54 protein-coding genes and 6 pseudogenes (1 of these 60 cut by a window edge) are annotated in these 54988 nt (G+C 69.8%); 28 read left to right on the top strand and 32 right to left on the bottom strand.

Annotated features, from left to right (window positions below; translation table 11 throughout):
- Nucleotides 1-90, bottom strand: the start of a protein-coding gene (locus tag ACFPZJ_RS37770) for a hypothetical protein (protein WP_381031325.1). It extends 1569 nt beyond the left edge of the window; 90 of the gene's 1659 nt are visible here — the first part of the coding sequence; its start codon is at nucleotides 88-90; its stop codon lies off the left edge, out of view.
- A 622-nt stretch (nucleotides 91-712) separates the two neighbouring features.
- Nucleotides 713-2134: an MBL fold metallo-hydrolase gene (locus tag ACFPZJ_RS37760; RefSeq protein WP_381031323.1), complete on the bottom strand. Its 1422-nt coding sequence runs from the start codon at nucleotides 2132-2134 to the stop codon at nucleotides 713-715.
- A gap of 47 nt (nucleotides 2135-2181) precedes the next feature.
- On the opposite strand from ACFPZJ_RS37760, the gene ACFPZJ_RS37755 reads away from it, so the two are divergent.
- On the top strand, nucleotides 2182-2859 hold the full coding sequence (locus ACFPZJ_RS37755) for an ArsR/SmtB family transcription factor (RefSeq protein WP_381031321.1): 678 nt from the start codon (nucleotides 2182-2184) through the stop codon (nucleotides 2857-2859).
- A gap of 484 nt (nucleotides 2860-3343) precedes the next feature.
- Here the strand turns inward: ACFPZJ_RS37755 and ACFPZJ_RS37750 are convergent.
- A pseudogene (locus ACFPZJ_RS37750) lies at nucleotides 3344-3681 on the bottom strand (IS110 family transposase); the annotation flags it as partial.
- A 391-nt stretch (nucleotides 3682-4072) separates the two neighbouring features.
- On the opposite strand from ACFPZJ_RS37750, the gene ACFPZJ_RS37745 reads away from it, so the two are divergent.
- Nucleotides 4073-4732 carry a DUF1326 domain-containing protein gene (locus ACFPZJ_RS37745; RefSeq protein ID WP_381031319.1) on the top strand — a complete coding sequence of 220 codons (660 nt, stop codon included), beginning with the start codon at nucleotides 4073-4075 and terminating at the stop codon, nucleotides 4730-4732.
- A 327-nt stretch (nucleotides 4733-5059) separates the two neighbouring features.
- Nucleotides 5060-5683 (top strand): DUF1326 domain-containing protein, encoded by a 624-nt coding sequence (locus ACFPZJ_RS37740; protein ID WP_381031317.1) that lies wholly within the window; start codon nucleotides 5060-5062, stop codon nucleotides 5681-5683.
- A gap of 151 nt (nucleotides 5684-5834) precedes the next feature.
- Here ACFPZJ_RS37740 and ACFPZJ_RS37735 read toward each other — a convergent pair whose 3' ends face one another.
- Nucleotides 5835-6671: a DUF2182 domain-containing protein gene (locus ACFPZJ_RS37735; RefSeq protein ID WP_381031339.1), complete on the bottom strand. Its 837-nt coding sequence runs from the start codon at nucleotides 6669-6671 to the stop codon at nucleotides 5835-5837.
- A 925-nt stretch (nucleotides 6672-7596) separates the two neighbouring features.
- Here ACFPZJ_RS37735 and ACFPZJ_RS37730 point away from each other — a divergent pair.
- Nucleotides 7597-7868: pseudogene (locus tag ACFPZJ_RS37730) on the top strand (IS256 family transposase); the annotation flags it as partial.
- A 78-nt stretch (nucleotides 7869-7946) separates the two neighbouring features.
- Here ACFPZJ_RS37730 and ACFPZJ_RS37725 read toward each other — a convergent pair.
- Together ACFPZJ_RS37725 and ACFPZJ_RS37720 are read right to left on the bottom strand one after the other, a co-directional pair.
- On the bottom strand, nucleotides 7947-8879 hold the full coding sequence (locus ACFPZJ_RS37725) for a M48 family metalloprotease (RefSeq protein ID WP_381031315.1): 933 nt from the start codon (nucleotides 8877-8879) through the stop codon (nucleotides 7947-7949).
- Nucleotides 8876-9250, bottom strand: coding sequence for a BlaI/MecI/CopY family transcriptional regulator (locus ACFPZJ_RS37720; RefSeq protein WP_381031313.1), 375 nt, complete (start codon nucleotides 9248-9250; stop codon nucleotides 8876-8878). Before ACFPZJ_RS37720 ends, ACFPZJ_RS37725 begins: the two co-directional genes overlap by 4 nt.
- 133 nt (nucleotides 9251-9383) lie before the next feature.
- Here ACFPZJ_RS37720 and ACFPZJ_RS37715 point away from each other — a divergent pair, with 133 nt between their 5' ends.
- The 5 genes from ACFPZJ_RS37715 to ACFPZJ_RS37695 are packed head-to-tail and all read left to right on the top strand — an operon-like array spanning nucleotide 9384 to nucleotide 13350.
- Complete coding sequence (locus ACFPZJ_RS37715; protein WP_381031337.1) at nucleotides 9384-10043, top strand: DedA family protein; 660 nt, start codon at nucleotides 9384-9386, stop codon at nucleotides 10041-10043.
- Complete coding sequence (locus ACFPZJ_RS37710) at nucleotides 10040-10645, top strand: phosphatase PAP2 family protein (protein WP_381031311.1); 606 nt, start codon at nucleotides 10040-10042, stop codon at nucleotides 10643-10645. Before ACFPZJ_RS37715 ends, ACFPZJ_RS37710 begins: the two co-directional genes overlap by 4 nt.
- Nucleotides 10642-11370: a phosphatase PAP2 family protein gene (locus ACFPZJ_RS37705; RefSeq protein WP_381031309.1), complete on the top strand. Its 729-nt coding sequence runs from the start codon at nucleotides 10642-10644 to the stop codon at nucleotides 11368-11370. Before ACFPZJ_RS37710 ends, ACFPZJ_RS37705 begins: the two co-directional genes overlap by 4 nt.
- Entirely contained in the window at nucleotides 11324-11986 is a 663-nt protein-coding gene (locus ACFPZJ_RS37700) for a response regulator transcription factor (RefSeq protein WP_381031307.1), read from the top strand. Before ACFPZJ_RS37705 ends, ACFPZJ_RS37700 begins: the two co-directional genes overlap by 47 nt.
- Nucleotides 11983-13350, top strand: a complete 1368-nt coding sequence (locus tag ACFPZJ_RS37695) for a sensor histidine kinase (RefSeq protein ID WP_381031305.1) — start codon at nucleotides 11983-11985, stop codon at nucleotides 13348-13350. Before ACFPZJ_RS37700 ends, ACFPZJ_RS37695 begins: the two co-directional genes overlap by 4 nt.
- Here the strand turns inward: ACFPZJ_RS37695 and ACFPZJ_RS37690 are convergent.
- Nucleotides 13331-14170 (bottom strand): COG4705 family protein, encoded by an 840-nt coding sequence (locus tag ACFPZJ_RS37690; protein ID WP_381031303.1) that lies wholly within the window; start codon nucleotides 14168-14170, stop codon nucleotides 13331-13333. The two genes, ACFPZJ_RS37695 and ACFPZJ_RS37690, sit on opposite strands and share 20 nt — an antisense overlap.
- A 441-nt stretch (nucleotides 14171-14611) precedes the next feature.
- Between ACFPZJ_RS37690 and ACFPZJ_RS37685 the strand changes: the two are divergent.
- Nucleotides 14612-14847, top strand: a pseudogene (locus tag ACFPZJ_RS37685) (transposase); the annotation flags it as partial.
- A 217-nt stretch (nucleotides 14848-15064) separates the two neighbouring features.
- A complete protein-coding gene (locus ACFPZJ_RS37680; RefSeq protein WP_381031301.1) occupies nucleotides 15065-15190 on the top strand; it encodes a hypothetical protein in 126 nt (41 codons plus the stop codon).
- A 42-nt stretch (nucleotides 15191-15232) separates the two neighbouring features.
- Here ACFPZJ_RS37680 and ACFPZJ_RS37675 read toward each other — a convergent pair whose 3' ends face one another.
- From ACFPZJ_RS37675 to ACFPZJ_RS37650, 6 genes are read right to left on the bottom strand one after another with little or no spacing between them, the layout of a single operon-like run.
- The gene (locus ACFPZJ_RS37675) at nucleotides 15233-15589 is read right to left on the bottom strand and encodes a putative quinol monooxygenase (RefSeq protein WP_381031299.1); all 357 of its coding nucleotides are present in this window, start codon (nucleotides 15587-15589) and stop codon (nucleotides 15233-15235) included.
- Complete coding sequence (locus tag ACFPZJ_RS37670; RefSeq protein ID WP_381031297.1) at nucleotides 15586-16758, bottom strand: ferritin-like domain-containing protein; 1173 nt, start codon at nucleotides 16756-16758, stop codon at nucleotides 15586-15588. The genes ACFPZJ_RS37675 and ACFPZJ_RS37670 overlap by 4 nt, the downstream gene beginning before the upstream one ends.
- A complete protein-coding gene (locus tag ACFPZJ_RS37665) occupies nucleotides 16755-18746 on the bottom strand; it encodes a GMC family oxidoreductase (protein ID WP_381031295.1) in 1992 nt (663 codons plus the stop codon). Before ACFPZJ_RS37665 ends, ACFPZJ_RS37670 begins: the two co-directional genes overlap by 4 nt.
- Before the next feature lie 22 nt (nucleotides 18747-18768).
- The gene (locus ACFPZJ_RS37660; protein ID WP_381031293.1) at nucleotides 18769-19251 is read right to left on the bottom strand and encodes a hypothetical protein; all 483 of its coding nucleotides are present in this window, start codon (nucleotides 19249-19251) and stop codon (nucleotides 18769-18771) included.
- Between the two features lie 32 nt (nucleotides 19252-19283).
- The gene (locus ACFPZJ_RS37655) at nucleotides 19284-20744 is read right to left on the bottom strand and encodes an FAD-binding oxidoreductase (protein ID WP_381031291.1); all 1461 of its coding nucleotides are present in this window, start codon (nucleotides 20742-20744) and stop codon (nucleotides 19284-19286) included.
- Nucleotides 20741-21487, bottom strand: coding sequence for a Dyp-type peroxidase (locus tag ACFPZJ_RS37650; protein ID WP_381031289.1), 747 nt, complete (start codon nucleotides 21485-21487; stop codon nucleotides 20741-20743). The genes ACFPZJ_RS37655 and ACFPZJ_RS37650 overlap by 4 nt, the downstream gene beginning before the upstream one ends.
- A gap of 164 nt (nucleotides 21488-21651) precedes the next feature.
- Between ACFPZJ_RS37650 and ACFPZJ_RS37645 the strand changes: the two genes are divergently transcribed.
- Nucleotides 21652-22536, top strand: a complete 885-nt coding sequence (locus ACFPZJ_RS37645) for a hypothetical protein (RefSeq protein ID WP_381031287.1) — start codon at nucleotides 21652-21654, stop codon at nucleotides 22534-22536.
- Nucleotides 22537-23103: 567 nt separating this feature from the next.
- Here ACFPZJ_RS37645 and ACFPZJ_RS37640 read toward each other — a convergent pair.
- The gene (locus ACFPZJ_RS37640; protein ID WP_381031285.1) at nucleotides 23104-23466 is read right to left on the bottom strand and encodes a DUF952 domain-containing protein; all 363 of its coding nucleotides are present in this window, start codon (nucleotides 23464-23466) and stop codon (nucleotides 23104-23106) included.
- Between the two features lie 118 nt (nucleotides 23467-23584).
- Between ACFPZJ_RS37640 and ACFPZJ_RS37635 the strand changes: the two genes are divergently transcribed.
- The 6 genes and pseudogenes from ACFPZJ_RS37635 to ACFPZJ_RS37610 all read left to right on the top strand — a co-directional run.
- A complete protein-coding gene (locus ACFPZJ_RS37635; protein ID WP_381031283.1) occupies nucleotides 23585-23725 on the top strand; it encodes a hypothetical protein in 141 nt (46 codons plus the stop codon).
- Nucleotides 23726-24823: 1098 nt separating this feature from the next.
- The gene (locus tag ACFPZJ_RS37630) at nucleotides 24824-25300 is read left to right on the top strand and encodes a peptidase inhibitor family I36 protein (RefSeq protein WP_381031281.1); all 477 of its coding nucleotides are present in this window, start codon (nucleotides 24824-24826) and stop codon (nucleotides 25298-25300) included.
- Between the two features lie 943 nt (nucleotides 25301-26243).
- The gene (locus ACFPZJ_RS37625; RefSeq protein ID WP_381031279.1) at nucleotides 26244-27680 is read left to right on the top strand and encodes a hypothetical protein; all 1437 of its coding nucleotides are present in this window, start codon (nucleotides 26244-26246) and stop codon (nucleotides 27678-27680) included.
- A 523-nt stretch (nucleotides 27681-28203) separates the two neighbouring features.
- Nucleotides 28204-28332 carry a hypothetical protein gene (locus tag ACFPZJ_RS37620; RefSeq protein ID WP_381031278.1) on the top strand — a complete coding sequence of 43 codons (129 nt, stop codon included), beginning with the start codon at nucleotides 28204-28206 and terminating at the stop codon, nucleotides 28330-28332.
- A 72-nt stretch (nucleotides 28333-28404) separates the two neighbouring features.
- Complete coding sequence (locus ACFPZJ_RS37615; RefSeq protein ID WP_381031276.1) at nucleotides 28405-28605, top strand: hypothetical protein; 201 nt, start codon at nucleotides 28405-28407, stop codon at nucleotides 28603-28605.
- 7 nt (nucleotides 28606-28612) lie between these two features.
- A pseudogene (locus ACFPZJ_RS37610) lies at nucleotides 28613-28716 on the top strand (integrase); the annotation flags it as partial.
- A gap of 89 nt (nucleotides 28717-28805) precedes the next feature.
- Here the strand turns inward: ACFPZJ_RS37610 and ACFPZJ_RS37605 are convergent.
- Together ACFPZJ_RS37605 and ACFPZJ_RS37600 are read right to left on the bottom strand one after the other, a co-directional pair.
- Nucleotides 28806-29117 carry a hypothetical protein gene (locus ACFPZJ_RS37605; protein WP_381031341.1) on the bottom strand — a complete coding sequence of 104 codons (312 nt, stop codon included), beginning with the start codon at nucleotides 29115-29117 and terminating at the stop codon, nucleotides 28806-28808.
- A gap of 359 nt (nucleotides 29118-29476) precedes the next feature.
- Complete coding sequence (locus tag ACFPZJ_RS37600; protein ID WP_381031274.1) at nucleotides 29477-30376, bottom strand: LysR substrate-binding domain-containing protein; 900 nt, start codon at nucleotides 30374-30376, stop codon at nucleotides 29477-29479.
- Nucleotides 30377-30539: 163 nt separating this feature from the next.
- On the opposite strand from ACFPZJ_RS37600, the gene ACFPZJ_RS37595 reads away from it, so the two are divergent.
- The 3 genes from ACFPZJ_RS37595 (at nucleotide 30540) to ACFPZJ_RS39940 (ending at nucleotide 32565) form a co-directional block, all read left to right on the top strand.
- Nucleotides 30540-31550, top strand: coding sequence for an aldo/keto reductase (locus ACFPZJ_RS37595; protein WP_381031272.1), 1011 nt, complete (start codon nucleotides 30540-30542; stop codon nucleotides 31548-31550).
- A gap of 27 nt (nucleotides 31551-31577) precedes the next feature.
- Nucleotides 31578-31991: an SRPBCC family protein gene (locus tag ACFPZJ_RS37590; RefSeq protein ID WP_381031270.1), complete on the top strand. Its 414-nt coding sequence runs from the start codon at nucleotides 31578-31580 to the stop codon at nucleotides 31989-31991.
- Between the two features lie 178 nt (nucleotides 31992-32169).
- Nucleotides 32170-32565 carry a hypothetical protein gene (locus tag ACFPZJ_RS39940; RefSeq protein ID WP_461097715.1) on the top strand — a complete coding sequence of 132 codons (396 nt, stop codon included), beginning with the start codon at nucleotides 32170-32172 and terminating at the stop codon, nucleotides 32563-32565.
- 167 nt (nucleotides 32566-32732) lie between these two features.
- On the opposite strand, the gene ACFPZJ_RS37580 is transcribed toward ACFPZJ_RS39940, so the two are convergent.
- Complete coding sequence (locus ACFPZJ_RS37580) at nucleotides 32733-32951, bottom strand: hypothetical protein (protein ID WP_381031268.1); 219 nt, start codon at nucleotides 32949-32951, stop codon at nucleotides 32733-32735.
- 793 nt (nucleotides 32952-33744) lie between these two features.
- On the opposite strand from ACFPZJ_RS37580, the gene ACFPZJ_RS37575 reads away from it, so the two are divergent.
- A complete protein-coding gene (locus tag ACFPZJ_RS37575) occupies nucleotides 33745-34716 on the top strand; it encodes an L-threonylcarbamoyladenylate synthase (RefSeq protein ID WP_381031266.1) in 972 nt (323 codons plus the stop codon).
- Between the two features lie 393 nt (nucleotides 34717-35109).
- Here ACFPZJ_RS37575 and ACFPZJ_RS37570 read toward each other — a convergent pair.
- Nucleotides 35110-35337, bottom strand: a pseudogene (locus ACFPZJ_RS37570) (carbonic anhydrase); the annotation flags it as partial.
- A gap of 101 nt (nucleotides 35338-35438) precedes the next feature.
- On the opposite strand from ACFPZJ_RS37570, the gene ACFPZJ_RS37565 reads away from it, so the two are divergent.
- Together ACFPZJ_RS37565 and ACFPZJ_RS37560 are read left to right on the top strand one after the other, a co-directional pair.
- A complete protein-coding gene (locus tag ACFPZJ_RS37565) occupies nucleotides 35439-36308 on the top strand; it encodes an endonuclease I family protein (RefSeq protein WP_381031264.1) in 870 nt (289 codons plus the stop codon).
- A 237-nt stretch (nucleotides 36309-36545) separates the two neighbouring features.
- Nucleotides 36546-36821: a transposase gene (locus ACFPZJ_RS37560; RefSeq protein WP_381031262.1), complete on the top strand. Its 276-nt coding sequence runs from the start codon at nucleotides 36546-36548 to the stop codon at nucleotides 36819-36821.
- Between the two features lie 394 nt (nucleotides 36822-37215).
- Here the strand turns inward: ACFPZJ_RS37560 and ACFPZJ_RS37555 are convergent, their stop codons facing one another.
- Together ACFPZJ_RS37555 and ACFPZJ_RS37550 are read right to left on the bottom strand one after the other, a co-directional pair.
- Complete coding sequence (locus ACFPZJ_RS37555) at nucleotides 37216-37890, bottom strand: hypothetical protein (protein ID WP_381031260.1); 675 nt, start codon at nucleotides 37888-37890, stop codon at nucleotides 37216-37218.
- Between the two features lie 12 nt (nucleotides 37891-37902).
- Nucleotides 37903-39900, bottom strand: a complete 1998-nt coding sequence (locus tag ACFPZJ_RS37550) for a pre-toxin TG domain-containing protein (protein WP_381031259.1) — start codon at nucleotides 39898-39900, stop codon at nucleotides 37903-37905.
- Nucleotides 39901-40132: 232 nt separating this feature from the next.
- On the opposite strand from ACFPZJ_RS37550, the pseudogene ACFPZJ_RS37545 reads away from it, so the two are divergent.
- A pseudogene (locus ACFPZJ_RS37545) lies at nucleotides 40133-40602 on the top strand (heavy metal translocating P-type ATPase); the annotation flags it as partial.
- An 846-nt stretch (nucleotides 40603-41448) separates the two neighbouring features.
- On the opposite strand, the gene ACFPZJ_RS37540 reads toward ACFPZJ_RS37545, so the two are convergent.
- From ACFPZJ_RS37540 to ACFPZJ_RS37525, 4 genes are all read right to left on the bottom strand, one after another.
- Complete coding sequence (locus ACFPZJ_RS37540) at nucleotides 41449-42048, bottom strand: hypothetical protein (RefSeq protein WP_381031257.1); 600 nt, start codon at nucleotides 42046-42048, stop codon at nucleotides 41449-41451.
- 60 nt (nucleotides 42049-42108) lie between these two features.
- A complete protein-coding gene (locus ACFPZJ_RS37535; protein WP_381031255.1) occupies nucleotides 42109-42411 on the bottom strand; it encodes a hypothetical protein in 303 nt (100 codons plus the stop codon).
- A gap of 365 nt (nucleotides 42412-42776) precedes the next feature.
- Nucleotides 42777-42983, bottom strand: a complete 207-nt coding sequence (locus ACFPZJ_RS37530; protein WP_381031333.1) for a hypothetical protein — start codon at nucleotides 42981-42983, stop codon at nucleotides 42777-42779.
- A gap of 67 nt (nucleotides 42984-43050) precedes the next feature.
- On the bottom strand, nucleotides 43051-43449 hold the full coding sequence (locus tag ACFPZJ_RS37525) for a hypothetical protein (RefSeq protein ID WP_381031253.1): 399 nt from the start codon (nucleotides 43447-43449) through the stop codon (nucleotides 43051-43053).
- A gap of 1184 nt (nucleotides 43450-44633) precedes the next feature.
- On the opposite strand from ACFPZJ_RS37525, the gene ACFPZJ_RS37520 reads away from it, so the two are divergent.
- Together ACFPZJ_RS37520 and ACFPZJ_RS37515 are read left to right on the top strand one after the other, a co-directional pair.
- Nucleotides 44634-44978 (top strand): hypothetical protein, encoded by a 345-nt coding sequence (locus ACFPZJ_RS37520; protein WP_381031252.1) that lies wholly within the window; start codon nucleotides 44634-44636, stop codon nucleotides 44976-44978.
- A 279-nt stretch (nucleotides 44979-45257) separates the two neighbouring features.
- Nucleotides 45258-45722 (top strand): Asp23/Gls24 family envelope stress response protein, encoded by a 465-nt coding sequence (locus ACFPZJ_RS37515; protein WP_381031250.1) that lies wholly within the window; start codon nucleotides 45258-45260, stop codon nucleotides 45720-45722.
- A gap of 699 nt (nucleotides 45723-46421) precedes the next feature.
- On the opposite strand, the gene ACFPZJ_RS37510 is transcribed toward ACFPZJ_RS37515, so the two are convergent.
- The 8 genes from ACFPZJ_RS37510 to ACFPZJ_RS37475 form a co-directional block, all read right to left on the bottom strand.
- Entirely contained in the window at nucleotides 46422-47897 is a 1476-nt protein-coding gene (locus tag ACFPZJ_RS37510) for a glycosyltransferase 87 family protein (protein WP_381031248.1), read from the bottom strand.
- Nucleotides 47898-47928: 31 nt separating this feature from the next.
- On the bottom strand, nucleotides 47929-48840 hold the full coding sequence (locus ACFPZJ_RS37505; protein ID WP_381031246.1) for a class I SAM-dependent methyltransferase: 912 nt from the start codon (nucleotides 48838-48840) through the stop codon (nucleotides 47929-47931).
- Nucleotides 48837-49493 carry a TIGR04282 family arsenosugar biosynthesis glycosyltransferase gene (locus tag ACFPZJ_RS37500; RefSeq protein ID WP_381031244.1) on the bottom strand — a complete coding sequence of 219 codons (657 nt, stop codon included), beginning with the start codon at nucleotides 49491-49493 and terminating at the stop codon, nucleotides 48837-48839. Before ACFPZJ_RS37500 ends, ACFPZJ_RS37505 begins: the two co-directional genes overlap by 4 nt.
- The gene (locus tag ACFPZJ_RS37495; RefSeq protein WP_381031331.1) at nucleotides 49490-50206 is read right to left on the bottom strand and encodes a glycosyltransferase family 2 protein; all 717 of its coding nucleotides are present in this window, start codon (nucleotides 50204-50206) and stop codon (nucleotides 49490-49492) included. Before ACFPZJ_RS37495 ends, ACFPZJ_RS37500 begins: the two co-directional genes overlap by 4 nt.
- 763 nt (nucleotides 50207-50969) lie before the next feature.
- A complete protein-coding gene (locus ACFPZJ_RS37490) occupies nucleotides 50970-52022 on the bottom strand; it encodes an NAD-dependent epimerase/dehydratase family protein (RefSeq protein WP_381031242.1) in 1053 nt (350 codons plus the stop codon).
- Nucleotides 52023-52075: 53 nt separating this feature from the next.
- Nucleotides 52076-52270, bottom strand: coding sequence for a hypothetical protein (locus ACFPZJ_RS37485; protein WP_381031240.1), 195 nt, complete (start codon nucleotides 52268-52270; stop codon nucleotides 52076-52078).
- A gap of 318 nt (nucleotides 52271-52588) precedes the next feature.
- Nucleotides 52589-52993 (bottom strand): hypothetical protein, encoded by a 405-nt coding sequence (locus ACFPZJ_RS37480; protein WP_381031238.1) that lies wholly within the window; start codon nucleotides 52991-52993, stop codon nucleotides 52589-52591.
- Entirely contained in the window at nucleotides 52990-54135 is a 1146-nt protein-coding gene (locus tag ACFPZJ_RS37475) for a molybdopterin-dependent oxidoreductase (protein WP_381031236.1), read from the bottom strand. The genes ACFPZJ_RS37480 and ACFPZJ_RS37475 overlap by 4 nt, the downstream gene beginning before the upstream one ends.
- A gap of 417 nt (nucleotides 54136-54552) precedes the next feature.
- On the opposite strand from ACFPZJ_RS37475, the gene ACFPZJ_RS37470 reads away from it, so the two are divergent.
- Nucleotides 54553-54834, top strand: coding sequence for a hypothetical protein (locus tag ACFPZJ_RS37470; RefSeq protein WP_381031234.1), 282 nt, complete (start codon nucleotides 54553-54555; stop codon nucleotides 54832-54834).
- Nucleotides 54835-54988: the final 154 nt, after the last annotated feature.

The following is a 54988-nucleotide window of genomic DNA, read 5'->3' as shown; positions in this document are numbered from 1 at the left end:
CAACTGGGCTATCACATCGCGCTCGCGAGCAGCTTCTGAGGTATTGACGTTTAACTCCGCAACAAAGAGGTTGAATTCGAGACCAGCCACCAGGCGCCATACGCTCTCTGGGGCTCTGGCGCATTCAGGATTCACGTCTGGTAGACGGCCGCGTAGTCGACGCTCGGCGGAGAAGCACACGTGGCCACGAACACAATCCAGCACTCTCCGGTTACCGCCGACTACACGACCGGCGGGCGAGTCGCCTGTCTGGCACGAACGGCTCGGGCAACTGGCATGGTTCATCCGGCAATGGCGCTCTCACGCACAAGCACACGGGGTGGCAGGCCCTGCTCGGGGGGCGGACAGCCGCGGACGCTTCCCCCCAACCAGATGCCAGATGGGGCACCGGTCCAACGGATCGGGGCGGCGCCGCCATCGGCGAGGCGCCTGCGACAGGAGGGCACTGTGGCCCGCAACGACGCACAGACCACCGGCGTCGGGGCGGCTGGTACTGCAACGGTGCTTGCCGTGACTGCTGGCCGGATCCGTCGTTGGAGTGGTTGCGGGTGGGGACCTTGCTGATGTCCGGCTGTGGGCGAGGGAACTCGACGTTCTGCATAAGCGGTTCGTGCACCGGTTCAACAGGTCGGAACCGACTGTGTGAGCGCTGGCCTACACGCGGGGACTGATCGCTCCGCTGCAGCGCAAGTCGCAGTCGTGGGGGTGGCGTTCACCAGCGGGTGTCTTGCGTGCCCTGAACGAGCCGCAGTCCTTCAGCGTCGGCGTAGTCGGCCGGTCCGCCGTTGAGGACTGCGACATCGGTGTGACCGGCGCGCTCCAGGAGGCTGGCGGCGGTCATCGCACGCTCGCCGTGTCCGCAGGCGATGACCGGACGTTGCGGAGCGGCGGCGGCAGCAGCGGCGGTCAGGCCACCCAGTTCGATGTGTACGGCGCCGGGGACGTGTCCGGCGGCGACCTCCGCTTCCTGCCGCACGTCGACATAAGGGCGGTCATCCGTCTGGTCGGCGGTGACGAAGGCCGTGGTGGCCATGCGGTGGCCAGCGGCTGTCCAGGCGGGGATCCCGCCGTCGAGGCGGCCGGCGAGCCGCTCATATCCGATCTTGTACGCCTGCCAGACGATCTCGCTCGGGTCCTGGTCCTCGCCGGTGACGAAGGCCAGCGGGGCGGTGTCCGGCACGAGCCACCCGAGCCAGGTGGCGAACTGGCGGCGCAGCGGGATGGACAGGGAGCCGGGGATGTGACCGGCGGCGTAGTCGGCGGCCGGGCGGACGTCGATGGCGAGCCCGCCCCGGGCTATCAGGGCGCGGACCTGCTGCGCGGACAAGGCGGGCAGCAGCGGGTCCGCGGTCAGAACGGCGGGGCCGCGGCGGTTGATTTCGGCCAGCCGGTCGAAGTACGCAGGGTAGGTGCCCAGGCTCGCAATGAGCTGGGAGACGAAGGCGTCCTCGTCAGGTGCCGCGAGCAGCGGGTTGGCCTGCTTCTGCGCGCCGATCGTGGAGATGCGCTCGGTGCCAGGCGGCGCGGAGCAGAAGGACCCGGCACCGTGGGTGGGCCATACCGTGGTCTCGTCCGGCAGCGTGGCCAGCCCCTTCAGCGACCGGTACTGGGCCCGGGCGAGTTCCTCCGTACGGTCGGCGCCGAGGAGATCGGTACGGGCGGCCGAGTTCACGATCAGCGACCCACCGGTGAACACACCCAGCTCCCGGCTGCCGTCCAGTAGCAGGAAGGACAGGTGCTCGTCGGTGTGCCCGGGGGTGGCCAGCGCCCGCAAGGTCAGGCCGCCCAGATCGACCTCGTCGCCATCCACCAGACCCCGGTGAGGGAACGCGCGGCGGCCGGCCGCGGAGGCGAGCACGGTCGCGCCGGTGTCGTGGCCGAGCTGGACGGCGCCGGAGAGAAAGTCGGCGTGCAGGTGCGTGTCCGCGGCGAACGTGACGCGCAGGCCGCGCCGCTCGGCTGCCGAGTGCAGGGCACGCAGGTCACGGCTGGCGTCCATGGCCAGGGCGCGGCCGTCGCCGAGGTCGAGCAGGTAGGCGCTGTTGCCCAGCCCTTCGTCGACGAGCGCAATGAGGTGGTCGTCCGCGAAGCCCACGGCGTTCTCCAAATTCTCGACAGCGGGGTGTGCGGTCACGTCCCTTAGACTCATCTACAATAATCCATGGATTGCTGGAGGGTGCGTTGTCGGCGAATTCGAAGAGCGGGACGAAGGCGCGGCTGTACGACGCGTTCGCGGCCAGCGGCAAGGCGCTGGCCAGCGGAAAGCGCCTGGAGCTGCTGGATCTGCTGGCACAGGGTGAGCGCACTGTCGACGCGCTGGCGAAGGCGGCCGGGCTGAACCTGACCACCGCCTCGGCGCACCTGCAGACCCTCAAGCAGGCCGGCTTCGTCGCCACCCGCCGCGAGGGCGTGCGCATCCATTACCGGCTCGCCAGCGACGACGTCGCCCAGCTGTTCGCCCTCCTGCGCAAGGTCGCCGAGAAGCACCAGGCAACGGTCCCGCCCGCCCGCGACGCCTACCTCGGGGAAGACGGCGGAGCGGAGCTCACCCGCGAGGAACTGCAGGCCCGGGTGGAAGCCGGAGACGTCGTCGTGCTCGACGTGAGGCCGGTGGAGGAGTACCGGGCCGGGCACATCCCCGGCGCGATCTCCATCCCGGTCGAGGAGCTCGCCAACCGGATCAACGAGCTTCCCGAGGACACCGAGATCGTCGTGTACTGCCGCGGCGAGTACTGCGTGCTGGCCTACGACGCCGTACGGCTGCTGACCGACCGCGGACGCCGGGCCGTCCGGCTCAACGACGGCATGCTGGAGTGGCGCCTGTCGGCGCTGCCCGTCGATGCCGCGGACCTTACGTGACCCCCCGGGCGGCGACTTCCTGCTGCACCCGGGGCCGGCCGTGTACGGTCTAGCTCGGTTGCAACGCCATCACCGGTCGACCCACGCATCGCCGACGCGATAGGCCCATATCTCACCCCTGAGCGCTTCGCATCCTGCGGTTCGCGGGTGACGGCAGCGGGTGGTCGGGGTCCGCAACGCCTGGCAGGGCTCGTGAGTATGCGTCGCCAATGCCTGGCGCTTCGCCGCTGTTCCGATCCACAGCCCGAGGAATGCGCGGCCTTTGGCAGTGACGGCCAGGGCGGTAGATGGGCCGGTGGCGGCTGCCCCACGGGTCTTCACGTGGATGGCGTTCAGCTGCTCGCTATACCCGAAGGGATCGCTGGGACGCCCGGGTATGGACCGGCGCCCTCCTCTCGCAGCTGACCACGGGGAGGACTGCAGAGCGGCGAGCGCCGCCCCTTCTCCGCCGCGCGCAGCTGCATCCGCACCCCGGGGGGCGAACATAAGGCATAGAGGCGCCGGTGTCGAGCAACGACTGCCGCGTCCTTGGCTTGGCCTCGCCGGGGTAGAGATCGGCGATCCGGCGCATTGCCAGGCCGGGCAGGTAGGCGATCAGGCAGCCTGTGTTGCGTGCGACGGTCAGTGGCAGGGCGCCGATGGAGGCGGGCTGGTCCACGATCACCAGGACGGTGCCGAACTTGTTCCGGAGCCTGTCGAACACCGCGCGCGGTTTCGGCTCGCTGTTGGCAGCGGCTTGTCGAACACCCTCTTGCCGGCCGAAATCAGCCCGTAGCCGTGATCCGTGCCCTCACCGACGTCCAGGCCGAAGAAGACGCCCACCCGTGGATGTCGATCACTGCGCCCCCGCGTGTCTGAGTGCGATGCCAAGCTCGGTGGGGGGCGACAGGGCAACAGTCATGCCGGGCCCGGAGGCCAGCGGCCCTCTTGCAGACCGCGATTGAAGATGACCGGGAGCCGGGGCCGGCGCCATGGATGTTCCGATGGGACTCGCGGTGAGGTGCCGCGTTGCCGCCCCGCGCCGCACAGAAGGTGTTCGGCCAGCGGCGTCACACGGCAGCGGCGGCCGGCCGGGGCGGGCGTCGCCGAGCTGGCCGACTGCCTCACCCGCCCCACCAGTCACACATGCATGGCACCACCTCGCCCGCAGGACGGGTGAGGTGCAAGCTGGAACAGAGGGAGTGACATCCGGCTAACCGGCGGAGGAAGCGAGATGACAGAGCAACCCACCACCGGTCCCCCACCTTGGCATCTGGCAGGCGACTGGTTCGATGTGTGCAAGTGCGCCGTCCCGTGCCCCTGTACGTTCGCGCAGGCTCCCACCTACGGCGACTGCGAGGGTGTGCTCGCGTGGCACATAAGGGACGGCAATTTCGGCGACGTGCGGCTCGACGGCCTCAACGTACTGATGCTCGGCTCCTTCGTGGGCAACGCCTGGACCCGCGAGCACACGGACGCCTACGCCGCGGTCTACTTCGACGAGCGCGCCGACGAACAGCAGCGCACTGCCCTCCAGACGATCTTCGGCGGTGAGGCGGGCGGATGGCCCGCAGAGTTCGGCGAGATATTCGGCCCCGAGATCAGGGGCATGGACTTCGCGCCCATCCGCATCGAGGTCGACGAGAACCTGGCAGCCTGGCGCGCGGAAATCCCCGGAAAGGTGACGGCTACCGCCGAAGCGCTGACCGGCCCGACCACTCCGGAAGGCGCACGGGTCCAGGTGCACAACGCCCCCGGCGCCGAGGTGGGACCCGGCCAGGTCGCCACCTGGGGCCGCGCCACCACGGATCGGGCCGACGCCTTCGGCTTCATCTGGGACCGTTCGGGCAAATCCAGCAAACACTTCCCCTTCGACTGGACCGGCCCGACCTGACCACGCAGAGAACTGCGTTCCTGGCACGCCCGATGCGGGAATCTCGTGTGAAGGCCCTGAGCACAGGGGACCGTCGGCGCAGCCCTCGCGGATAGAAGCTCGACTGGCTGGAGTGGCCGGCGCCGAGTCGGATAAGAGGCCACCCACGCAGCGTCTCCTGCGGCGATCTCGGCGGTGACACGGTCGATCAAGACGACGTACGGATCTCACCGACGCCGCCCTTAACTGTCCGATTTTATCGGAAAGCAACGTTTACATGCAGTTTTTACAGGTTTAGCGTGAGGGTGGAGGCGTTATCAACGCCCACCCTCTGAGAAGGGAGCAGCCATGTCGTGGACGATATCCGGCACGTACGTCGCCGGCTGCTCGTGCGCCGTGCTGTGCAGCTGCCCATACGACGGCCAGCCCCGGGACGCCAAAGGCGGGACCGAATGCCTGGGCACCGCCGTCTTCCACGTCGCGGACGGAAATCTGGACGAGGTGGACCTGTCCGGTGTGGACTTCGCCTTCTACAACCACTTTCCGTCCAACCTGACATCGGGCAACTGGAAGGTCGGGCTCGTTGTGGACAGCGCGGCGAGTGACGAACAGGCGAACGCGCTGGAGCGAATCCTGTCCGGCCGCGAGGGCGGAGCGTTCGGCCAACTCTCGCAGTTCTACGGCGAATACCTGGGAATGGAGCGGGCGAAGGTCTCCCTCACCGACGGGGAGAGGCCCGGCTTGACGGTCGAGGGCAGGACCGAGCTGTCGTATGCGCCGCTCACCGGCCCCGACGGCAGTTCGACGAAGATCAAGAACGCCATGTTCGGGTTCGCGCCCGAATTCGAGGTCGGCACGGCCTCAGGACGTTCCGATGCGTTCGGCCTGAGTTACGAGGCGTCGTACGGCGAGACGGCCGACTACGTCTTCAGCAGCGAGGAGACCGAGGGAGTCAGCAAGGGACGCGCCTGAGCAGTGCCCGAGCAGAACCGCACCAGATCAAGAAGGCGCGATGGTGTCGTGTCGCGATAGTGCCGTGTGCTGTTCAACTATCCGTTCTGTGTGTCGAGCGCGGGCTTCTTCAGCTGCCGACCGGCGACGTGGCGGACGATGACCAGATGAGTCACATGCCGTCCATGGACGGCATCGAGTCCCGAAGCCCCGGCAGCAGCCAGTCCTGGAACGGCGCGAGCACGGCCAGGACGAGGAACGCAACGCCCACGACCCTCGCGAGCAGCGGCCCCCGCGACCACAGTTTCTCCACGAAGATCACCACGGCCAGTCCGGCCATCGCCGCCACGTTCATCACGCCCAGCGGGATCAGGACGACCATCAGCCCGGCGCAGCACCCGACGCAGTAGGCACCGTGGTGGACGCCCACCCTCAGGTCGCGCGCCGGTGGCCGGAAACCCGCGTAGTGCATCAGGTGGCTCATGGGGTCACGGCAGTGCCGCAGGCACACGTACTTCAGCGGGCCGAGCTGGTACAGGCCGGCGAGGAGGAACGCGGTGAAGCCGATCCAGCGCCCGGCGGTCGGGCGGCCGGCGACCAAGTCGCCGGTGAGGGCCAGGGCCACGTAGGCCAGCGCCCCGAAGACAGTCCACACCATCAGATACCCGGCGACGAACTCGACGGTGCGCGCGGCCCGCCTCCAGCCCGAGGATTGCCGGCCGATCCCCCGCACCCACGTAAGCGCCACCGGCGCCATGGACGGCAGCATCATGGCCGCCATCATCGTCACCCACAGCAGCAGGAACAGCGGCAGCGCCATCCCCATCGTGCCGGGACCAACGCCCATGCCCCGGGCCTGCCCAACCGTGAGCGCCCACGCAGGCACCGCGATCAGAACGACCAGGAGCCAGGCGGCCGCGAGATCCCGCTTCGGCAGCAGCCCACCACCGGCTCCGGTCGGCGCGGGCGACCGCGCGGGGGCGGGTACGGTGGTCCGGGTGAAACGCATCGGCGTGCCCTCCTGCGGATACATCCAGCAGACCACTCCTCGACGCACGGCGCGACTCGCCCGAACTCGCGCGAGGCTGACGGGCCCCTGCCGGGGTGCAGCACGGCCAGGGGACGGCGGTACCGTGCAGTAATGACGGGCCAAGAGATCATCGGCGAGGTCGAGTGCGATGGCCAAGGCCAGGACCAAGGACCTGCTCGCGGCGGTGAGCCGCTTGCGCCGTTCCAACGGTTTTAGACTCGCCGCGCCGAGCGCCCAGCCGGTCACCACTCAGCGGCGCCCGGCGCGTGCGCCGCAGCCGAACACCTCAATGCGCCCGTGCTAGCGACCATGGACATTGAATCTTCCCGGGCACCAGCCCTCGTCCGCTCAGCCCTCTGCCCACTGCTTCAGTTCAGGTGTGGCGCTCACCACGGCTGGACAGCGGCGGCTCGACAGTCGGGCAGGCAAGGAAAACGGACGCGGGTCCAGGTAATCACGGGGACTCACCGTCCATCTCGCGGCCGGCGGGGTACGAGAACCGCCCGCAGGGCAGGCCGCCCACCGGTCGGTGCGCCGGCCGCTCTGTCGCTCCCGAGCCCTGGCCCAGCTCATCCGCCCTGCATGGTGTGCTGCCCGCCTTGGCGGCAGGCAGGAGCTGGTCGCCTCACCCGGAACCGCGGACGGCGCTGCAGACGGCGTCGCTGGCGCAGTTGTAGTCGTCTCTGCCGACGTGCGTCCTTCCGCGGATGGAATGGGCTCTTTGGTCTGGCGACGCCATCGGGGCCACCCCCAGCACCAGAGGCCCTGCGGCCAGGCCGCTGATGGTCATCAGCCTGCTCCGACCCTCCAAGCCAGAGGACTGGGCACCGCCGTCAGCGGCTGGTGACACCGTTCTCACCGGCCCACCAGACACAGGTGTCGGAGCCCCAGTCGTCCTCACAGACTGTCCGAGCACGAGGTGGTCGAGTCGGCAGCGGCTGCGTCGGCGAAGGCCGTGGACGACCAGCTGATCGACAAGCTCGTGAACCGGCCCCGGGCCGAGGGCCTGCAGTTGACCGGCGAGGGCGGGCTGCAGCAGCTGGCCAAGCGGCTGTTGGAGTCCGCCATCGAGGGCGAGGCCACCGATCATCTCGGCTGTGGGAAGCACGATCCGGCGGGCAAGGACGGTGGCAAGTTCCGCATCGCACACGCTCCAAGAGCGTGCTGAGGGACGTGCAGGCGCTGTTTCCGTGGCTTTGAGCTTCTAGTGGACATGTTGCCGTCATGCACCCGAAGCTCTGAAGGCAACGCCGGTCAGCGTCGCGCCTCACCTTGAGCGATCTCCACCTCGTGGTGGAAGGTGATCACGCCGGTTGCCGCGGCGCAGGCCGATGCGGCCGTGCAGGCGGCGAGAAGCAAAGCAATCCAGGAAGCCGTACGGGGGCGGCATGCGGGGGGCGCGAGGAGGGCCGCGACCCGCTGGGGGACGGGGCCGGTGGTGGCGGCAGAGGCGAAGTCCGGGCGGGTGGAGGGTGAGGCGTGGGCGGCGAGTGCGGCTCGGGCTATGGCCCGCGCGGTCAGGTGCCGGTCGCCCACGGCGGTGGCAGCGGCTTCGTCGGCCGCCCGTTCCGCGGCGAGTTGGACCGTGTCACGGACGCGGCGCAGGCTGGGATGGCAGTGGGCGGCGAGCTCGGCGGCGAGCAGGAAGCGGTAGTGGCCGCCCGCGTTGTGGGCGCGCTCGTGAGCGAAGAGGACCTGACGTTCGGCCGGGGCGAGGCTGCGGAGCATCCCCGTGGTGACGACGATGCGGTGCGGGCGGCCCGGCAAGGCGTACGCGTCCGGATGGGGTGAGTCGATGACGCACAGGTCGCCGGCGGTGGAGCTGCGGTCTGCCTGCCGCCAGGCGGTGCGGAAGGTGCGGACCTGGCGCAGGGCCGAGCTCAGCAGTGTCCAGGCGCTGACCGTGAGGACGCCGGTGGCCGCGGCGGCCGCGGGCAGGACGAGGGTGGTCGGCGGCGTGGGCAGGGGGTGGACGAGTTCGCCGAGCGCGGCGAACAGGGGGAGTTTGAGCAGGCCGGTCAGGACGAGTGCGCCGAGCGCGGACACGGAGGCGCCGGCCAGCACGAGCGCGGCCAGGGTCAGCGTCCACAGCGCGACGACGGGGTTGAGGCGGTCGAGCACGCGCCCGGCGAGCGGTCGCACGGCGAAGGGCAGGAGCAGCGGGGGGATCAACAGCAGAGCGGTCATTGCTCACCCGATTCCAGAAGCTCGCGCAGGATCCGCTCGTCGTCGGTGCTGAGCCGGGCGACGAAGCGGGCCAGGACCGTCTCGCGGTCGGTGTCCCGGGCGAGTTCGGTGTGCATGCGGCGGGCGGTGAGGCCGGGGGCGTCCTCGACGGGGAAGTATGCATACCCGCGCCCTTGCCGCTCGCGGCCGACCACGCCCTTGTCGTGCAGGCGGGTCAGGATCGTCGTGACGGTGGTGCGGGCCAGGTCCACGGCGAGGTCGGCCTGTACCTGCCCCGATGTGCGCGGGCCGTCGGCGGCCCACAACGCGGCCATGACGCTGGCCTCGAGCTCGCCCGCCGGTCGGCGTTCGTCCTTCGCGTGGTCGGTCATGGGAACGATCCTCACCCCGTCCTCGTCTACAGTGCAGTAGACCGTCTACAGGATTGTAGTCGACCGGGTGCCGCGTCCGCGTGCTCCCGTCCGTCCAGTATGAGAGGGCTCGCGTATGACGGAGCTCGTGACCATGGCCGCACCCGCGGCATCGCGGTTGGCGGTGAACATCCTCAGCGCCCAGTCGCTGCTGTCCGCCTTCGGCGTGCTGGGGGTTGGCGTGGTGCTGTTCGCCGAGACAGGGCTTTTGATCGGCTTCTTCCTGCCCGGTGACTCCCTGTTGTTCACGGCCGGTCTGCTGTGCACCGGGACAGCCCCCGGTGGCCTGCGGCTGTCCCTGGTGCCGCTGCTGCTCGTCGCCGCCGCGGGTGCGCTGGCCGGCTCGCAGTGCGGCTACCTGATCGGGCGGAGGGCGGGCGGAGCACTCCTCGCCCGGAGCCGCTCGGCCCGCCTGCACGAAGGGGCCCGGCGGGCGGAGGAGTTGCTGGAGCGGTACGGGCACGCGAACGCCATCGTGCTGGCCCGGTTCGTACCGGTGGTGCGTACGGTTCTCAATCCCCTGGCGGGCGCCCTGCGGGTGCCCATACGCACGTTCACCGTGTGGCAGGCGGCCGGCGGCCTCCTGTGGAGCCTGGGCCTGATCCTCGCCGGCTACGCCCTCGGTTCATCCGTCCCGAACGTGGACCGCTACCTGCTCCCGATGGTCGCGGTGATCGTCGCCCTGTCGCTGGTCCCCCTCGCCGCCGAGGTGTACCGCTCCCGCCGGGCGAAGACGAAGGAGGCACACGGATGATGCTCGCCTTCGACGGGGCCGTGGTCGACGGCTCCGCCTACTCGGACGTGGTGAGCCTCGCCCGCCGCTCCCCCGCCTGGCTGGACAGCCTCGTGTCGGCCTGGTCGACGTACGGACTCGCGGTGTTCGCCGTGCTCATGGTCGTGGGCTGGTGGCGGGCGCGGCACGTCGACGCCCGTGCGGCTCTGATCGCACTGGCCGCGCCGGTGACCGTCGTGGTGGCCTACGCGATGAACGACGCGCTGAAACTGGTCGTGCGAGAGGACCGGCCGTGCCAGAGCCTGCGGGTGGTGACGTTGGAGGCGTGTCCGGCTCCGGGTGACTGGTCGTTCCCCAGCAACCACGCGGCCATCGCCGCCGCGGCCGCCGTCGCGCTCCTCTTCGTCTCCCGCCGGCTCGGTACGGCTGCCGTGGTAGCCGCCTGCGTGATGGCCGCCTCTCGGGTCTGGGTCGGCGCCCACTATCCCCACGATGTCGTGGCCGGCCTCGCGGTCGGCGCTCTCGTCGCGCTGCTGCTGATGCCGGCGGTGCGCCGCCGCCCCGACGCGCTGGCGCGACGGCTGACGGCGACGCGGCTGCGTCCGCTGCTGGTGGCGCCGTGAACCGCAGGGACAGCGCCGACCTGGCCGGCTGCACCGGGTTGGGCGCCTTGGCCGCGTTCGGTGTCCTGGCCGTGGTCGTGATCGGCGGCGACGGCACCATGCTGTTCACGGACGAGAACGTCCACTCCTGGCCTCTCACGCACCGCCCGGTCGTCGCGGTGGCCCTGGCCCGGGGGCTCACGGCCACCGGCACGGGCGTGGTCCCGTACCTGCTGGCCGTGCTGGCAGGTCTCGTCGCCGGACGCACCATACGCGGCCGTCTGTTCGGCGTCGCGTTCTGCGTCGCCTGCCTCGGGACCGGGCAGGCGGCCCGGTACGGGGTGATGCAGGTAGTTGCGCGGCCTCGCCCGCCTCGGTCGGAGTGGGCGACGCACGCCTCGGGATGGTCATTCCCCTCCGGCCACGCCACCACGGCCACCCTCACCGCCGGGCTGCTCGTCGTCGCGGTGCTCGTACGCGGCCCGAGCGGCAGAACCCTGCTCGCTCTCGCCGCATGCTGCTGGGGCGCACTGGTCGGACTGACCCGCGTCTACCTCGGGGTGCACTGGTTCACCGACGTCCTCGGCGGCTGGCTGTTCGGCGTCGGCTGGCTGGGACTGTGTCTCGCTGCCGCAGCCAGGGGGGCGCCCGAGCAGCTCATCGCCGATACGGGAGACACAACGAAGGAGGAAGAGGATCATGCGCCCCCACATCCTGGTCGTCGAGGACGATCACGCCCTGCGTGACGTCCTGCTGCGCGGACTGCGCGACGAGGACTTCGACACCGTGCCCGCGCCGGACGGCGCGACCGCCCTGCGCCTGGCCACCACCGACATCACCGCGGCCGTACTCGACGTCGGCCTGCCCGACGCGGACGGCCGGGACGTCTGCCAGGCGATGAGAGCGAACGGCTTCCTGTCCCCCGTCGTTTTCCTGACCGCTCATCACCGGCTCACCGACCGGCTCAGCGGATTCTCCGCCGGAGGCGACGACTACCTGCCCAAACCCTTCCACCTGGCCGAACTCGCCGCCCGGCTGCGGGCCGCCCTGAGACGCGCCGGCCCTCCTCCGACAGCCGCGACAGGGGACCTGGTCCTGGACGCCGTCCGCCACCGTCTCACCGTGCGCGGCGCCCGGGTGGATCTGACGCCCACGGAGTTCCGCCTGCTGGCCGCACTCATGGCCGCGTCCGGAGACATCGTGCGCCGGCGCGAGCTGGTCAGAGCGGGCTGGCCCGAAGGTGCACACGTCAGCGACAACACACTCGACCAGTACCTGACGCGGCTGCGCCGCAAACTACGCGACAGCGGCAGCGTGTTGACCCTCACCACGGCCCGCGGAATCGGCCACCGCCTGTCATGACCGCAAACCTCTCCCGCCTGGTGCGGCGTCCGGCGCCCCGCACGCTGCGCGGCCGACTGTCCCTGGTGGCCCTCACCACCGCCGCTTTCCTGATGGTGATCCTCACCGTCGTGTTCAACACCGTGGTCCGCCAGCATCTCCAGCGTCAGGCGGACGACGAACTGCGCACCCGGGCCGCCGCTGTCGCCACCACGGTCGACACCGGGCGAGCGGGAGTACGTGTCCTGGAGACGTCGAACGACGAACTCCTCGACACGAACGTGTGGATCTACGCGGGCCCGCGCCTGCTCGAACGGCCGCCCTCCGCCCCGGTCACCGGTCTCCTCACCCGCGCCGCCGCCCGGCTCGCCGCGCACGGCGGGCAGCACTGCACCACCCTTGCACGCTCTGCCGGCCCCGTTCGGCTGTGTTCCCAGGCCATAGACGGCACCGCAGCCGTCGTCACCGCCCTCGATCTGTCCCCCTATCGCAGTTCGGCCGACACCCTGCTCCTCGCGTCCCTCACCCTCGACGCCGTCGTGCTGGCCTGCACCTACGTACTGACACGGCTGGCGGTCGGCCGCGCCCTGCGCCCCGTCCGCACCATGACCGACCAGGCCACCCAGTGGAGCGCCGTCGCCTCCACCGAGCGCTTCGGCACCGCCGAACAGCCCGCCGAACTCGCCCGCCTCGGTACATCCTTGGATGCACTCCTGGACCGCATCCGCGCGGTGCTGCGCCACGAGCAGCAGCTCACCAGAGAGCTGTCCCACGAACTGCGCACCCCGCTCAGCAGAATCATCGCCGAACTCGACTGGTGGCAGGCCCGCCCCCGCTCAGAAGCCGAGACCCGGGCCACCCACGCCGCCATCGCCGACGCCGCCCAGTCCATGCGCACGATCTGCGACACGCTGATGGACGACGCTCGCGACAGCGCGTCCACCGCGCCCGGCACCGCCGACGTCCTGCCGGTGCTGCGCCTCCTCACCGAACGTCTTGAGATCCCCGGACACGTGCAGGTTGTCGTCGACGTCCCGCACCCGGGTATGGAAGCCGGCGTCCTGCCCGCGCTCCTCGAACGCATCATCAGTCCCCTCCTCGACAACGCTTTGCGGTACGCGCGTTCACACGTCACCCTCGTGGCGAGCCGGCGGCCGGACGGCATCCGCATCGATGTCGACGACGACGGCCCCGGTGTACCGCGTTCGTTCGCCGGGCAGCTTTTCCAGCCTGGCCGGCGTGCCGAGCCCGGCGACGGGCACGGCGGAGCGGGCCTGGGACTGTCACTCGCGCGACGCCTGGCCCGCTCCGCCGGCGGGGAGGTCAGCTACGACGAACAGCGCGCCGGCGGAGCGCGGTTCGTGGTCAGCCTGCCTGCTGGATGATCCTGTCGTGCTCGGCGACATCCTTCCGCGTCATCGTCAGGAACACCACGAGCCCGAGGATGACCGACAGGAACAGCACACTGGTGACCACTGTGCCCAGGCCGAGGCCGCCGTCCGCGGTCGACTGGGACAGGTAGTCGCCCACCGAGGCGCCCAGCGGCCGGGTGAGGACGTATGCGATCCAGAAGCTCCACACGGCGTCGAAGCCCAGCGCGAAGTGCACCACGCCGACCGCGGCTATCGCGAGGGCGAACAGAAGCGCGGACACCCAGTAGCCGAGGGCCATGCGCTCGGCGACCAGGTCACCGGCCGCGGTACCGAGAGCGAAGGTGAACAGCACCGCGAGCCAGTAGAAGGACTCACGGCTCAAGGTGTCGATACTGTGAATGGACAGGGTCCGTTCCCGGCGGTACCAGATAGCGAACACGACCGCGAGGACGATCGCGAACACCGTCGTACTCAACTCCAGCGGCACACCGAGGTTGTCGGTGAGGTTGTCGCTGATCAGGGTGCCGACGACGCTGATCAGGGCCACGGCCAGCCAATACACGCCGGCGCGGTAGGCGGCCGTACGGAACTGGCAAACCAGCACGACCGCCAGCAGCACGCTCATCAGCAGCGACACACCGGTCAGCCCCAGCCCCAGCTTCGAGTTGAGCAGGTCGGCCGCGGTCTCACCGACCGTCGTGCACAGCACCTTGATCACCCAGAAGTACACGGTGACTTCGGGAACCTTGTTCCAGCGCAGACGGTGACGCGCGGGGGCCGAGGTGGTGGTGCCCATGGGAATCTCCGAGGTCTCGGATGTCTCGTAGGTCATGAGGCCGACCGTGCCATCGGCTGCCTGAACGCATCCTGACTGGCCTTGTGGGCACCGGGCGGGTCGCAGGGCCCCTTCATCGGAGCTTCATCCGGCGAGCGGTACTCCGAGCAGGTGGACCCCCGTCGCGCAAACGCTCAGCGACTACGCGTTGCACTAGGGCGCCACGCGGCCACCCACGGCGTGCGTCAGCTCCGCGGCGGGGTCGGCGGCCCTTCGCCGGGCTGGTCGGGCTGTCGATCGGCGCCGCCGCACGGGCGGTGCTGGGGATCGGCTGCGCCGGGCTGATGATCTACGCCGCCTTCCCGACCGACCCGGCGGGCGCCGTGCCGTCCCTGGGGGCTTGGTACACCGTCGGGGCTACTAGGGCCTGTGTGATGTCGTGATCAATCTTGCCGATTCCGATCCGTGGCAAGGGGTGGATCCGGCAGGAAGACGGGTGTGACGCGCAGGCAACTTACCGAGGAGCAGTGGGAGTTGATCGAGCCGTTCCTGCCGATTGGCGAGTACGGCCCGTATCCCGAGCGGCTGCGGGAGCAGTTCGAGGGGGTGATCTAACGGTTCCGCACGAGCAGCCAGTGGCGGGAGATGCCCGGCGAGTTCGGCCCGTGGCCGACGGTCTACGGCCGTTTCCGGGTATGAAGGACGCCGGTGTCTTCACGGCTTTCCTGGAAGGGGACGGAACGGCCAGGACGGCTGTGACGAGCCCGAGCGGGAAGAGCGGCGGCACATAGGCGACGGCGCAAGCTCCGCTTGATGCCGCCGAGCGGCCCACCCTGGACCCCACGCCGAGGACGGTGGGAAGACCTCAGCCTTCCAGCGCGGTCTGGCGGCCCTCGCACAGTGGATCCAGCGCGAGGGCGGCCAGAAGGCAGTGCCGAGGGCACACGTCGAATGCGTCGTCGACGGCCGGAGCACCAGCACAAGCTCGGCGTGTGGATCTCCAACTTCAAGACCCGCCGCGGCCTCACCCACGACCAGCGCACCGCACACGCCGGACTCGGCATCGACCGGGCCTGACGACGAACGAGGAAGCGTGCCGTCCTCATCGAAGCCGACGGCTCAGCTGCCGATCGCCTCGCTGCGGACGAAGCCGGCGAAGCGGTCGGCGAACTCCGCGCTGACGTAGAGCCTGCCGTCGTTCTGCACGAAGAGCTCGAGGTTGTCCGCCAGCCAATTCGTGAAGACCGGGCCGGTGCGGTGGTCGTCGAACGCCTTGCGGTCCTTCCAGGCGCCGAGGAAGATCACCTCGTTCGCGGGGGGCGGGGGCTTGGAGCCGTCCACGATGGAGGTGTGCAGGCAGTACATGTAGGTGTCGGGCTCGTACTTCTCCACCTGCAGCACCAGTTCCTTCAGCGCCGTGACGGCCTCCTCCCCCCGGCCTTCGGCGTGCCACCACTTCGTGACGATGCAGATCATCTGGTCTGGCCCTTCCAGTGCTTGATCTCGTCCTGCAGCTTCGTCCGGTCCTCGGCGTTCGCGTAGAAGAAGCGGGGGCACAGCGTGTGCGCCGGGTTCACGGGGTTCGGTGTGCGCATCAGCGCGACGGCCTTGTTCTTCAGCGCGTACATGCCGTGCACGGCGAGCGGCAGCGGGTCGCCGGTCCTCTCACCGTTGGGGGCGAGCTTGTCCTTGACCTTCTTCCGCCCGCCCGCGAAGGCGAGATAGAGGTCGTCGACGAGCTGCGAGTACGCCAGGTCGAACTCGTTCAGCGCGGCGCCCTCGGGGCCGCCCGTGGTGGCGCCGTTGCGCTGGACGAACATCGCGGGGTGGACCGCGCCGTAGTCGACCAGGAGCAGGGAGCCCTTCGGCTCGTCCCCGGCCTTCTGGTCCGTGCGGAAGCGGCGGCCGGTCTGGAGTTCCCGGAAGCGGGCGTAGTGGGAGTACATCTGCCAACCGGAGTTGAGCCTGTCCTCGTCGGTGACCTTCTTGGCCTGCTCTTCCAGCTTGCCCTCCGGCAGCCCCTCACCCTCGTCGATGATTTTGTGGATGGCCGCCACGGCGGTCTTGCGGTCCTTCACCTCGATGGCCTGGCCCGCGCCGCCGTAGTACTCCGTGGCCCTCACCTGGCGAGTTGCGCTGAAGTCCTGGTCCGTGCACTTCTCTTCCAGCGCGGTCATGATCGCTTCGTAGAACTCGCCGATGGTGGGATAGCTGTTCTCGGCGCACCTGATGGCGCCCACCGCGGCCGCACCGTGGAACGGGTGCTCGATCTTGACGAAGCTGTCCACGGCCTGGCGTGTGAGGGGGCGCAGCGCGAGCTCGCCGATGCCGGAGATCAGGGGGTTGTCGAGCGGATACTCGGGGACCGGCTTCAGACCCTTGTGGCCGCGGAAGTCGACGGGCTTGACGCTCGGCGCCTCCCCGAGGGCGTTGAGGACGTTGGCGGCGAGCGCCATGTGGAGCATCTCCTCCATGACCACGCTGCGGATCGTCTGCGCCGCGTCGGTGTTGGTGCCGTCCTTGATGGAGTAGAGGGCGGTGAGATAGACGGGGATGGTGCTGAGCTCCAGGCCGACGGCCAGTTGCAGGAGAGCCTTGAGCTCCGAGATGTCCTTGATCGGTTCCGGTTTCTTGGGCGTGGTCACTTGCTCAGCTCCTCGGCGATCTCGTCACCCGTGCGGAGGGCCAGGGCGGTCATGGTCAGCGTCGGGTTGGAGGTTCCCAGCGTCGGCATGCTGCCGCAGCCGGCGATGAACAGGTTGGGCAGGTCGTGGCTGCGCTGGTGGCTGTCGACGACCGAGGTCTTCGGGTCGTCGCCCATCCGGTGGGTACCGACGACGTGCCCCGCACCGCGCACCCAGTAGTCCACGCCCTTGTAGGTCACGTGAGCCGCGTCGTCCGATTCGTAGTACGTGTAGTCACCGGTCTCGTAGTCGGGGCGCCGGTGTTTCTCCGTCATGCCGAGCCGCGCGAACAACTGCCTGCTGGCCTCTGCCGCCCAGGGCAGCGACGCCTTCACGTAGTCCGACAGGTCGTACTCGATGACCGGCCGGTATGTGCCGAGCGCGTCCTTGTAGTGGTCGTCGATGGTGACCCGGTTGCGTGCCTCGGGGTCCTGCTCCAGTTCCCAGGCGATCCGGAACTGGCGGGGCAGGATCTCGCCGAGCCGCTTGCGCAGTGCCTTGCCGTAGAGCTGCGCCCTGCCGTCGTGGCCGCCGCCGACGAGGTCGAGGACGGTGTCGTACGGCGCGTTCTCCGGGAAGTTCCAGCCCCAGTTGCCGATCTCCACGCGGAAGGCGGTGCGTCGGTCGCGGAAGATGCCGTCGCGGAAGGTGGGGATACCGGAGGTGGACCCGGGGCCCCGGAAGGCGCCGACGTTGTCCGGCAACAGGCCCCAGGTGAGCAGCAGCGGGTGGTCCATCAGGTTCCTGCCGACCTGGTCGCTGCTGTTGGCGGCGTTGCCGGAGGCAAGCAGGAGGGTGGCGTTCTCGATGGCGTTGGCGGCGAGGACGTAGGTGCGGGCGGTCACCGTGTGCTCCGTCGGGTCGGTGCCGTCGTCGTAGTACCTGTTGTACTTGAGGCCGGTGACCTTCGCCTGCTCCGTGCCCGCTCCCTCGGCGTGCATCACCTCCACGGCGACGGACTGGCTCTGGATGGCGACCCTGGCCCGGGTCCCGGGTTGCTCGTTCTCCTTCAGTTCGTAGGGATACTTGACGATCAGCTCGTACAGCGTCTTGAGCGCGTTGTACTTGGCCTGGACCGGACAGATCGGGATGCAGCTCGAGTTGCCCTCGCAGCGCTGGCCCCGGTCGGCGTTCCCCGCGGCGCCGACGATCCGGTAGTCCGTCGTGGTCGGGGTGGAGTTGCGGGCGACCGGCGTGTTGCTGATCCGGATGGCGAACTCGTGGCCCGGTTCACCCGGGTCCATGCCGGACAGCGTGATCGTCATGTCGTCGGCGTACTTCGCCATGTACTGGTCGAGGTAGCTGGAGGGGATCTCCTCCATCGGGAAGATGTACTTCCCGTCCCGGGTCTTCTTCGGGTCGCTGGGCCGGAAGTACTCGTCGAGGTCGTCGATGGGGTAGTACTGGTGCTCCACGTCGCCGGCGACGCCGATGATGTCCCACTCGGCCCGCTCGTAGTACGGCTTGAGGGTGTCGTAGTCGATCGGCCAGTCGACGCCCCTGCCGTACTGGCTGTTCATCCTGAAGTCGTTGGGCAGCATCCGCAAAGTGGTGCCCAGCCAGTGCAGCGTGGTGCCGCCGAGCGAGCGGGCGTAGTCGCTGCCGAAGGGCATCGGGCCCTTCTGGACGAAGTAGCCCTGGTCGCTGACCTTCGGCTTGCCCTCGGCGTCCTTGAGCTTCCTGATGTCCAGCACGTCCGGCTGCGGGGCCGAACTGCTGGCGGGGTAAGGCGAGTTGGGGACCTTGGCGAGCGCCTTGTGGTACGCGCCCACATAGGTGTCGTACTTGTCGGCGCTCAGGGCGGTGGCCCGGCCGGCCTCCAGGATCAGGATGCGGGGGAATTTCTTCTTCCTGGCGGCCTGTTCGATGACCGTCTTGGCGACGACGGCCCCGCAGATGCCGCCGCCGACGATGACCAGGTCGTATTCGGACGAAGCGGGATTGCTCATGGCTCTTCCTCGGCGTCGGGGGTCAGGGGGTCTGCAGGGACGGCGGTTCGGCCCAGGAGCCGTGGCCCGGGGGCTTGCCACCCATCGGGTGGGCTCCGGCGGCGACCCAGACAAGGCCCTCGCGGTAGCCCTGGCTGGAGATGACGTGCTCGACGTCGTCCGCGGTCGACCCGTGGAGATCGCGGTAGGCGCCGCTGAGCGGATACCAGTGGCCGAGGTACCAGAGCTTGATCAGGCTGACCACGACGGGCCCGAAGCGTGGGCTGTCGATCACGTCCTTCTTCAGGGCCGCGCCGTTCCTGGTCTGCTGGTCCGCGGTGAGCGCGTCGTTCGCGTACCGCAGCAGCTGTCCGGCTTCGCGTTCGCCGATCATCCGCAGCAGCGTGTCGTAGTACGTGTCGATCATGCCGGTGCCCGCCAGCTCCGCCCGGTCGAAGCCGGTGAGCTCGACGGAGAGGTCGGTGAAGATCTGTTTCGGGGTGGGGGGTGATGTGCTGTTGCCCATACGAGTACTCCCGTGCGGGGGTGAGGGGTGGGTCAGACGAGGGTGCGGTTGAGGGGGCTGAGGTCCAGCGGGCGGGAGAGGTCCGGCTCGAAGGTGGAGTCGACGGACTGCTGGAAGCGGAAGAAGCCCGTGGGATCGGCTTCCTTCTTGATCTTCCGGAGCCGGTCCAGGCTGTCGCCGTAGTAGGCCTTGGCCCAGTCCTTCTGAAGCGGGTCGATGTAGTTGACGTAGGCGCCGTGGAACTGGGAGCTGAGCGCCTCGCCGAAGTCGTAGGCCCACTCGACGTTGGCCCGGGTGTCGGCCGGGTCGTTCCAGATGGACTTGAGCTCGAAGATGTAGCGCTTGTCGCGGTGCGGGTACGGACCGAGGTCGGTGCAGTCCGGTTCGAGGACCTTGCCTCGACCGTGGGTCCACACCACGAAGCTGTCGGGCGAGGGCGCGGCGGCCATGGCCTCCTGAACGGCCTTGATCATGTCCGCGTTCCAGCCCGTGTCGCCGATCATCCCCGAGCGGATGTAGGCCAGCCGGTCGCCGACCAGGGTGGAGCGGCCGATGGCCATCTCCAGCGCCGGCAGCGGCACCGAGTGCAGCTGCGCTTCGAAGGGGTTGAGCCGGAGCATCGGCTGGAGCAGGTCGATGCCGTCGGCGTAGGCGCCGTTGAACACCGGCGTGATCCGGAATGACGGAATGCGCCGGGTGGGCTCGGCGGGGTCGGGCTGGAGGCCGGCGTACCCGTAGGCCGCCATCGCGTCGGGAAGCTTCTTCGCCCACGCGTCGTAGGCCGCGATCACCTCCTCGGCGCGCTCCAGCGGGAAGGAGAGCTGGCCGCCGAGCACCGTCTTCGCCGCCGGGGTGTGCAGTTGCAGGGTCATCTCCACGGCGACGCCGAAGTTGCCGCCGCCCCCGCCCCGGCACGCCCAGAACAGGTCCCTGTCGTGTGGGTCCTTGGCGTCCGCGGTCAGGGTGCGCAGGGTGCCGGCGGCATCGACGAGCTTGATCTGGGTGACGTTGTCGCTGCCGAGCCCGTAGGAACGGGAGACGAAGCTGTAGCCGCCGCCCTGGAGGAACCCGGGCAATCCCACGGTGAGACAGCCGCCGCCGACCGGGATCAGCGGAGCGGCACTGCGGTAGACGTAGCCGTAGACGTCGTTCCAGGTGGCGCCCATCTGCACGGTCAGCCGCTTCTTGGCCTTGTCCAGGCTGATGGCCTTCATCAGGCCGAGGTCCAGGACGATCCCGCCCCGGTTGAGGCAGTACCCGGCGGCGCTGTGCCCGCCGCCGCGAACCGTCAGGGGCAGCTTGGTCTCCTGGGCGAAGAGGAGGGCGCGGCGGATGTCGGCTGTCGCGTTGGCGCGGATGACCAGGGCCGGGGGCGTGCGGGTGCGGCCGTTGTCGATCGCGACGACCCCGTCGTACTCGGGGCTGCCGGGCTCGCAGACGTAGCCGCTCAGATGCCGGGAGAGGTCGTTGACGGCGGCACGGAGGTCGGTCATGTTCCCTCTTCCATGCCGCCGTACGTCCTGAGGGCGCTCAGGCTCGGGACGAAGAAGTACTCGCCGCCCTTCATGGTCACCCGCTCACCGACGTGCTCGGAGAAGGTGTGGCCCACCACCGCCGGCGGCACCTTCGAGAAGTCCAGCTCGTTGCGGGAGCCGTACAGCTTGGGCCAGTCGCCGTTGACGATCGGGTCGGGATTCGGCTGGTCGAGCTTGCGGGTGCCGATCACGGGGTCGAGGCCGCTCTTGTCGCGCAGGAAGTCCTTGTTGTTCGCCCACTGGTTCTGGATGAACTCGAACTGGTCCGCGATGCTGCTCTGCGCGCACAGGAACAGCAGGCCGACTTTGTCGTCCTTGCCCGGCTGCAGGGTCACCTTGCCGTAGCTGACGGCCCGGCGGACGATCCGCACCGTCCGCTCCTGGGTGAGGGGCTGACCGAATTGGCGCTGCTTGTCGCCCCGCGGGTTGGTCTTGCGAACGTGCGCCTGGAAGGGACAGCGGACTCCGTCCGGGTCGGCGTCGAAGGTGAAGTTGTTCGGCATGGGTCCCAGGCCCGCGACCTCGCGGTCCACCACGGGGGTTCCGTCCTGGAACCGGCCGACCATGTACGCGCCGGCCAGGGCGACGTCCTCCTCGGTGGGGGTGGGCGTCTTCGGGTGGGCGTATTCGGCGATCCTCTTGGCGAGGACCTTCTCGTCCTCGCGGAAGCCCTGCACGTCCTGTTCCAGCTTGCGGTACACGAAGTACGAGCCGTAGCCGGTGTCCTCGCCCCCGGGTCCTCGACCAGCACCTGGTCGAGCGGGGCGCTCGGGTCGTACTGGTCGATGCCCCCCTGCAGGGTCCGGGCCTTGTCGATGTCGCGTGCGTAGAACAGGGGCTGGCTGACGCCGTCGACGAAGCCGAAGTGCTCGCGAACGGGGGCGGAGGGGTCCTCCTCGCCGTTCGCGTTCAGCCGCATGGCGGTGCCGGTCTCCTCGCCCACCCTCACGCAGAGGTCCCCGAGCAGGATCTTCAGCTCCGCCACGCGGATCTCCAGACGCTCCGTGACGTCGTCGGCGACGATGACGAGGGCGTGGAAGGTGCCCTGGAAGTTCTCCTCCCACTGCGTCACCGGCGCGTCCTTCAGGACGTCCACGCGTGCCTTGGCGCCGGCGAGGAAGGAGGGGTCGTCGGGCATGCACTCGTCCAGCCTGAGGGCGCGGTAGCCGTCGGCCGAGAGCATTACGCCGACGAAGGTCTCACTGACGGACTTGAGCAGCGCCGTGACGTCCTTGTCCGCGATCGCGCCGTTGCCGCGGATGGTCTCCTTCACGTCCCGGTACGCCTGCGCCTCGTGCCACTGCTGCAGGGCCGAGGTGACCAGGCCCAACTCGACCAGGCCCGTGAGGAACGCCCGGGCCTTCCCCCGCTGCTCGGGGGTGTCGGTCTTGAAGGTGATGATCAGATGGCGGCTGTGGTCACGCCCATGGCTCTTGAGGATGTTGCCCTGGAGGTCGCCCAGGACGGCCCTCACGGCCTCCTTCGTGTTGCGGGTCGGCGGGATCTCGATATCGGGGTCGATCGCCGTTTGTTTCAGATCGATTGCCATACCCTCCTCATCACACCGAAGAGAGTGAAAGTAATCGTGCCCCCTTGCATACCTTTGGCATATGCGAGGGGCAACGAAAGGGCTGCGACGTGCACGGATGAACGACACGGGAAGGTGTGCGCGGATCAGCGACATTCACTCGCCCGCAGTAGCGTCCCCCGGGCCCCAAACCCGCTGTTGGTGGTTCGGTGCGGAAGGTGAATGGTGCAGGACCACGACCAGTACCGGCTCTTCCTCCGCTTCGCGAAGACACTCAGCTTCATCCGCACTGCGGCACTGCCACGTCAGCCCGCCGGATTGTCCCGGACCGTGCAGCGGCTCAAGGCCGTCGCGGTCCCTTGAGCGCTTTGACCTCGGGCGCTCTGGGGGCGGAGCTATGGCTACGGCAGGTGACGTGCAGCCCTGCGTGACATTCGGGGCCGCGGTCTGGACGGCTCTTCAGCACTGGCCATCTGCCAGACTCATATGCCCTGTTCAAACATTCGCCTGCCGCTCCGATTATGGGTCCGGCAGCGTCGTAACTCCGGGCAACCGCCCGCCGCGCAGCGGGATCCCTTCACTCAAAACAGCCCGCGCCGCCGGGCTGGTGTGAGGTGCCGCGGCAGCCCCGGTGAGGTTCCGGGTGTCCGCGTTCTTCCTGGTGTCATGGCCGTCGCAGGCCGGTACGGCGCCGACACCGCCGAGCGGAAGGTTCTGTTCGTCCAGACAATCCCGGCGCTGATCGCCCTGACCTGGCGCTGCCCGCACACTGAGCCCGGCGTCCTGGCGTCAGCTCTGGTCCCTCAGTCCCCTCGCCCGGCCCTCCTCGTCCCACTCGACCTCCTGGATCCGCACGACGGCGCTACGGTCGAGAGGGCCGAGGACATGGGGGAAGAGGGTTCCCTCGGCGACGCCGGGCGGCGGAGCGGGAGCCGCCGCCTCCCACGCGCACCGTGCGGTGAGCCGGTCCTCGTCGAGGAGCAGTACCAGCAGCGGCCTCGGCGCGCCGCGGTAGAAGGCGTTGACGACGGCCAGCGTGGTCTCCGCATCGGGAGAACAGTGCACGAACCCGTCCTCCTCAAGGGAGACGGGCGCGTACGGCTGGCCGGGACGGGCGTTCCACTCACCGAGCGGTACAACGTGGTAGATCATGGCCCGATTAGACAGCCCCCGGGACCGGCACCGGAAACGCCGGACTCCAGGAACGCTCGCTGCAACGGATACCGGCGCTGCCCCCTCTTCCAGGGAGGCGCCCGCAGGGAGCAGCCTGGTGACGCAGGCCCCCGTAGGCGCCGACCAAGCAGGCACCCCGGATGCCAGCGAGAAGCGCGAGGACTCCGCAGGGCACAGCCCGCCCCGGATCGCCGCCGACCAGCCCGCCCGGCTCGTTTACATCACCTCGATCAGATAGCCGTCGGCGGCTGGTGTCCGCCACCCCCCAGCGCTCCCGTCATGGTGGCGGCCCTGTCCGGCACCGTGGCCGGCGACGATGTCGGACAGGTGCGGGTTATCTGGTCGGATGAGACGCCGCCAGCGCACCACAGCGGGCCGCCGCGCTGCGCGCAGCCGCCACCGTCCCGCCCGGAGAGGGCGCCGTCCCGTCCCGGTGGAACGACCGCGACCGACTGTACCCGGGCGGCGTGGGCAAGGGCGGCAGCGAACGGCGTACGCGTCATGCCGTGGGCACCACCGTAGAGGCCCACTGACATCGCGCGCGGCTTGGCGACCACCGCGGACCAGTCAGGGCCCGGCGCCGCCCAGGCCCCTCGCAGCCGGGCGCTGTCCAGCCGCCCTGCGGCAGGGCGTCATGCAGCCCCGCCGTGTCCACGGCGACGCTCGCCCACCAGTGACACCTCCACCAGCGAGCAAACCGCGGCCCGTTCGAACAGCGCATCCCGAACGCTTGGTCATGCACGAGGAGAACTCGTCCCGCAGCAGGACAGTTCCGCGAGCGGCTCCTGCCGGACAGCAGGGTGCAACAGACTCATCCCCGGCCTTCCTGCTCGGTGGGTGCGTTCCGTGGCCGGAGCACATGTTCCGCCGAAGGTCGCTTGCACGAGCGACAGTTACCGACGCGTGTGATCAAGTGCGACGAGCAGTTCGAGGCCCCGGACCAAAGATGAAGTCAGGGTCTCCTCCCCGGCGCACCCAGCCGCACTGCCGATCGACATTCGGACCTGGCCGGCCGAGCGCTGCACGACAAGATGACAGATGGCGGGCCAGAGACAAGCGCAGCAGATGAGAAGGAACATGGTGGCCGGACGGGTGTGACCGGCAGCAGGCGGCGGGGGTTTCGCAGTCCGACGACACCGCTGAGCACCGAGGGATTGCCAGTGGCACGGGGGGTCAGCCGGACGGGGAGTCCCAGGGCGGGCGGCGCGCGGCTGGGACTATCGGGAGTATCGACGAGATGTGCCGCTGAATTTAACCTTGCTGGCTTAATCGCGCAAACGCGCAGAGAACTTAGTCAGTTAGATTGCGAGCCACAACGTGTCGCCCTACTCTCGAAATGTCGGCACGCTATCTCGGCCAATCAGGTGGACGAGGACCGGCTGCCAGCTTCCCGCCTGCGAGGGCGGCGATCCGATCTGCGGCTCGCGCCATTACAGGCGGGCCTCTGCCAGAGGAAGGGAAGAGTAGCCAAATGAGCGTTAAACTCAGCGTCGCTGGGGCAATAGTAGCCCTGACCGCGAGCTTTGGGCTCACACCAGTAGCCCACGCCGCGCCTGCTGTCTCGCCTCCGGCGGATTGCCCTCAAGGGGACTTCTGCATTTATTCGAGGCCGGGTTATAACGGGTTGTTCAAGCACATTACACCGCCTGAGGTGCCGTGGTTCCCCTACGGCGGATCCGCGTGGAACGCCACTAAGGAATGTATCGAATATGACATCGATGGCGTTCCCGTCAAGATAATCAAGCCGAACGAGGGCGTGGGGTTTGTCGTGTCCGCAAATACCGACGGCCGCTACGTTCCGTGCCCAAAGTAGCAGGCTTGCCATAGGCGCTCGGGGCACGAGGATAAAGATCGAAGGCGGCAGGCTCCAGCTGTAGACATCACCACGCTGGAACCTGCCGCATTCGAATTCGGGCAACTCTGCCCATACCCTGAGCCCTTTGCGGGGTGATCAGATAGCAGCCATGCGGCAGAAAGCATCACCGATTACCACTCACGGTTTTCGGGGTCTCGCTGAGACGGCGGGAATGATGCCCTTGAGGTTCCCTGACGCCCTTCCGCAGAACTATCGGATCACGGTGCCCTCGATCACCGGCAAAGTGCCCAGCTGGGAGATGCACGAGGAGTGGGGGCAACCTGGGGTCGAGCCGATCCCAGGCCCTGACGGTGGGCTGGCGTACACCACGATGAAGTCCAGATCACCGTCCTTCCACTGCCCGGCCTGCATGCCGAACGACACTGACACCCTCCCCAACCACAACGTTGGCCTTCACGACCACAACGGGGTCGTGAAGGCCAACGTCAAGTGCCTGCCCCGAATTCGCCAACAGTGTCTCTGGAATGCTGGGGACAAGCGCTTGCGGGGTGTGCTTCCAAGAGCTGTCCCGTAATGATCTTTGATGTGCTGGATGGCCTGCTCGTTTCTCTGTCACCCGGCGAGAGTGAGGTTGTGCAGGCGGGCAAGGCCGAGGCGACGGCGCGGTGTGGTGGCTGAAGTCGGCGACCGCGTCGGGCGCGAAGTCCTTCGGCCCGTCGGCTGGGAGTGTCGACCCCACGAGCACCGGGTTCGGAACGGCACTGGGCGGCTGACGAAGGCCCCCTGCCCTTGCCCCAGAAGTTCACCGAACTCCCGTACAACCCTCCGGTACCATCGCTGGTCTTCTACTGGCAGATCTCTCACGTACCTACGTCACATGGCAGTTGGGCCGACGCCCAGGCGGCGCGACCCCGGCTCCTGGCTCCCTTCTGGAGTTCCCTTGCGCACTCGTCCGTTCCTCCTGGCCGCCGGCCTGCTCACGAGCACGCTTGCGCTGACCGCGCCCACCGCCCACGCGGCTGGTCCGGCCGCCCCGTACGACTTCAACGGCGACGGCTACCGCGACCTGGCGATCGGCGCCCCCGGCGCGACGGTCGGCGGCAAGACCAAGGCCGGCGCGGTCACGGTCGTCTACGGCGGCTCGACGGGCCCGAGTACGGCCAAGTACAAGCTCCTCACCCAGAACACGACCGGTGTGCCGGACAGCGCCGAGTCCGGCGACGGCTTCGGTACGGCGGTGGCCTCGGCCGACCTGAACAAGGACGGCTACGCGGACCTGGTCGTCGGCACACCCGGCGAGGACCGGAACGGCGACACCGACGACGGCATGGTCCAGGTCGTCTGGGGCGGCACGTCGGGCCTGTCGGGCTCCCTCACCCTCACCGGCGGCGGTGCCGACACCGACCGCCTCGGCCAGGCCCTCGCCATCGGCGACTTCGACGACAACGACAAGATCGACGTGGCGATGGGCGGCAGGGGCGCCGTCGACCTCGTCATCCTCCAGGGCCCGTACACCAGGGCGGGCGGCGCCGACGGAGGCCTGCGGGCCGCGTCAATGGCGAACGCGCCGAAGCCCTACGACCCGGCGTACGGCGTGGAGTACCTGTCGGCGGGCGACATCAACGGCGAGGGCTTCGACAGCCTCGTCGTCCACGGCCGCAAGAAGGGCACCGACGACGCGCTCACGGCGGTCGCCGACACCCGCGTCCTCGACTTCCTCGGCTGGATGGAGTACGTGCCGGGCGGCTATGTCTCCGCCGTCGGCGACGTCACCAAGGACGGCCGCGCCGACCTCCTGATCGGCAACCACCGCGAGCCCTCCGCCGACCCCTCCGGGGCGCTCGGCGGCAAGGCGACGCTCGTGCTGGGCGCCCCGGAGTCCCAGTGGGTCAACGCCCGCTCCACCGCGACGATCGCCCAGGACGCCTCCGGTGTCCCCGGCACCGCGGAGCCCGGCGACGGCTTCGGCGGCGGCGTCGCCATCGGCGACTTCACCGGTGACGGCTACGGCGACCTGGCCGTCGGCGCGCCGTACGAGTCCTTCGGCGGCGCCGAGGACACCGGCACGGTGACCCTGCTCCGCGGCATGAGCGTCGGCTGGTCGCCGACCGGCGGGGTCACCCTCTCCCAGTCCACCTCAGGCGTCCCCGACACGGCCGAGTCAGGCGACCGCTTCGGCGCCCGCGTCGTGCTCTCCGACACCACGAAGGACGGCAAGGCCGACCTGACGGCGGCCGCCCCCGGCGAGAACTCCGGCGACGGCGCCCTCTGGTGGCTGAAGTCGGCGACCACGTCGACCGCAAGGACCTACGGCCCCGCGAAGTTCGGCATCTCCACCACCGGCACCCCGGCCTTCGGCGCGACCCTGCGCGGCTGACCCACAAGCGACCCCACGACCTCCCGAGGACCCCTGCATGCCCAAGCACACGACGGCGACAGCCCTGACCACCGCGTTACTGACGCGCTGGCCCCGCTGACCCTCCCCACCCCGGCCTCCGCCGCACCGGCACGACACGCGGACGACTTCAACAGGGACGGGTAGCGGGACCTGGTGGTCGCGGCGCCCCAGCAGGGCGGCTGGCCCCGGCGCAGCTACGCGCCAGCGACGTCAAAATCGTCTCCGACTACCCCGGGGCCGCCGGCTTCGAGCGGCAGCTTTACGGCAGCGCCTGGAAGTGGAAGTGCCCAGCCTGCGGCGCCTGGGGTTCGGGCCGACGATGCCGATCGAGCAGGCCGTTGGGACCTGGATGCCTGGACATCGTCGACCCGGACGACGTCGCCGGCTACCGCCATCCCCGCAACACCGGCCGCTGGGCCTGATGCCAGCTGTGCTGGAGGCGTTCGCGCGACCACGGCCACTGAGCGAAGGCGCCCAAGCGGCCGGAGACCCGATCGAAGTCTTGCCTGCCGTCTTCCACGCCCTGTGGCACGGACAGCTGACGACACCGCTGGTGGCGCCGCCGCACGAACGCGTCCTGGTCACCGCCCGGGACTCGAGCGGCCCCGGCAAGGTGGGAAGTGCCGGGTGAGCGCGCGGCGCAATGCCCGGCCGGCGGGTGAAGGTCGGGGCTCACGTCCGCTTCCGCGGCGTGAAGTAGCAGGTGGCCGCCCTGGCCGGGCAGGACATCCACCTCATCGGGCGGGACGGCGGCGGTGAGGCCGTGCCCGTCGGCCACCTGTTCGCCGACCCCGACTTCGCCATCGTCGGGGCCGACGTGCCCAAGCGGCCCCTCAGTGGGGGCTGTTCGAGACCGCCCCCGCCGCGGCACGCGAGAAGACACTGGCGTGGCAGCAGCATGTGAGAGAGGTAACGCCCGCCACCGCGACGTCCTGGCCGCCGAACTCAAGGAACGCGCCCGCATCCGCAGCGAAAAGGCATCCGCTGGCGCGGACGGCCTCTCGCAACTGCAGCTGAACAACCCGGTGGGAGTCGGCGACCTCGGCAATGTCAACGGGGATTGCCAAGGCAGTGCAGGGAACAGCAGGGCGCCAAGCGCCTCGTCTACCGCTGGCCCGACCGTCGACGTGCGCGCCGGACGAGCATGACTACGGTCGCCATGCCCAGGACCAGGAACCCGAGTACCCCGGCCACCCCGGCTTCGAACGGCGGGCCGGAGATCGGCACGACGAGGGTCTCACCGGAGGTCGTTGTCACCTCACAACCCCGCCCGGTGATCGTGGCGCCGTTGAAGTCCGGATGCAGCTGTCCCTCCAGGCACTGCTTTGCCTTGAGGTTGGTCGCCGCCGCCCAAACGAACAGACCGCCGCAGAGCAGCATCCCGATAAGCAGGACTCTGCCGATCGGCAGTTTCATGGCAAGAACCTTTCCCGTCTGGAGGGGACCGCAGGGACCGCAGCATACGGTTGCAAGGCCGACCAACCAGCAACCAGGTGGACCTTCCCGGTCACAGCACTAGCCACACCACAACAGCCACTTGGTCACCCCATGACAGCACGCCAGCCCCGCGCCACGCCCACCACCAGGACATCCACACCACAGTTTCGCTGACGCCCACCCGCTGCCCACCCCACCACGCACTCACAATCGTGTCAGCGACCGGGCCGGGCGACGACCCACCGGCCCCGAGCTCTCCAGCGGGCGCCGGGGACCCGGTGTTGACGGCGCCGCAGTCCTGCGGGGCTCGAGTTGCAGCCAGCAGCCGAAGTGCCTCGCTACTCCAGGTGGCCGGACCGGAGGACGAGGGCGCGGAACGACGCCACCACAGGCCGCAGATCGACTCGGTGCCAGGTGGCCCACAGCCCGATCGACCTGTGGTGCCAGGACAGTTCGCGCACCGCGACCGTTTCCGCCAGGCCGCGGACCATGCTCCGCTGCACGACCGCGAGTCCGAGCCCGGATGCGACCAGGCCGAGCGCGGTCAGCGGCTCCGCGGCTTCCATGCGGATGTCCGGGGTGAACCCGGAGGCGACGCAGGCGGCGACGAAGGTATCGCGCCAGGCCGGGTCCTGGGGATTCTCGACGGCGATCCAAGGCTGCCCGTCGAGGTCCTTCGGCGTCAGCTCCTCCCGGTCGGCGAGCGGATGCCGTGCCGGCAGAGCGAGCAGCAGGGGATCCTCCAGCAGGGGTGCGGCCAGCAGGTCCGGATCGTCCGCGGGCGGTGGCTCCTGGACGAGCGCGATGTCGAGGCTGCGCTGGCGCAGTCCCTCGAACTGGTCGGCGGGAGGCAGGCTGTAGAGGGCGACGTGGATGCCGGGGCGCTCGTCGTGCAGTGAGCGCAACGCCTGCGGCAGAACGCCGGTGTGCATGGCGTCGGCGACGTAACCGATGCACAGACCGCCCTCCTCTCCGCGGCCCAGCCGACGCCCCAGGTTCTCCAGGCGGTCGGCGTGCCGCAGCAGCGCACGGGCTTCGGACAGGAAGACCTGCCCGTCCCGGGTGAGGCGGATCCTCTGCTGGCCGCGTTCGAACAAGGTCAGGCCCAGGTTCTTCTCCAGCTGAGCGATCTGCCGGCTCAGCGGCGACTGGGAGATGTGCAGCCGCTCGGCGGCCCGGCCGACGTGTTCGGTCTCGGCGACGGCCACGAAGTAACGGAGTTGTCGCAGGTCAAGCATGTAAGACCTCGGAGGACTCAACTCTGTCCAAGCAAGTCTTGGACAGTCTCAAGTCGGAATCCTAGCCTCGAACACGTCAGGCCGTCGGCGACCGACAGATCGTGACAGATCGGCGATCGGTCGCCCGGCCCTCCATCCCCGTAGCAAGAAGAGGTCCGCAATCGTGTCCATCACCTCCTTCCTGCCCGGCCGCCTGGGCTTCGGCACCGCACCGCTGGGCAACATGTTCCGGGCCATCCCCGACGAAGAGGCCGCGGCGACCGTCGAGGCCGCCTGGGACCAGGGCATCCGTTACTTCGACACCGCGCCCTTCTACGGCGCGGGCCTGTCCGAGATCCGGCTCGGTGAGGTCTTGTCCGGCCGCCCGCGCGACGAGTTCGTCCTGAGCACGAAGGTCGGCCGCGTCATCCTCGACGAGATCGAGGACCCCTCCAGCCGCGATCTGGGCGAGAAGGGCGGACTGTTCGAGCACGGCCGCCCCAACAAGATCGTCAACGACTACTCGGCGGACGCCACGCTGCGCTCCATCGAGGACAGCCTCCAGCGGCTGAAGACCGACCGGCTCGACATCGTGTGGGTGCACGACGTCGCGCAGGACTTCTACGGCGACGCCTGGCTGGCGGCGTACGAGTCGGCCCGCACCGGCGCCTTCCGCGTCCTGCAGCGGCTGCGCGACGAAGGCGTCATCAAGGCGTGGGGCCTCGGCGTCAACCGGGTCGAGCCGCTGGAGCTGACGCTGGACCTGGAGGAGCCGAAGCCGGACGCGTTCCTGCTCGCCGGCCGCTACACCCTCCTCGACCACGAGCGCGCCCTGCAGCGGCTGCTGCCGGCCGCGAAGGCCCAGCACGTCGACATCGTCGTCGGCGGACCGTACAGCTCCGGCGTCCTGGCCGGCGGGCAGCACTTCGAGTATCAGAAGGCCCCCGCCTCGGTCGTCAGCAAGGTGGAGCGCATCAAGGCGCTCGCCGGGCAGCACGGCGTGAGCATCAAGGCCGCCGCGCTGCAGTTCGCGCTCGCCCACCCGGCCGTCGCCGCCGCCATCCCCGGAGCCACCCGGCCCAGCCGCATCGCCGAGGACGCCGCCGCGCTCGGGGAGATTGTCCCGGCGGCCTTCTGGACGGCTCTGCGCACGGAGGGGCTGATCGCCGACAACGCCCCCGTACCCACCCACTGACCTCCACGACCCTCCCTGGAGACGACCATGGCCACCACGACCGCGACCATCGACATGCCCGTACCGGCCGACCGGATCTGGCAGCTCATCGGCGGCTTCGGCTCCCTGCCGGACTGGCTGCCCTACATCCCCGGCAGCGAGCTCGGCGAAGGCGGCCGTATCCGCAGCCTCACCAACGAGGAGGGCGGTGTGATCGTCGAACGCCTCGAGAAGTTCGACGACGACGCCCGTACCTACACCTACTCCATCCTCGAAGCGCCCTTCCCCGTCACCGGTTACCGCTCCACCCTCACCGTGCGCGAGGTGTCCGGCTCCCACTCCCGAGTCGAGTGGTCCGGCACCTTCACACCGGCGGGAGCGAGCGAGGAGGAGGTGATCAAGCTGTTCCACGGCATCTACACCGAGGGCCTGGCCGCCTTGAAGCGGTCGCTCGACGCCTGAGAGCGGACGCGGACCGTGCCCCGGTCCGGCGCCGGGCGGAGTCAGCCGCCCGGCGCCGGCAACGGCCGCCTCGGAGGAGCGTCCGGCCGCACCCCGGCACAGCCCCCTGGTGAGGGCCGGAGCTCGGCAGCTTCGTCACGGTAGGAGGCGCTTACTGGGGGACAAGCCCCGCATCTCCTTGGCCGTCAAGATCCACTTCGGCTTCCGTGGCGGTGTCATAGACACGCAGAACCTGGTCGGCGCCCGTCATATCCAGGATCTGCCGCCGCGGCTGCGGCACACACGCCAGCACCAGCTCGGCACCGCTCACGCGGGCCTGTCGACCAGCGCTGAGGAGGCCTTCGACCCAGCAGAGTCGCAGAATGACACCCCTGAAACGTCCAGCACGAGGAACTTGCCGCCGGCGGGCAAGCCCTTGATCCGCTCCCCCAAGTCGGGACTGGTCAAGTGGTGCATCTCGCCGCTGACCTTGGCCACCACACGGCGGCCCACGATGGTCGTCCCGACCGAGGGATCACCTGCCAAAACGCTCTCCCGACCGTCTCCTCAGGAGATGCCTGGCGGACCTCCCTGAGAGACTGCCTACTCACCCGCTCCGGACCTGGCCATGCGCTCAGGGCTTTGCAGCGCCGACTCCCGCGTGACGGCGGGGACGCTGTCCGCGTAGCGCCAACCGCCAGCCACTCCCAAGCCCGCGGGCTCCGGGTCGGCCCAATGCGCCCCGCGTGCCCCGGGCCGGTCTCATGGCATCGTCCGCCATACCTCGGGCCCTCCGCCGTGCCACTCGATCAAGGGTGAGTCGGCCACATCGACCTCGTCCAAGCACTCCAGACCGGACCGCTTCAAGAACACGCTCAGATCGTGCAGGCCGTACGCCGTACCCAGCGTCTCGGCATCGACCTGGACACGCCGACCGCCTGTCTCGTCGGGCGGGGACACGATCACGCGACGTTCGGCCATGCCCCCAGCCTCACCCCGCCCGCGTTCCCTCGCATACCGGAGAGAACAGTCCCGGTCGTGCCTCTCTCTGGCAGCCGGCCACCGGGCACGAGCAGGGGCAGGCCCGCCACGGGGGATGAACGAGCCCGCCCCTGCACATCGGTGCCCACTTGCCCCCTCCACGGAGCGCAGGCACCCAGACCCCAGAGGGGATCACTCTCCTCAGCGCCACAGACGACCAGAACGTCACGTTGCGGCTCGCGTACGCCATCCGCGTAGCCGACCGGCCGACGCGGGACGCACGCAGGGCAGGCAGACGGCGGGACGCATCTGCCTGCCCGTGCGGCAGGCACCCGCTGATTTCGGGGACAGCGAGGCACCCGCGGGGAACCTGGATCCTACGTCCGTAGCGGGGGTATGGACCGGCTGTCACAGCGACCTTTCCCTCGGTCCCGGCCGAAGCCGGCTCGGCCGTCGCCCGTCCCCATCTGCCTCGTCATAATCGGCCGACCGTTGTTCCAAAAATACGGTGGCTACGACGGCCAGGGCTCGTCCATCCCTGCGAGGCGCTGATCATCGGGACAGCGATCACCCTGATGACCCGCCGACTCAGTCGTTCAGTTCGCTGAGTACGCCCATCGCCTGGTCCAGGAGCACGGGCCGCGAAGTCTTCGCGTTCCCGGTTGTCCAGGCGTCGGTGGCGGCGTCCAGGCAGGCGATCGCTGACGCGACGAGGGCCTGGGCCCGGTGCCTCCGGGCTCACGCGGTACCGGGGGACGTGGCAGAGCGGGACAGTGAGAGGATTGCGAGGGTGATGGCAACAACCAGTGACATCGAGAAGGCGGCCGGTGTGCTGCGCGCTGGGGGCCTGGTGGCCTTCCCGACCGAGACCGTCTATGGTCTGGGCGCCAACGCCGAGGATGCCGCCGCGGTCGCGCGCGTCTTCCAGGTCAAGGGGCGCCCGCCCTCCCATCCGCTGATCGTCCACATCGGCGGCGCGCAGCAGCTGGGCGATTGGGTAGGGGATGTGCCAGCGACTGCGCGCCTGTTGGCCGAATGCTTCTGGCCGGGGCCACTGACGCTGGTTCTGCGGCGCGGACGCAGGGTGTCTCTCGAAGCGACTGGTGGCCTGGAGACGGTGGCCGTGCGCGTGCCCGCCCACCCTGTTGCACTCGCGCTGCTCTCGGCCTTTGGCGGCGGTGTGGCGGCCCCGTCCGCCAACCGCTTCGGCTCGGTCAGCCCCACGACGGCGGACCATGTTCGTGGGGAGCTTGGTGATGCCGTTGGCTTCGTGCTGGACGGCGGCCCCTGCGAGGTCGGCGTCGAGTCGACCATCGTCGACGCCACGGGCGAGATCCCGAGCGTCCTCCGGCCCGGCGGGGTGACGCGCGAGGACCTCGAAGCGGTCCTGAGCTGCCCGGTCGCGGTCCACTCGACGAGCCGTGTTCGGGTGCCGGGCCAGCACCCGTCCCACTACGCGCCGCGTGCGCGGGTGGTCCTCGTCGAGCCGGAGAAGGTGGTCGCTGAAGCGGAGCTCGCGCAGGAGCTGGGCCACCAGGTGGGCGTCTTCCTTCCCCCCTCCCTCGCCGACGCCCCGGTGAAGGCGCACGCTGTGGTATCGGTCCCCTCTTCGATGGCCGCCTACGCGCGTGGGCTGTACGGGTTCCTGCGCGACCTCGACCAGCAGGGGTGCGACCTCATCGTCGCGTCCCTGCCCGTGGAGGAGGGGTTGGGACTCGCGATCGCCAACCGGCTCCGCAGAGCTGCAGGGCCCCGGCCCTCTTAAGTGACCAGCACGCACGCCGTTCAATGGTCCTGCCGGAGCGCCCACCGGATGCCCGTTTTGACGCACATTACGCAAGGGCCGCGCCGCTCCTGATGGAACCGTCGCCCGCAGGGATGAGTAGCGTGCCCACACCTGCTCCCGGCTGGGGTGCCGGGCGGATTCGTAACGGACTGGGTTGGGCGCTCACCGGTCTGGCAGACCGGGCACAGCTCGTGCAGCCATTCATCGCTGATGACCGATCCCCGGCACACCTCGCAGCCCGTGGCCCGCGCCAGGTCGGCGCGGGCCACGGGCTGCGCGCGGTCGGCTCCGTGAGCCATCGGCGGGAAGCTCCTCCATGGAGGGTGTCCTCTGGCTGCGGCACATTACGCTGAGCAGCCACCGCCGGGGCGGTCAGGACGCGGCCGGGATCGCCGCATCAAGGCCGCGGGCCGCCACGAGCTCCGCACTGCCGTCGGCCAAGCGGTAGCACAGGCCCACCACGGCGGCCTGGCCAGCGGCAACCTTCTCGGCAAGAACCCGGGAGCGCTCCAGCAGCAGGTCGACGGTGTGCCGTACGTGCTCGGCGAGGATCTCCTGCGGCTCAACCCGTCCGGCGGCCCGCGCGGCCAGCACGCTGGGACCGCTTGTCCTCGCAGGCCGCTCTCCCCGCACATCTGCCCGTGCCCGCACCGACGCCGAAGTCAGCACCGCAGCCACCCCCGGCCGGACGAGCGGACGTCGTGTCAGCGGTCGAAGAGGACGTCGACGCGGCCCTGACCAACAACCGGCTCGCACGGGAACGTTCCTACTACGACCGGACCGCGGACACCGCCGCACGCGACGCGTACTACGCGGACGTCGGCACCGGCGACGGTGACACGCTGCGCCGTGCGCTGACCACGCTGCTGACGGAAACGCACGAGCCCCAGCCGCGGTACAAGCCGATGAGACTGGTGTACCCGTGGGTCGACCTGCACAAGGACGGCCGACTGCGCAGCATCTACTGCGGCAGGGACTTCTCCGCCGAAGAGCTCATACGGGCGGACGCGGCCGTGGCGGAGGCTCGGCTGGCCCGGGTGCAGGAACTCCTGTTGCAGGAAAGCACTGCGGGGCCGGCCGAGTTCGAGGCGGAGTTCGACGCGCTGGAGGCGTCCATGCCGTTCAACTGCGAGCACGTGGTGCCGCAGTCGTGGTTCGCCAAGAAGGAGCCGATGCGGGGCGACCTGCATCATCTGTTCGCCTGCGAGGTGGGCCGCAATAGTTACCGGGGCAACTTCCCGTACTTCGATTTCCCGGACTTCGACGAAGCGGTCCGGGACGCCTGCGGAATGCGCGAGCGCGAAGGGTTCGAACCGCAGGAGGGCAAGGGCGCGGTCGCCCGCGCAACCCTGTACTTCCTCCTCCGCTATCCGGGCCAGGTCGGCGACGCGGCACGCGAGTTCCCCCAGGCACGGCTGCCGGTCCTGCTGCAGTGGCACGAGCGTGAGGCGGTCACCGAGTACGAGCTGCACCGCAATGCCGCCATCGCGGGGATCCAGGGCAACCGGAATCCGCTGATAGACCATCCCGAGTGGGCAAGCGAGATCGACTTCGCAGGCGTCTGGCCCTGAGGTCTCTCCCACGGCCGGTCGGCCTTCCAGCATCCGCGGCGACTCGACGAACACGGACCCGTCGATGGGATCATGGCGCGGAATGAGAGACAGCAGCAGAGCCCCAGGGCACGGCGCGGAGCGGGGCGCGGCGTGACCTGACTGGAGTGGCAGCGGGAGCGGACGAGCGAGTATGAGCCGGGGCGTCGGCGATTACCGGAACCACCCTCGAGCGGTATCCCCATCTCGGCAGGCTTCGTGCAGCCGCTGCTGCCCCGGTCCGAGCGGGGCCGCAGGCGGCTGGACGACCGGACGGTCCTCAATGGGATCGTGTGGACGTTCCGGACCGGCACGGCCTGGCGGGACGTGCCCGAGCGGTACGGATGCTGGGCCACGCTGCACACCCGCTTCCGCCGCTGGGCCAAGGACGGCACGTTCGAGCGGATGCTGCGGAGGGCCCAGGCCAAGGCCGACGCGGCCGGGGACATCGAGTGGCTGGTGTCGGTCGACTCCACGGCACAGCGGCGAGGTTGACGCAGCCGACCTGGCGGGGAGCACCGGGCAGTGCGTTGTCACAGCGCACATCCACAGTGGAATGCTTCGTCGGCTCTGATGGCGCCACCCGCTGGGAGTTGCTGAACGTCCAGGGCGACACACCCTGAGTTCGTAGTTGCTGATCGTGTCACCGCAAAGGTCTGTCCGCTCGGTGTCCCGGACGGTTGTGTCGTCGCACTGGTCCCCCGTGACCGCCCTGCGGGGCCGCAAGTCCACGCCCACTGCTTCACCGGCGCGGGTCGGCTGCTGCCCGCGCGCGAGCGGTAGCCGTTGCGGTGGTTGGCTCTCTGACAGCAGCCGCGACGTACGAAGGCCCCGACCGGGACCAAGCCGGCCGGAGCCTTCCGCTGCAGTGCGTGCGGCCGCAGCCGGGTCAGTCCATGAGGTAACGGACCGCCTCGACCATGTGCGGGCCGTGCCCGAACGCCGCGCTGAGGCGTTCGAGGCGGCCGTACGTCTCGAGGGACAGGCGCGACCAGAAGTGGTTCGCTGCGTGCAGCAGGAAGCGGAACGCCAGTTCCGAGCAGACCGTCTGGGCGCAGCGCACCATCGCCTCGCGGGTCGCGGGCAGTGGCATGTGGCCCTCGGCCCGCGGATCGAGCAGACCGATCAGCTCCACGACTTCCGCCGTCAGCCGCCGGTGCTCGACCGCCGCCGCGCTCGTGCCGTCCGGTACGCACCGGGGGTAGGTCGCACAAGACGCCTCCGACGCACCGCGTGCCCGCGCGAGCGGGACGATCACGGTCAGCAGCCGGTCCAGCCACAGGCGCTCGGCTCCCCGGATCTCCGGCGCGCCGCCAAGGGGCGGATCCGTGGCGTGCCAGAGCACGCACAGCTCGTCGCCGTCGAGGCCGGAGTCCCGCAGACGCAGGATGTCCTCGATGAGCAGGGCGAGACCTGCGGGGTCGCCTTCCGGGCCCAGGTACGTGAGGACGTGATCCAGCTCGTCTTCGGCGTCGAGGCACCAATCCCCGTGGAAGGACGCGCCGAGCGCGGTCACGCCGAAGTCGAAGACCGTCTCGTCCTGTTGGGCTGCGGGGTCGTGCATGCGGAGCGCTCCTTAGAGCGGGTAGGCGGTCAGGACGTAGAAGCCGCCGGGCTTGTGGCCCTTCTTGACGGCCAGGGTCACGGTGAAGCGGTTGCTCGTCGTCGCACTGTAGGTGCCGAGGTGGTCCATGCTGTCACCCAGCGACCCGGTCCCGTACGTGCCGGTGAGCGTGAGCTGCTGTGGTTTTCCGGGCTTGCCGGCATCCTGGACGAACTTCTGGATGCGGGCCTTGTTCTGCTCGACGAGTTGGTTGACCGCCTTCTGGGCGAGGTCGGCGCTCGACCAACGGGAGTTCGGCGTGGGTCGGCCCATCTTCCGGGTCTTCTTGATGGCCAGGTCCTTCATCTGCTGCCGGTTCACGTTGACGTGCTCGTCCAGCGTGTGCGCGACACCCGGGAACATCCGTTCGGCGCGCGCCAGATCGGTGCAGTTGTGGACGAGGACGTCCTCGGTCCCGACGCGGACGTAGTAGCTGTCGATGCCGCTGACGTCGAGGTCGTATGTGTCCCGCCGGTCGGCGGAACGGCTGGTGGCGGTCACCGTCATCAGCCCGCCCTCTGCGGTTCGCAGGCGGTCGCCCGTGCGCAGCTCGCCGGCCGGGACCCAGGCCTGGCGCTCGGGCAGCCAGTACCGGTGGTTCTCGGTGGAGGTGATGGAGTCCTCCTGCCGGCGGTCTGCGTCCCCGCCCACCACGGACAGACGGACGAATACCTTGTCCGTGTACGCGGACGTGAACGGTACTGACTGGACGGGCCGGGGCAGGCTGAGCTCGCCATCGCCACCAGGATCCGTTGCCAGCACCAGATCTCCGGCACGTACCTCCTCGATCGGTTTGTGGGAGCCGTTCGCCATCAGCACCCGCGTACCGGCCGGGAAGCTGTTGCACTCGAAGATCGCGTCGCCCTTGCGCGCGTTCCGGATGTCGTCCGGGAGGAGCTTGCCGCCGAGCTTGAGCCAGCGGAGCACGGCCAGGGAGCCCAGGCCGCGGTCGAAGCCGTCCACGTGCTCACCGGTCGTCAGGTCCTTGCCGGTGACCGCCTCGACGATGCCCTTGGCGTCGCCGATGCCCGGCAGCAGGCCGAGGAGGATCGACATCCGGCGCTGCTGTTCCTCGCTGTCCAGGCCGGAGGAACCGTCGCTCCAGCTCTTGCCGACGTGGGAGAAGTCGAACTCGAATGCCGGCACTTCGCGGAGCTTCTCGGCGGCCTTCTTGATACCGGGAACGGCCTTGTTCATGTCGTCAACGGCCTTGTTGGCCTCACCGATGCCCTCGTTGAGCTGGTCCATCCCCTTGTTGGCCTTGGCGATGGACTTGTTCATGCTGTCGAGCGAGCGGTTGATGTCGTCCACCGCGTCGTTCATGGTGTTCAGCCCACGGTTCATCTCGGCGAAGCCGGCATTGATGTCGTCGAGTGCCTTGTTGATGCCGTCGAGGCTGCCCTTGATGCTGTTGACCGCCTTCTGGAAGTCCGGGTCGCCGACGATCTGGGCGAGCCCGATCACCAGGCGGATCAGCAGCAGCGTCACCTCGATCATGACGAGGATGGTCTCGATCGTCTCCAGGACGTCCTTGATCAGCTTGTCAAGGTCGGTCTGGGCGCCTGCGGCGGTCGCACGGATCTGGTTCTCGACCTTCTTGCGGTACTCGGGGTCCGCGATCGTGCTCGGGTCCTCCTTGAAGGCGTCCTTGAGCTTCTGCAGCCCGGCGACCTCCTTTTTCACCGTGCCGAAGTGCTCGACGGTGTCCTTGTGGAGGTAGTGGATGCCGTACGCGAACAAGCCGATGCCCGCGCTGACCTTCAGGGCCTTACTCGCGAACTCCCTGTAGCAGGCGGGTTTCTCCAGCAGCGGCAGTTTGTCGCAGCCGGAGACGGCCGCGGTGCCCTTGATGATGGCGGCGAGCCGGTCGCTTTCAAGCTTGGCCTCGGCCTCGCTGAGCTGCCTCTCGGCGCTGACGAGCTTGACGCTCTGCGCGGCGAGCGCGCTGTCCTCGCCCATGCCAAGCGTCATGAAGACGCCGAGGAGGGTGAGGAGAGTGACTGCTTTCAGTCTGAAACGGTGGTACATACACGTCCCGTGCCGGAGGGCGCGGCGCTCACGGATGGTCGGTCCGCTGCGGCCAGGCCCTGAGTTCCCCCGGGGGACGCCCGCAGGAACCGGCAACCCCCCGATTACCGATGAGTAGCTTACCGGGTGGAGGAAGGTGCGCCGGGCCATCCCGAGTCGGCCGCCGCTCCCCGGCCTTGCACAAACGGTGCTGAAGGGGCGCCTCCAGGCAGCTGCACAACACGGCCACCGTCGGCGGCAGTCCGCTCCAGCGCACGTGGTCCACGCGGGCGGCGCCTTCGAACTGCGTGCCACGGCGACCGACCAGGACAGCACGCACGCCGAGATCGTACGGCTGGCCCGGCAGGCCGGAGCGGAGTCGGCGCCCGTTGTCCGGCCGACCGGTACGCGGCCTGGTTGCTGCCACTGTCCCTGGCGGCCACGGGGCTGGCCTGGCTGGTCAGCGGTTCCGCGGTGCAGGCGGCGGTCCTGGTGGTCGCCACGCCGGGCCCCTTGTTGCCGACGGCACCGGTGGCCGTGGTCTCCGAGCTGTCGCAGGCCTCGCGCCTAGAGGTGGTAATCGGTGACGGTGGGGCGCCGGAGAGCCTCGGCCGGGCCAGGACCCCGCTCCTCGACAAGACCGGCACCCTGACCGCAGGCCGCCCCCTCGCGAGGGGCGGCCGCGACTGTACGCCGGGACCCGCCTGGGCCGCGTACTCGACGTCGCGTTCCCGCCCGGTGGCGAGCGTGGCCGCCACGGTCGACGCCGGGGCGGCGTCCACCTCCTCGACGGTCGAGCGGCCCCCGGGGAGCCGCTCGACAACCTGCGGCTCGCGTGCTGCCTCCGACATACCGTACGTGGCGGCCGTACTGCTGGACTGCGCGATCGAGGAGCTCGGGTGCTGCGCCCGACGCCAGGGCTACTGTCACCGGCAGGGCGAGGGCAGCAGCCACCGGGCCCGAAATTACTGCGGCGGCTCGTCCCGAACACATCTCGGACAGGACTCTGACCAGGCCGGACCCCTGTGCCCTGTCCTGTCCGGGACAGCCTCAGGCCGTTGCCGCTCAACACCAGTTTCACCAGCCTTGGAAGCATCAACCGTGATCGTCGTGGCTGAGCCCGGGACTGCAGGTCTCCGCATCAGCCGACGGAGGAGAGGTGCCCCAGGGCAATCTTCCCGGTGTGCGCGCATGCAGGCGGGGCCTCTCGGTAGCTCGGGTCGGCGAACCGAGCATGCCGGGAGGCCCTGGGGTCGTTGTCGTACGCCCTCTCGGGAGAAGCCGAAGGGTCTGCTCGGCGCCGGCCTCGACTGGCTACCCCTAAGGTCCGACACGCCTGCCGGCCAGCCCTGTTCACGCGCACAACAGCGATACCCGCCGACCCGAGTGCGGCCCGCCTGTAACCGCGCAGAAATGGCTGGGCTCTGACAGCGTCCACGAACCGATCCGCTTCAAAGCCGCGCATCCTGGAGGGCAGGACCCGTCCTGGTGGGCTCGTCTGGTTTCGGCCGCTCACCGCATGAACGCGACCGCGGCGACGAGGACCATGAGCAGGATGGCCACTGGACCCATGGGCAGGCCGTGGTCACGAGGGGTGCTGGACTGGGTGGGGCGCGTTGCCGGGTGGGTGTGCAGAGCGGCGACTTCCTCGACCATGCGCGCGTAGGACGGACGGTGTCTGATCCGTCGTTCCAACCATGGCATGCCCAGGCCCGGCACACGCCAGATCGTGCCGTCGGACTGGAGTATCTGCGCGCTGCCCTCTTTGGTGTAGCGGGCCGTGCGCAGCTGCTCCCAGGGGACGTGCCGCACCGTGAAGGCTCCTGTGAGCCACACGCGCAGCACGGAAACGAGTCCTCGGCGCAGCGCTGCGGCACGGCGGCGGGCCAGGACGCCCATCGTGAGCATGGACAGGCCGGGCAGGCCGGCGGCCAGGGCCAGTAGCTGCCAGCCGAAGGGGTCGTACGGCTCGGCCGCCAGGCGCCGCCACGCCCCGTCCTCCAGCACGGTCACCGTACCGCCGACGCCGTAGTACTCCGAGGCCGCGTCGACGGTGAGACGCCGGCCGTCGTCGGTACGGACCCGCAGCGACTCCTCGTCCCGGCCGAGCACCTGTGCCGTGGTGCGTGCGGCGCGGTCCGCCCGAGCTCGTGTCCGACAGAGGGAGCGTGGCTATCCCTCGGAGAATTCGGGGATTCCGATGACGTCGCGTCCGGTGCGCACGCGGTAGCGGATTTGTGTGCCTGAAGGTCCTGAGGCACGAATGGTTCCCCACGGGATCGTCTGACCGGTCTTGAGGGCGGTGAAGTTGCGGTCCTCGGTGACGAGGTCGAGATTGATGCCGTTGAGGCGTCGGCTGAGTGTAAGGGTGTCGCGGGGTTCGAGGATCTCCACGGTGGCCTGCTTCGCCACCGCCAGGTGCAGCTGCTCCAACCGATTGCGGCCAATGCGTGCGGTCTTGTCCCGAACGGCCACGACGACACCTCGTTCCTACGACAGGAAGGCCTCGCTGCCATGCCGCGAGGCGCCTTGCTTGCCTGGTGATCGTAACGGGCATCATGATCGGGTACTGCGGCGAAACACCAGCCGCTTTTCGAGGATGACCGAACCGATCCACGAACGACAACACCTTCGACCGCGACACGCTGCACCTGCCCATCGCCGGATGTTCAGGGTTTCCGTCCCGGCCTGGCAGAACACCGCGAACGCGAGCGCTCCCGGCAGCGAGCGCGCCGCCGGAACTACATGTCCGCTGACCGCCACCGGGCGTCCCTCTTTGGACCAGGCGAGCAGCCCCCGCAAGCGAGGCCGTGCGCGGTTCGGCCTCACCCGGCTGCCGGTCATCCGTCCTCAGCCTCCCATGAAGGTCGGCGGCGCGTCGGTCGGCTTGCGCGAAGGCGAACCACGGCCTTCGGTGAGTAGTGCGCGAGATCGGCCCCCGACGACGACGCGGCCGCCATGCACCGGTCCAGGTCTCCCGGGCGCATCACCAGCACCGGGCACCGGGCGTGAGTCGCTACCCGAAGGCTTACCGAGCCGAGGGGCAGGCGCCCGCGTCGTCGACGCCTACGATGACGGGCTTGCGATCGGCCATGTCATCTCCCGTGAGCTGGCTCAGCCCAGGACCGGTTGAAATCGGTCCTCCGCGTGCTGCGACGCGGCAGGAACCATCCCGTACGGCTGGGGCGCTCGCCGTTCGCCGCCGGGAGCTGAGAGAATCGCCGTGAGCAACAGCCCGATGGCGGCCAGGACCGCGAGTGCCACGGTCACCTTCCAGGTCCGTGAGCGCTCGGTCCAGCCGACCGGGACGTGATAGACGGCCGCCTCCTCATCGGCGTGGCTGGTGGTCGCAATCGGATCTGGCTCGCCGTGTCCCCGGAACGGGCCGCCGCCCGCCCCGTCGGTGAACTGCCCGTTCAGGATCTGCATGCGCTGTGCCAACGCCGGATCCTCGCTGGCCAGACGCTGCTCGAGGCGAGCGAACGCGTGTTCGTCGTCCATCCTGGAAGCCATGTCGGCCACCTCGGTATCCAGTGAGTGACGGAGCCCGAACCACGGGGCGCTGCTTGTGGGACTGCTGTGGGGACGGAATGCGGACGCACCCACTGCCATTCCGGCGCGGGATGAGTACCCGTAGCCACACGCGTCAAGCGCCGTCACCGTCCGGCTGCGGGAAGCCTTGCACGGGGCGGCGCGCTGATCAGAAGCGTGCTTGTGTCCCGGCGCCGGACGGCCGTGGGCACAGGAATTCGCGCAGGTCATCGTCCACGGCCGCGATGGGCGCATCCGCGCCGACTACCCCTGGGCGACCCGCGCCGCACTCCCGGCTGGCCGCCGCCTTGGGGCCGGCCGCTCGTCAGCCGATGTCGGGCGGCGGGTCCCCGGCACCGGCGCCGCTGCGCCGCTGCGCCTTTCGGGCTGGGCACGTCTGTCGATGAAATAGGCACCGAAGGTACCCGCCAGGGCGGCGACAACGACCACTGGCGGCCACGATGACGATCAGCGTCACCACCGACAGCCACGCTGCCCGGCCGCCCAGGATCCGCCCGGCCGAGCGCGAGGACCGCACGGTCGAGGAAAGCACCCTGCCGGTGCGCGGCGACCGCAACGACAGCCACTTGAGGGGCTCTGCCCTGCCGGGATTCGTCTCCAGCCGGGGTTTGGCCACGCGGCCGGCGATCCCGCGTTCAGACCCCAACCGGCGCCCTGCCCTCCCAGTACGCCAGTGCAGTCGCGGGCGGTGTCTGCTCCCCGGCCTCCGAAGACGCCGCGCCGTCCGCCGACTCGCCCCCGGCCTCCCTCGTCTGCCCGCACCTACCAGGGCTCCGCGGATGGTCCCGAGTAGCCACAGCACTCCGGTAACCAGGCGAGGGCGTGGCAAAGAGTCGCCCGACGGGCACCGCTCCGACACGCCTACGCGGTCCGGACGGCGGTGCCGGAAGACCGCCCAGGGGCCCGCGAGGGACAGGACCCGAGGACCGCCCGCCCTCGTTCCCCGATCCTGAGTGCTCGTACGCCTGCCACGCCTCGCCGCGGCCCAGCATTCACCCGCTCGGCGGGCTGCCGCACGCCACCGGACAGCAGCGCTGCCTACCAGGCGATTGCGTCGCTGCGTCCCCTGACGTGGGCGGGATCCTCCCCTGCGACAGGTATCTCCGCGATCGCCTCGCGGGCGGAATCACGGAGGGGGACCTACCGTGGCCGAAGAGGGCCGGCAACTGAACCGCATGAAGAAGGAGGCCGCGATGGAGGTGGATTTCGTGTGGGTGACGACACGCCGCATTCGGCCAGGCACCTTGGCGGAGTTCGAGACGGCATGGCGCCCGAACCCCTCCCCCCGGGGTCTACGCCGCGCCTTCGCGTACTGGTCCGAGGACGGCCAGGAGATCACCGGAGTGTCCTTCTGGGACTCCGAAGAGGCATGCGACTCTTGGCGGGCCTCCGAGCCAGAAGCCCAGCGGCGCGCGAACATGGCCCCCTACGTGGTCGAGGAACAGGAAGGTTTCTACCGCGGCCGGGAACTCGCCATCCCCCGTCGGTAGTCAACGCACTCTCATGCGGCGTGGAACGTGGTGCGAGGCGATACGGCACGCCTTGACACCCGTCGCGGCAGGGCGGCTGTGACCGAGCGGACCGGTCACACCGCAATCGGAGGAGTGGAACTGCTGACAACGAACAAGCGGACTGGCAGTAGTCCAGGCCGCCCGCGGTTCACGCCCACGCCATCTCCTTCATCCGGTTCATCCTCATATGTCACCTAGAGCTAGGGTTGAAAGGGAAGAGCATTCACTCAGCTCCGCCAATGGCGCAAGGTGATCGCCATGACCGAGACCACACACCGTAATGACACCACGACGAGGGAGACCCTGCGGGGCCGCAGAGGCAGCGACATCCCCGCGGGAAAGCGCGGGAACACCACGATCGCAGACAGTGTCGTAGCGAAGATCGCGGGCATGGCTGCCCGCGAGATTCCCGAGATCCACAACCTGGGGGGCGGGATGGCCCGGGCGCTGGGGGCAGTGCGCGAGCGGGTGCCCGGCGGGGGAAGTGGCGTCACTCGGGGAGTGAGTGTGGAGGTCGGTGAGCGTCAGGCAGCTGTCGACCTTGATGTGGTCGTCGAGTACGGCGTTTCCATCACGGACACAGCCAGGGACGTGCGCACCAATGTCATCAACGCTGTCGAACGCATGACCGGCCTGGAGGTCGTGGAGGTGAATATCGCCGTGCACGATGTCCACCTCCCGGACGAAGAGGAGCCGGAGCAGGAAGAGACGCGGGTCACCTGAACCCACCGCACCGGGCCGATGGGTGTCCCAGCTGGGAAGCGTGCCCTGGTCACAACGCGCGGTTCTGCGCCCGCAAAGTACCCATGTGGACGTCGAGGACGCCCGCAGCCTCGTAGCCGCCCCGGTCACGCCAAGCGGAGAAGTTGAAGCGGTATGTAACCGAACCCACCTCAGGACCCGAACCGCTGCTGGAGCGCTGAGGGCAGGTGGTGCGGATCACGGCGGCAGCCGCGAGGGCCGAGGGTAACCCCGATGGCGGCGATCTTTCGCACGGCGATGACCACGGCGGCCACCAGGATGTCGCTCCAGGAGATGTCCGCTGCCAGGCGGATCAGCCCGGCTCCGGTGAGGAAGTCGAGCAGAACGGGCAGTGCCTGGCTGATCTGCCGGAGACCGCATAGGCCGCGAGGGCGCTGAGCACCCCGGCTGCCGCGACGAGCAGAGCGGCCGCAGTGAGTCTGTGTGGCAACTGCATCGTGCCGGCCCGGCGCGAGGTCGACGCCGAGAGCATCGGGATCACCGCTTCCGGCCACGGCCGGACCCGCTGAACCTGACCGGCGCGGGGGCGACCTTCGACCCGTTGCTGACCCAGACCGACCACACGAAGGTGGTCCACGCCCGCGCGGCCTCGTAGCCCTGTCCGAGGGGCGACAGTTCTGACCGGCTTCCGCAGTCCGGGAGGACAAGGGTGCTCCAGCGTCAGATCCGGGGGTCGCCGGACGACCGGTTGACGCCGTGGCACTGAAGGATTCGGCGTACTCCGCCGGAGCGCAGACATGCGCCGGCAGTGATCACGATCGCCGCAGTGCCGTAGGCCCAAGCCTGGAGGGGGAAGCCGGGCAGGAGGCGGCCGCCGAGGTAGAGGGCGGTGCCGGCGAGGGTGACGGTGAGCCATTCCCAGCGGCCGTCCATGGCCACGAGGGCGACCACGAGCAGGGAGTACCAGGGGTAGCTCGGGGAGAAGAGCAGCAGGGCGGTGCCGGTCAGCAGCAGGGCGCCGCGCCACGGGCGGGCCGGGTCCCCGCGCCACCACACGGACAGGCCGATCAACGCCAGGAGCGCGACCGCGGTCACGCCCGCGGCTGCGTCCGGCAGCAGGAGCCTGAGCAGGGCGAAGCGGCGGACGTGGCCGGGTTCGTAGCCCTCCTCGTGGAGATAGCCGGGCAGGTAGCCCAGGACACGCGTGCCTGAGGCCGCGACGTAGGGCAGGTAGGCGAGCGCGACAGCGGCGACGGCGGCCGTGACGACACGCAGGAAGCGGGCCGGACCGCGCTGCCCGGACAGTGCGCCGGGCAGCGCGAGCACGGGCAGGAGCTTGACGGCGATCGCGGCGCCGAGCAGGGCGCCACGGCGGGCCCCTGCGGAGGCGGTGCCGAGCGCGAGTACGACGAAGAGGACGCCGAGGGTGTCGATGTGGGCGTTGTTGACCGCTTCCAGGGAGACCGCCGGACACCACGCCCACAGCGCGGCCCGGGCCGCGGCCCGCTGCGGGTCACCGCGGCGGCGCAGGACGCGCAGCAGGGCGAGGGTCGTGCCGAAGGCCAGGACGGCACCGCCGGCCTGGAGCGGCTTGTGGCGGCTGTCCGGTGGCGACAGGGTGTGGACGGCGAGGTACCAGCCCTCGGCGACCGGAGGGTAGATGGTGGGGACGGTGGGCCGGTTGATGCGGACGCAGAGGCCGCTGCCGGTATGGGTGAGCCCCCACCCTTCGCAGGCTTGTCGTGTGGGGAAGAGCCAGGGGTCGCGCAGAGGGGCGAGTTCGGGTGCGGCGGGCGGGTGGGCGTAGGGGGAGATCCCGGCGGCCTGGACGCGGCCGTCCCACGCGTAGCGGTACATGTCGTTGCTGGTGCGCGGCTGCGCGGTCAGCCCGGCCACGGCGACCGCGGCCGAACCGATGAGGACGAGGACCGTCGCGGCGCGGGCCGGAACCTTGCGGACGGTCCACAATGCGGCGGCGAACAGGGCCCAGGCGACGGCATAGCCGGCCAGCAGTCGGCCGGGGGCGCTGAGGTTGTCGCCTGCCCGCAGGGTGCCGACGACAACGGCCGTCAGGGCTGTGAGAAGGACCGCGGTCACGGCGATGCCCAGGCGAGCACTCAGTGCGCCGGGACGCGGAGAGGGAGGTACGGCGGAGTGTCCGGGGTCCTGCTGGTGCCGGGTGGCGGTGTCGGTCATGGGCGGTCCGGCCCTCCGTCGCGCACGGGACTCATGGCGTCGAACCCCGCGGGGCTCGGGGTTCCGGCCGCGGCCCGCCCTCGTCCCGGGGACGACGGAGTTCCAGGAAGGGGCGGTCGTCGGTCGTCCACCGGCCGGTGAGTATCCATCCGGTGGCGTCTGCGGCGCGCAGCAGGGCGGTGGTGCCGACGCGGGCCCAGGGAAAGGGGCGTCCGTGGCGGCCGTGGGCGTCCTCGACGCGGACGGTGAGGTGTTCGTCCACGTCCTGCGGGGCCGCCTCGGCCAGCAGACACCCGCCGGGGCGGAGCAGGTCACGCAGGCGGGCGAGCAGCGCCACCGGATCGCCCCCGATACCGACGTTGCCGTCCATCAGCAGGACCGTGCTCCAGCGGCCCTCTCTGGGCAGACGGTCGAAGACGGACCGCCGCAGGGCGGCTCCGCCTTGGCGGCGGGTCCGGGCGACGGCCGCCGGGCTGACGTCCACTCCGAGCGCCGACATGCCCCAGGCGGCCAGGGTGGCCACCAGGCGGCCAGGGCCGCAGCCGACGTCCAGGACGGGTCCGGTGCAGCGGCGCAGTACGCCGGTGTCTGCGGCGTCGGGCGCGGCGCAGAAACGTTCGACGTTCAGCGGCAGCAGTTCGGCCGCCCCGTCGGTAAGCGGTGTCATACGGCGCAGGTACAGCGGACCGCGTCCGGTGCGCAGGGCACGGCCGTAGGGGTCGTCCGTCCAGGGCTCCCCCGGCTCGACGGGGGTGAGGCGAGCGGGGCGGCGTACGGGTGCTCGGAGCTGGGAAGGCAGCGTGCCGTGCGGGGCGTCGTCTTCCGGCCCGGCGCGCTCGACCGGCGCGGTTCGCCCGGCGAAGGCTGTGCGCGCCCCGTGCACGTCGCAGCCGGACGGCCGGATCAACGCGGACGTGACGACCCTGGGCGCCGTGCCGCTCATCGGGCGGTCTCCGCGAGGGAGGCCACGGTGGTGGCGAAGCGGGAGCCGGGCGGGCAGCAGGCGACCACCGCGGCCGCGTCAGCCGCGCTGTCCACGTCCCGCAGCAGCGGCAGGTCACCGATCGTCAGCCCCGCCTCCGCAAGCCTGCGCCGCTGAACGGTTCCGGTGTGGTCGGTGGACATCGGGACGCCCCGCACGTACGCCCCGGCGCTGGTCGGGTCGGCGAAGCCCAGGCCCCAGAATCCGCCGTCGGCGGCCGGGCCGAACCAGGCGTCGTGTCCGTCGCGGCCGACACCGGCCAGCAGATCCGGGGTGAGTTGCGGAGTGTCCATGCCGACCAGCAGTGCCGGGCCACTGTCGCAGAGCGCGAAGGCGGCGGCGATCCGCTCGTCGAGGTCACCGGATACCTGGGGCACGACCTCGAAGCCGGGCGGCAGCCAGGGACCCGGGGTTCCGTCGAGGACGAGCACCCGGCGGCCGGCGGGAACCCGGAGCATCGTGTGAAGCGTGTCGGTCAGAGCGGCCTCGGCCAGGGCGGCCGCCTCCTGCGGGGTGTAGGGCGGGGTGAGGCGGGTCTTGACCCGCCCGGGCACGGGCTCCTTGGCGATGACCAGGAGGGTGGCCGAAGTCGCGGTAGACGGAGGGGCGTTCATCGGGCGCCTCCGTCGACGCCGGCGCCGACGACGGCAGCGGTTGCCGGTCGCTCGGCGAGGACGGCTCGCATGTCGCGCACGGCCTGCCAGGTGCCGCGCCAGGTGCCGGTGACTTTGGAGTGGCCCGTACGCGGGTGGTAGGGGACGTCGGTTTCTGTCACCCGCCAGCCGGCGTCGGCGGCGCGGACCACCATCTGCAGCGGGTAACCGGAGCGGCGGTCGGTCAGGTCCAGGGCCAGCAGCGCTTCGCGGCGGGCGGCGCGCATCGGGCCCAGGTCGTACAGACGCACGCCGGTGCGGCGGCGGACGAGACGGGCGAGCTCCAGGTTGGCCAGCCGGGCGTGTACGGGCCAAGCATTGCGGGCGGTGGGCCGGCGGCGGCCCAGGACCAGATCCGCGGTTCCGGCGAGGACGGGGCCGGCGACGGTGGGCAGCAGTCCTGGATCGAGGGAGGCGTCGCAGTCGCAGAAGCAGACCACGTCGGCCGTGGCGGCGGCCAGGCCCGCATGGCAGGCTGCGCCGAAGCCGCGCCGCGGCTGGTGGACCACGTGCGCGCCCATCTCGCGGGCGATGTCCGGTGAACCGTCGGTGGAACCGTTGTCCACGACGATCGCCCGCCACCCAGGCGGGATCCGTTCCAGCACCCACGGCAGGGCCTCGGCTTCATCGAGGCAGGGCAGTACGACGTCCACGGAAGAGGGGGATGTCTCGATCACCTCACTCACCCTACGGACGCAAAAAGGACGTAAGGGATTCCGTGTCCTTACGGATCGCTGACGTCACCAGCAGCTTTCGTCCGCGGCGAATACCTGATGTAAGACCCGGTCGGGCGAAACGCGTACGGGTGTTGCGGGGGTGGAGTCCGTGTTCCGCCGGGACAGTGCGGAAACGGCCGCGCGGTCGCAACGACTCAGCTGTGGCTGCGGCCGGGTCCGCTCGCTTCGGGCACCACCGCCCGGGGCACCCCCGCTATGGCACTGAACTGGCTCTCGATGTTCGGGAGTTCGCCTTGCTGGACTTCTCATGGGACGACGGAGTCGCCCCCGTGCCGGTGGGATCGACGGCCGCGAGATGTCCCGTGTCCTCGCCGACCTTCGCCGACCCGCTGATCAGGGCGACGGGACGCACACCCGTCGGCGGCACGGTGCCGTCTCGGTTCACCGTGAGGCCGACCGGGCCGTGCTGTCGGTGACCGACGGGAGGCGTGCCGCGCGTCTTCGGGCACCGGCTGGCGCGGCAGGGACGCCCGTATCTCTCCGGCCGGTGCCGGCTCGGCTGGCCATCGTGCGCGGCATCGTGGAGGCCCACCAGGGACGCGCGGCGGTGCGTGACATACCTGGCGGCTGCCGGTTCGAGGCGCACTCGCCGGCACCCGCCCGCAGCCGTCCGAGCACGACGTACGCGACGGGAGCAGGACCGGCCCGGCAGGAGGAGCCGGGCCGGTCCTGCCGCTGTCACGCGAGAAGCCGGATGAGCTCACCCGACCCGCAGGGGCGCAGCGGCGAACGCGGTCATACCTTCCGCGAAGGCGACCTGCGGTCTCCAGCCCAGTTCGTCGCGCAGCCGCTGCGAGGAGGCGGTGATGTGGCGGACGTCGCCGAGCCGGTACTCGCCCGTGACGACAGACGTCGGCCCGCCGTACGCCTCGGCCAGCGCGGCGGCCATCTCCCCCACCGTGTGCGGCTCTCCGCTGCCGACGTTGTACGCGCGCAAGCCGCCCTCTGGGAGGCCGTCCATGCCGCGCAGAGCCGCGAGGTTGGCGCCGGCGACGTCGCGGACGTGGACGAAGTCCCGGCGCTGACCGCCGTCCTCGAAGACGCGCGGTGCCTCGCCGCGAGCGAGCGCGGACCGGAACAGGGAGGCAACGCCCGCGTACGGAGTGTCCCGCGGCATCCCCGGCCCGTAGACGTTGTGGTAGCGAAGCGCGGCGACCCGCCCGCCCGTCGCCCGAGCCCACGCGGCCGCCAGGTGCTCCTGGGCCAGCTTGGTGGCGGCGTACACGTTGCGCGGATCAGCCGGGCAGTCCTCCCCCACCAAGCCGGCGGCCAACGACTCACCACAGTGCGGGCACGGCGGCTCGAAGCCCCCTGCCTCCAGGTCCGCGACCCGGCGCGGCCCGGGCCGTACGACGCCGTGCCGTGAGCACTCGTAGCGTCCCTCGCCGTAGATCACCATCGAACTCGCCAGCACGAGGCGGCGCACGCCGGCTTCGGCCATACCAGCCAGGAGCACGGCGGTGCCGAGGTCGTTGCAGCCCACGTAGTCCGGGGCGTCGGCGACGTCCTTACCGAGACCGACCATGGCCGCCTGGTGGCAGACCGCGTCAACTCCCCGCAGGGCATCGGCCACCGCCTCCCTGTCGCGGACGTCGGCATGCCGCCAGTCCACCCCGTCGGGGACGGCCGGGGCCGTGCGGTGCGCCGCGGGCAGCAGCGCGTCGAGGACGCGAACCCCATGCCCGGCGCCCATGAGGGCGGTGACGATGTGCGAGCCGACGAAGCCCGCGCCTCCAGTGACCAGGATCAACATGCCGCCGACCGTAGGGCCGCACATCCGGTCGCGGGCCGCTCGACCCGAGAACGTCAGGGGTTCGTAAGCTTCCCCTGCTTCTGGACGTCCTCGACGAGGCGGGACGCCACCACCGTCAGCAAGGCGAAGACCGCAGCGAGGCCGAGCATCGCGAACACGCCCCTGGTCCGCCAGGGGAGACGGCTGTCGACGAACGCCCAGCGAGCAGCGGACAGGAGGGCGGCAACCCGGCAGTACGCGTGAGCCATGCCGCCGCCACAACACCAGACAGGCGGTGAGCGAGGCCACGGCCAGCCCTTACGCCCCGGTCGGGCCCAACTCGTCTTTGGTGACGAACAGTCGCCCGACCACCCGCGGACACCGTGGTCCACCAGGTTCCCGCGGAGATGCCGGCCACCGCGTCCGGGCCGGAGCAGTACACAGGGGAACGGCAGTCACAACGCCGTCATGGCGCAAGGTACCGAAGGATCGCATCCAGTCACGCCAGGCAGTCACCGACTGGTCCGAGCCCCCTCCGAAGCGCGTAAGACACCCGCAAGACGGGCTCGTCCGCCGACCGGAGGACGTCACGCGTCAGGCCGTCGGCGACCGCGTCCGACACCCCGCACGGCCCACCAGATCGCCGTCACCGTGAGCGCCGCCACCAGTACGAGCAGCCAGTTGCGCCAATAGTCCAGCGGCAGCACCGATGCGTTGGCCGTCTTGCCCGGCCGTAGGAGCACGGGCAGTGCCACCGCCGTCAGCGCGCCCACGACCAGCAGAGCCCCACGGACCGGCCCGCGCGCACCGCCCCGCACCAACAGCAACCCGGCCAGCAGCACCACCGGGGCGATCACCGCGTCGTGCACAACGACCGCCCCGCCCAGCCACACCAGCACGATCAACCCGTCGCGGACATCCATCAGCAGGAACGCTCCCACGCCCATGATCGCCACACCTGCCGCCCCCGCCGCCATGCGTAGAGCCCTCATGCCAACACCTCCAGCCGACCGACCCACTTGGTCTGCAGAACACCCGGCCGATTGGGGGATATGAGCCGCGCCGGATAACCGTGATCGGGGTCGAGTTCCTCGCCGTTCAACCGCAGGGCGAGCAGCGTCAACGGGTCCCGAGCGTGGCGGCGCCCCATCTCCGACACCCGGTATCCACCCCTGAGCTGCAACGACACCACGCGCACACGCGCATGCGTCGGCGCGCCCGCACGCTCCAGCAGGTCCATGACGCGCACGCCGGTCCAGCGCGCCGACTTGCTCCAGCCCTCCACACACGCGATCGGCAGCTCCACCTCGTGCTGCGGCAGAGCCCGCAGCTCATCCAGCGTCAGGGTGTACCCCCGCGGGCCACTCACCACCAGGCGGTAGTCCTCGACGCGGATCCGGCCGACTCCAGCCGCCGCGGCAGTCCGGTTGACCGGCAGGGACTGCGGGCCGTGGTCCGGGTGACGGGGCGCGAACAGGAGGAAGTTCTTCAGCGGGGTGAACGACTGCCCCACAGTGGTCAGGGTGACGGCCCCCACCGCCGCACCCACCGCGGCCAGCAGCGACCGCCGGTCGGGGCCGTCCTGCGCGGACAGGGCCAGCGTCCCAGGCGACCGACGGGTCCAGTGCGCCCTGATCACCGGTGCCTTGACCGCGACGTGCAGCACCAATGCCCCGACGACCAGCCAGGCCACCGCATGATGCACCGGCACGAACGAGAACGGCCACGGATACCACTGGGCGATGTTCAGCAGCCCGGTCGCCAACTCGAAGACGGCGCCTGCCACCAGCACCGCGACCGACAGCCGTTCCAAGGCATGCTTGACCGACCGCGCAGGCGGCCACACGAACAGCCGCGGATACACCGTCCACAGCTTCGCCAGCAGCAACGGCACCGCCGCGATGCCGGAGGCGACATGAAGTCCCTGGGTGAGCCGATACCCCCAGGCAGGGCGGCTCGGAATGCTGTTGGCCAGCCAGCCCGGCGGATGCTGCATGACGTGACTGACCAACCCGGTGGCGAAGCACACGGCGAACGCCGGCCCCAACCAGCGCCCGATCGAGGTAGCCGTACGGGCATCATGCAATCCGCCCCTGAACACCGGCCGGGAGACACGCAGTTTCATGCCTTCCATCCCACTCGGCGCTCGGCCCTGGAGGAACAATCGAACCCTTACGGAACAGGGACATTCGGTCGACAGGGGCCTGCGGCGGCCACGTTCCCCAGACCACGGCGATGCCGTATGGGGCGGAGGATGGCAGTCCGGCCAGTTGGTGAAAATCGCTCGCGCGGCGGTCAGCCGGGTCTGTAGAGGCACGCACCGGTGGCAAGGGTGCTGAGTGATGCCCAGTGCCCCTGAGCCGGAGACGCCAACAAGCCCCGATTCCCAGTTCATACGGAGACATGACACCAGGCCCAGGTCCCGCCCTCGCGCTCGTCCCGTCAGCAACCCTGATCACCGCCGGCCGTCGTCCCACTGACACCCACGCAACACCGCAGTGTGACCCGAAGCCGGACGAACCCCACTCGATTCGGGACCACGAGGAACCCCATGCGACGCAACACGCGCAAGCGAACGAAGACAACGCATCGGGCCATCGCCGCAGCGGCAGGGCTGGCTCTGGGAGCAGGAGGGCTGATAGCGGTCAACGTGTACGCCTCCGCCCACGAGAGCGGAAACGCGAACTCGACGAAACGCGCTCCCCAAGAACAGACGAATCAAGCCCTGGCGGCCGGAGCCACCACCATCAGCTGCCCGGACGTCGGGGCCGGGCTGACCTCCGTCCCGGCCCCGGCCACGCCACAGGTGGACAACGAGCTCGCGGCCCTCTAGTGCTCGATTCCGCTTTCGGTGGGTATGGCTGTTGGTAGCGGGGTGGTTGCGGGTGCTCGGGGGCGGGTGCTGGACGATGGTGTTACGGGCACGGCCGGGCCGTGACGAGGGCGAGCAAGCGGTGGTCCACCGTCTGGCGGCTGCCAGGAAGGCG

It is taken from the genome of Streptomyces bullii (genome assembly GCF_042657145.1).
Taxonomy (GTDB): Bacteria; Actinomycetota; Actinomycetes; order Streptomycetales; family Streptomycetaceae; genus Streptomyces; species Streptomyces bullii.
This window is presented reverse-complemented; position numbering and strand designations above follow the sequence as displayed.

Excerpts from the sequence above, each read along its gene's own strand:
- ACFPZJ_RS37745 (WP_381031319.1), top strand. The coding sequence starts at position 4,073 with ATGACAGAGCAACCCACCACCGGTCCCCCACCTTGGCATCTGGCAGGC.
- ACFPZJ_RS37740 (WP_381031317.1), top strand. The coding sequence starts at position 5,060 with ATGTCGTGGACGATATCCGGCACGTACGTCGCCGGCTGCTCGTGCGCC.
- ACFPZJ_RS37735 (WP_381031339.1), bottom strand. The coding sequence starts at position 6,671 with ATGCGTTTCACCCGGACCACCGTACCCGCCCCCGCGCGGTCGCCCGCG.
- ACFPZJ_RS37725 (WP_381031315.1), bottom strand. The coding sequence starts at position 8,879 with ATGACCGCTCTGCTGTTGATCCCCCCGCTGCTCCTGCCCTTCGCCGTG.
- ACFPZJ_RS37720 (WP_381031313.1), bottom strand. The coding sequence starts at position 9,250 with ATGACCGACCACGCGAAGGACGAACGCCGACCGGCGGGCGAGCTCGAG.
- ACFPZJ_RS37715 (WP_381031337.1), top strand. The coding sequence starts at position 9,384 with ATGGCCGCACCCGCGGCATCGCGGTTGGCGGTGAACATCCTCAGCGCC.
- ACFPZJ_RS37710 (WP_381031311.1), top strand. The coding sequence starts at position 10,040 with ATGATGCTCGCCTTCGACGGGGCCGTGGTCGACGGCTCCGCCTACTCG.
- ACFPZJ_RS37700 (WP_381031307.1), top strand. The coding sequence starts at position 11,324 with ATGCGCCCCCACATCCTGGTCGTCGAGGACGATCACGCCCTGCGTGAC.
- ACFPZJ_RS37695 (WP_381031305.1), top strand. The coding sequence starts at position 11,983 with ATGACCGCAAACCTCTCCCGCCTGGTGCGGCGTCCGGCGCCCCGCACG.
- ACFPZJ_RS37690 (WP_381031303.1), bottom strand. The coding sequence starts at position 14,170 with ATGACCTACGAGACATCCGAGACCTCGGAGATTCCCATGGGCACCACC.
- ACFPZJ_RS37680 (WP_381031301.1), top strand. The coding sequence starts at position 15,065 with ATGCGTCGTCGACGGCCGGAGCACCAGCACAAGCTCGGCGTGTGGATC.
- ACFPZJ_RS37675 (WP_381031299.1), bottom strand. The coding sequence starts at position 15,589 with ATGATCTGCATCGTCACGAAGTGGTGGCACGCCGAAGGCCGGGGGGAG.
- ACFPZJ_RS37665 (WP_381031295.1), bottom strand. The coding sequence starts at position 18,746 with ATGAGCAATCCCGCTTCGTCCGAATACGACCTGGTCATCGTCGGCGGC.
- ACFPZJ_RS37660 (WP_381031293.1), bottom strand. The coding sequence starts at position 19,251 with ATGGGCAACAGCACATCACCCCCCACCCCGAAACAGATCTTCACCGAC.
- ACFPZJ_RS37655 (WP_381031291.1), bottom strand. The coding sequence starts at position 20,744 with ATGACCGACCTCCGTGCCGCCGTCAACGACCTCTCCCGGCATCTGAGC.
- ACFPZJ_RS37640 (WP_381031285.1), bottom strand. The coding sequence starts at position 23,466 with ATGATCTACCACGTTGTACCGCTCGGTGAGTGGAACGCCCGTCCCGGC.
- ACFPZJ_RS37630 (WP_381031281.1), top strand. The coding sequence starts at position 24,824 with ATGTCGGCACGCTATCTCGGCCAATCAGGTGGACGAGGACCGGCTGCC.
- ACFPZJ_RS37605 (WP_381031341.1), bottom strand. The coding sequence starts at position 29,117 with ATGAAACTGCCGATCGGCAGAGTCCTGCTTATCGGGATGCTGCTCTGC.
- ACFPZJ_RS37600 (WP_381031274.1), bottom strand. The coding sequence starts at position 30,376 with ATGCTTGACCTGCGACAACTCCGTTACTTCGTGGCCGTCGCCGAGACC.
- ACFPZJ_RS37590 (WP_381031270.1), top strand. The coding sequence starts at position 31,578 with ATGGCCACCACGACCGCGACCATCGACATGCCCGTACCGGCCGACCGG.
- ACFPZJ_RS37580 (WP_381031268.1), bottom strand. The coding sequence starts at position 32,951 with ATGGCCGAACGTCGCGTGATCGTGTCCCCGCCCGACGAGACAGGCGGT.
- ACFPZJ_RS37575 (WP_381031266.1), top strand. The coding sequence starts at position 33,745 with ATGGCAACAACCAGTGACATCGAGAAGGCGGCCGGTGTGCTGCGCGCT.
- ACFPZJ_RS37555 (WP_381031260.1), bottom strand. The coding sequence starts at position 37,890 with ATGCACGACCCCGCAGCCCAACAGGACGAGACGGTCTTCGACTTCGGC.
- ACFPZJ_RS37550 (WP_381031259.1), bottom strand. The coding sequence starts at position 39,900 with ATGACGCTTGGCATGGGCGAGGACAGCGCGCTCGCCGCGCAGAGCGTC.
- ACFPZJ_RS37525 (WP_381031253.1), bottom strand. The coding sequence starts at position 43,449 with ATGGCTTCCAGGATGGACGACGAACACGCGTTCGCTCGCCTCGAGCAG.
- ACFPZJ_RS37515 (WP_381031250.1), top strand. The coding sequence starts at position 45,258 with ATGACCGAGACCACACACCGTAATGACACCACGACGAGGGAGACCCTG.
- ACFPZJ_RS37510 (WP_381031248.1), bottom strand. The coding sequence starts at position 47,897 with ATGACCGACACCGCCACCCGGCACCAGCAGGACCCCGGACACTCCGCC.
- ACFPZJ_RS37505 (WP_381031246.1), bottom strand. The coding sequence starts at position 48,840 with ATGAGCGGCACGGCGCCCAGGGTCGTCACGTCCGCGTTGATCCGGCCG.
- ACFPZJ_RS37500 (WP_381031244.1), bottom strand. The coding sequence starts at position 49,493 with ATGAACGCCCCTCCGTCTACCGCGACTTCGGCCACCCTCCTGGTCATC.
- ACFPZJ_RS37490 (WP_381031242.1), bottom strand. The coding sequence starts at position 52,022 with ATGTTGATCCTGGTCACTGGAGGCGCGGGCTTCGTCGGCTCGCACATC.
- ACFPZJ_RS37485 (WP_381031240.1), bottom strand. The coding sequence starts at position 52,270 with ATGGCTCACGCGTACTGCCGGGTTGCCGCCCTCCTGTCCGCTGCTCGC.
- ACFPZJ_RS37480 (WP_381031238.1), bottom strand. The coding sequence starts at position 52,993 with ATGAGGGCTCTACGCATGGCGGCGGGGGCGGCAGGTGTGGCGATCATG.
- ACFPZJ_RS37475 (WP_381031236.1), bottom strand. The coding sequence starts at position 54,135 with ATGGAAGGCATGAAACTGCGTGTCTCCCGGCCGGTGTTCAGGGGCGGA.
- ACFPZJ_RS37470 (WP_381031234.1), top strand. The coding sequence starts at position 54,553 with ATGCGACGCAACACGCGCAAGCGAACGAAGACAACGCATCGGGCCATC.